The organism is Kitasatospora sp. NPDC038210 (genome assembly GCF_055600605.1).
This window is the reverse complement of record NZ_JBVJYK010000006.1, coordinates 1-57,671: the sequence shown is the minus strand read 5'-3', so window position 1 is coordinate 57,671 and position 57,671 is coordinate 1. Positions and strand designations below refer to the sequence as shown.

Annotated in this window: 45 protein-coding genes, 3 pseudogenes and 1 riboswitch (1 of these 49 running past the window's edge); of the genes and pseudogenes, 37 read left to right on the top strand and 11 right to left on the bottom strand. The window is 72.7% G+C overall.

The window, feature by feature from the left end; genetic code table 11:
* On the bottom strand, nt 1-301 hold the start of the coding sequence (gene gcvT, locus ACZ7KX_RS14390) for a glycine cleavage system aminomethyltransferase GcvT (RefSeq protein WP_402800889.1). Its footprint begins 821 nt before the window's first position; only the first 301 of its 1,122 coding nucleotides appear in the window; it begins with the start codon at nt 299-301; its stop codon lies off the left edge, out of view.
* A gap of 230 nt (nt 302-531) precedes the next feature.
* Nucleotides 532-639: riboswitch (glycine riboswitch) on the bottom strand.
* A 266-nt stretch (nt 640-905) separates the two neighbouring features.
* Here gcvT and ACZ7KX_RS14385 point away from each other — a divergent pair.
* From ACZ7KX_RS14385 to ACZ7KX_RS14350, 8 genes are all read left to right on the top strand, one after another.
* The gene (locus ACZ7KX_RS14385; RefSeq protein ID WP_470326728.1) at nt 906-1,709 is read left to right on the top strand and encodes an enhanced serine sensitivity protein SseB C-terminal domain-containing protein; all 804 of its coding nucleotides are present in this window, start codon (nt 906-908) and stop codon (nt 1,707-1,709) included.
* A 116-nt stretch (nt 1,710-1,825) separates the two neighbouring features.
* Nucleotides 1,826-2,764, top strand: coding sequence for an enhanced serine sensitivity protein SseB C-terminal domain-containing protein (locus ACZ7KX_RS14380; RefSeq protein WP_350520207.1), 939 nt, complete (start codon nt 1,826-1,828; stop codon nt 2,762-2,764).
* A 450-nt stretch (nt 2,765-3,214) separates the two neighbouring features.
* On the top strand, nt 3,215-4,204 hold the full coding sequence (locus tag ACZ7KX_RS14375; RefSeq protein WP_350520206.1) for an ABC transporter permease: 990 nt from the start codon (nt 3,215-3,217) through the stop codon (nt 4,202-4,204).
* Nucleotides 4,205-4,272: 68 nt separating this feature from the next.
* Nucleotides 4,273-6,033, top strand: coding sequence for an ABC transporter substrate-binding protein (locus ACZ7KX_RS14370; RefSeq protein WP_470326727.1), 1,761 nt, complete (start codon nt 4,273-4,275; stop codon nt 6,031-6,033).
* Nucleotides 6,034-6,131: 98 nt separating this feature from the next.
* Entirely contained in the window at nt 6,132-7,142 is a 1,011-nt protein-coding gene (locus ACZ7KX_RS14365) for an ABC transporter permease (RefSeq protein WP_470326726.1), read from the top strand.
* On the top strand, nt 7,139-8,215 hold the full coding sequence (locus ACZ7KX_RS14360) for an ABC transporter ATP-binding protein (RefSeq protein WP_470326725.1): 1,077 nt from the start codon (nt 7,139-7,141) through the stop codon (nt 8,213-8,215). Before ACZ7KX_RS14365 ends, ACZ7KX_RS14360 begins: the two co-directional genes overlap by 4 nt.
* 34 nt (nt 8,216-8,249) lie before the next feature.
* The gene (locus tag ACZ7KX_RS14355; protein ID WP_470326724.1) at nt 8,250-9,356 is read left to right on the top strand and encodes an ABC transporter ATP-binding protein; all 1,107 of its coding nucleotides are present in this window, start codon (nt 8,250-8,252) and stop codon (nt 9,354-9,356) included.
* Nucleotides 9,357-9,399: 43 nt separating this feature from the next.
* The gene (locus ACZ7KX_RS14350; protein ID WP_396552025.1) at nt 9,400-10,059 is read left to right on the top strand and encodes a trimeric intracellular cation channel family protein; all 660 of its coding nucleotides are present in this window, start codon (nt 9,400-9,402) and stop codon (nt 10,057-10,059) included.
* On the opposite strand, the gene ACZ7KX_RS14345 is transcribed toward ACZ7KX_RS14350, so the two are convergent.
* Nucleotides 9,965-10,732 (bottom strand): IclR family transcriptional regulator, encoded by a 768-nt coding sequence (locus ACZ7KX_RS14345; RefSeq protein WP_470326723.1) that lies wholly within the window; start codon nt 10,730-10,732, stop codon nt 9,965-9,967. The genes ACZ7KX_RS14350 and ACZ7KX_RS14345 overlap by 95 nt on opposite strands.
* A gap of 214 nt (nt 10,733-10,946) precedes the next feature.
* On the opposite strand from ACZ7KX_RS14345, the gene ACZ7KX_RS14340 reads away from it, so the two are divergent.
* The 3 genes from ACZ7KX_RS14340 to ACZ7KX_RS14330 all read left to right on the top strand — a co-directional run bounded on the left by ACZ7KX_RS14340 (nt 10,947) and on the right by ACZ7KX_RS14330 (nt 14,632).
* A complete protein-coding gene (locus tag ACZ7KX_RS14340; RefSeq protein WP_470326722.1) occupies nt 10,947-12,128 on the top strand; it encodes a cysteine desulfurase family protein in 1,182 nt (393 codons plus the stop codon).
* Nucleotides 12,129-12,177: 49 nt separating this feature from the next.
* Nucleotides 12,178-13,314, top strand: a complete 1,137-nt coding sequence (mnmA, locus tag ACZ7KX_RS14335) for a tRNA 2-thiouridine(34) synthase MnmA (RefSeq protein WP_470326721.1) — start codon at nt 12,178-12,180, stop codon at nt 13,312-13,314.
* 136 nt (nt 13,315-13,450) lie between these two features.
* The gene (locus ACZ7KX_RS14330) at nt 13,451-14,632 is read left to right on the top strand and encodes an alpha/beta hydrolase family protein (RefSeq protein ID WP_470326720.1); all 1,182 of its coding nucleotides are present in this window, start codon (nt 13,451-13,453) and stop codon (nt 14,630-14,632) included.
* A 56-nt stretch (nt 14,633-14,688) separates the two neighbouring features.
* On the opposite strand, the gene ACZ7KX_RS14325 is transcribed toward ACZ7KX_RS14330, so the two are convergent.
* From ACZ7KX_RS14325 to ACZ7KX_RS14315, 3 genes are all read right to left on the bottom strand, one after another.
* Nucleotides 14,689-15,864, bottom strand: coding sequence for a methyltransferase domain-containing protein (locus ACZ7KX_RS14325; protein ID WP_470326719.1), 1,176 nt, complete (start codon nt 15,862-15,864; stop codon nt 14,689-14,691).
* Nucleotides 15,861-16,007, bottom strand: a complete 147-nt coding sequence (locus ACZ7KX_RS14320) for a hypothetical protein (protein WP_470326718.1) — start codon at nt 16,005-16,007, stop codon at nt 15,861-15,863. The genes ACZ7KX_RS14325 and ACZ7KX_RS14320 overlap by 4 nt, the downstream gene beginning before the upstream one ends.
* Nucleotides 16,008-16,151: 144 nt before the next feature.
* Nucleotides 16,152-16,577 carry an ATP-binding protein gene (locus tag ACZ7KX_RS14315; RefSeq protein ID WP_470326717.1) on the bottom strand — a complete coding sequence of 142 codons (426 nt, stop codon included), beginning with the start codon at nt 16,575-16,577 and terminating at the stop codon, nt 16,152-16,154.
* A 216-nt stretch (nt 16,578-16,793) separates the two neighbouring features.
* Between ACZ7KX_RS14315 and ACZ7KX_RS14310 the strand changes: the two genes are divergently transcribed.
* Together ACZ7KX_RS14310 and ACZ7KX_RS14305 are read left to right on the top strand one after the other, a co-directional pair.
* Nucleotides 16,794-17,627, top strand: a complete 834-nt coding sequence (locus ACZ7KX_RS14310) for a helix-turn-helix domain-containing protein (RefSeq protein ID WP_470326716.1) — start codon at nt 16,794-16,796, stop codon at nt 17,625-17,627.
* On the top strand, nt 17,624-17,836 hold the full coding sequence (locus tag ACZ7KX_RS14305) for a DUF397 domain-containing protein (RefSeq protein WP_470326715.1): 213 nt from the start codon (nt 17,624-17,626) through the stop codon (nt 17,834-17,836). Before ACZ7KX_RS14310 ends, ACZ7KX_RS14305 begins: the two co-directional genes overlap by 4 nt.
* Nucleotides 17,837-18,011: 175 nt before the next feature.
* On the opposite strand, the pseudogene ACZ7KX_RS14300 reads toward ACZ7KX_RS14305, so the two are convergent.
* Both ACZ7KX_RS14300 and ACZ7KX_RS14295 read right to left on the bottom strand, forming a co-directional pair.
* Nucleotides 18,012-18,380 (bottom strand): annotated as a pseudogene (locus ACZ7KX_RS14300) (helix-turn-helix domain-containing protein).
* Nucleotides 18,381-18,454: 74 nt separating this feature from the next.
* Nucleotides 18,455-19,048 carry an MBL fold metallo-hydrolase gene (locus ACZ7KX_RS14295; protein ID WP_470326714.1) on the bottom strand — a complete coding sequence of 198 codons (594 nt, stop codon included), beginning with the start codon at nt 19,046-19,048 and terminating at the stop codon, nt 18,455-18,457.
* Between the two features lie 81 nt (nt 19,049-19,129).
* Between ACZ7KX_RS14295 and ACZ7KX_RS14290 the strand changes: the two genes are divergently transcribed.
* Nucleotides 19,130-20,158 carry a GlxA family transcriptional regulator gene (locus ACZ7KX_RS14290; RefSeq protein WP_470326713.1) on the top strand — a complete coding sequence of 343 codons (1,029 nt, stop codon included), beginning with the start codon at nt 19,130-19,132 and terminating at the stop codon, nt 20,156-20,158.
* Nucleotides 20,159-20,209: 51 nt separating this feature from the next.
* Nucleotides 20,210-20,767, top strand: coding sequence for a Uma2 family endonuclease (locus ACZ7KX_RS14285; RefSeq protein WP_470326712.1), 558 nt, complete (start codon nt 20,210-20,212; stop codon nt 20,765-20,767).
* A gap of 6 nt (nt 20,768-20,773) precedes the next feature.
* On the opposite strand, the gene ACZ7KX_RS14280 is transcribed toward ACZ7KX_RS14285, so the two are convergent.
* Nucleotides 20,774-21,286, bottom strand: coding sequence for a hypothetical protein (locus ACZ7KX_RS14280; RefSeq protein ID WP_470326711.1), 513 nt, complete (start codon nt 21,284-21,286; stop codon nt 20,774-20,776).
* On the bottom strand, nt 21,283-22,218 hold the full coding sequence (locus ACZ7KX_RS14275; protein WP_470326710.1) for a class I SAM-dependent methyltransferase: 936 nt from the start codon (nt 22,216-22,218) through the stop codon (nt 21,283-21,285). Before ACZ7KX_RS14275 ends, ACZ7KX_RS14280 begins: the two co-directional genes overlap by 4 nt.
* Before the next feature lie 98 nt (nt 22,219-22,316).
* Between ACZ7KX_RS14275 and ACZ7KX_RS14270 the strand changes: the two genes are divergently transcribed.
* The 18 genes and pseudogenes from ACZ7KX_RS14270 to ACZ7KX_RS14185 all read left to right on the top strand — a co-directional run bounded on the left by ACZ7KX_RS14270 (nt 22,317) and on the right by ACZ7KX_RS14185 (nt 49,765).
* Nucleotides 22,317-22,841, top strand: coding sequence for an LOG family protein (locus ACZ7KX_RS14270; protein ID WP_470326709.1), 525 nt, complete (start codon nt 22,317-22,319; stop codon nt 22,839-22,841).
* Nucleotides 22,842-22,854: 13 nt separating this feature from the next.
* Nucleotides 22,855-23,544: an SDR family oxidoreductase gene (locus tag ACZ7KX_RS14265; protein WP_470326708.1), complete on the top strand. Its 690-nt coding sequence runs from the start codon at nt 22,855-22,857 to the stop codon at nt 23,542-23,544.
* A 66-nt stretch (nt 23,545-23,610) separates the two neighbouring features.
* The gene (locus ACZ7KX_RS14260; protein ID WP_470326707.1) at nt 23,611-24,621 is read left to right on the top strand and encodes a methionine synthase; all 1,011 of its coding nucleotides are present in this window, start codon (nt 23,611-23,613) and stop codon (nt 24,619-24,621) included.
* Between the two features lie 19 nt (nt 24,622-24,640).
* Nucleotides 24,641-26,929: an NAD-dependent DNA ligase LigA gene (gene ligA, locus ACZ7KX_RS14255; RefSeq protein ID WP_470326706.1), complete on the top strand. Its 2,289-nt coding sequence runs from the start codon at nt 24,641-24,643 to the stop codon at nt 26,927-26,929.
* A gap of 384 nt (nt 26,930-27,313) precedes the next feature.
* Nucleotides 27,314-29,059 (top strand): annotated as a pseudogene (locus tag ACZ7KX_RS14250) (putative bifunctional diguanylate cyclase/phosphodiesterase); the annotation flags it as partial.
* A 292-nt stretch (nt 29,060-29,351) separates the two neighbouring features.
* Nucleotides 29,352-29,648 carry an Asp-tRNA(Asn)/Glu-tRNA(Gln) amidotransferase subunit GatC gene (gatC, locus tag ACZ7KX_RS14245; RefSeq protein ID WP_030057414.1) on the top strand — a complete coding sequence of 99 codons (297 nt, stop codon included), beginning with the start codon at nt 29,352-29,354 and terminating at the stop codon, nt 29,646-29,648.
* A 5-nt stretch (nt 29,649-29,653) separates the two neighbouring features.
* Nucleotides 29,654-31,147 (top strand): Asp-tRNA(Asn)/Glu-tRNA(Gln) amidotransferase subunit GatA, encoded by a 1,494-nt coding sequence (gene gatA / locus ACZ7KX_RS14240; protein WP_470326705.1) that lies wholly within the window; start codon nt 29,654-29,656, stop codon nt 31,145-31,147.
* Nucleotides 31,144-31,404, top strand: coding sequence for a hypothetical protein (locus ACZ7KX_RS14235; RefSeq protein ID WP_470326704.1), 261 nt, complete (start codon nt 31,144-31,146; stop codon nt 31,402-31,404). The genes gatA and ACZ7KX_RS14235 overlap by 4 nt, the downstream gene beginning before the upstream one ends.
* Nucleotides 31,405-31,486: 82 nt before the next feature.
* Complete coding sequence (gatB, locus tag ACZ7KX_RS14230; protein WP_470326703.1) at nt 31,487-32,995, top strand: Asp-tRNA(Asn)/Glu-tRNA(Gln) amidotransferase subunit GatB; 1,509 nt, start codon at nt 31,487-31,489, stop codon at nt 32,993-32,995.
* Nucleotides 32,996-33,255: 260 nt separating this feature from the next.
* A complete protein-coding gene (locus ACZ7KX_RS14225) occupies nt 33,256-33,414 on the top strand; it encodes a hypothetical protein (RefSeq protein ID WP_350520179.1) in 159 nt (52 codons plus the stop codon).
* A gap of 131 nt (nt 33,415-33,545) precedes the next feature.
* Nucleotides 33,546-36,593 carry a helix-turn-helix transcriptional regulator gene (locus ACZ7KX_RS14220; RefSeq protein WP_470326702.1) on the top strand — a complete coding sequence of 1,016 codons (3,048 nt, stop codon included), beginning with the start codon at nt 33,546-33,548 and terminating at the stop codon, nt 36,591-36,593.
* A 478-nt stretch (nt 36,594-37,071) separates the two neighbouring features.
* The gene (locus ACZ7KX_RS14215) at nt 37,072-40,005 is read left to right on the top strand and encodes a putative bifunctional diguanylate cyclase/phosphodiesterase (protein ID WP_470326960.1); all 2,934 of its coding nucleotides are present in this window, start codon (nt 37,072-37,074) and stop codon (nt 40,003-40,005) included.
* 328 nt (nt 40,006-40,333) lie between these two features.
* On the top strand, nt 40,334-42,187 hold the full coding sequence (locus tag ACZ7KX_RS14210; protein WP_350520177.1) for an acetolactate synthase large subunit: 1,854 nt from the start codon (nt 40,334-40,336) through the stop codon (nt 42,185-42,187).
* Between the two features lie 82 nt (nt 42,188-42,269).
* Nucleotides 42,270-42,794: an acetolactate synthase small subunit gene (gene ilvN, locus ACZ7KX_RS14205; protein ID WP_030057405.1), complete on the top strand. Its 525-nt coding sequence runs from the start codon at nt 42,270-42,272 to the stop codon at nt 42,792-42,794.
* 132 nt (nt 42,795-42,926) lie between these two features.
* Nucleotides 42,927-43,925: a ketol-acid reductoisomerase gene (gene ilvC, locus ACZ7KX_RS14200; RefSeq protein WP_350520176.1), complete on the top strand. Its 999-nt coding sequence runs from the start codon at nt 42,927-42,929 to the stop codon at nt 43,923-43,925.
* Between the two features lie 231 nt (nt 43,926-44,156).
* Nucleotides 44,157-45,743, top strand: coding sequence for a phosphoglycerate dehydrogenase (gene serA, locus ACZ7KX_RS14195; RefSeq protein ID WP_470326959.1), 1,587 nt, complete (start codon nt 44,157-44,159; stop codon nt 45,741-45,743).
* Nucleotides 45,744-46,034: 291 nt separating this feature from the next.
* Nucleotides 46,035-46,196: a hypothetical protein gene (locus ACZ7KX_RS14190; RefSeq protein ID WP_350630965.1), complete on the top strand. Its 162-nt coding sequence runs from the start codon at nt 46,035-46,037 to the stop codon at nt 46,194-46,196.
* 218 nt (nt 46,197-46,414) lie between these two features.
* The gene (locus ACZ7KX_RS14185; RefSeq protein WP_470326701.1) at nt 46,415-49,765 is read left to right on the top strand and encodes a S8 family serine peptidase; all 3,351 of its coding nucleotides are present in this window, start codon (nt 46,415-46,417) and stop codon (nt 49,763-49,765) included.
* Nucleotides 49,766-49,836: 71 nt separating this feature from the next.
* Here the strand turns inward: ACZ7KX_RS14185 and ACZ7KX_RS14180 are convergent, their stop codons facing one another.
* On the bottom strand, nt 49,837-52,347 hold the full coding sequence (locus ACZ7KX_RS14180) for a YfhO family protein (RefSeq protein WP_470326700.1): 2,511 nt from the start codon (nt 52,345-52,347) through the stop codon (nt 49,837-49,839).
* A gap of 157 nt (nt 52,348-52,504) precedes the next feature.
* On the opposite strand from ACZ7KX_RS14180, the gene ACZ7KX_RS14175 reads away from it, so the two are divergent.
* The 4 genes from ACZ7KX_RS14175 to cimA all read left to right on the top strand — a co-directional run bounded on the left by ACZ7KX_RS14175 (nt 52,505) and on the right by cimA (nt 57,502).
* A complete protein-coding gene (locus tag ACZ7KX_RS14175) occupies nt 52,505-53,071 on the top strand; it encodes a Uma2 family endonuclease (protein WP_470326699.1) in 567 nt (188 codons plus the stop codon).
* Between the two features lie 59 nt (nt 53,072-53,130).
* Nucleotides 53,131-54,171, top strand: coding sequence for a 3-isopropylmalate dehydrogenase (locus ACZ7KX_RS14170; protein ID WP_396552006.1), 1,041 nt, complete (start codon nt 53,131-53,133; stop codon nt 54,169-54,171).
* A 215-nt stretch (nt 54,172-54,386) separates the two neighbouring features.
* Entirely contained in the window at nt 54,387-55,499 is a 1,113-nt protein-coding gene (locus ACZ7KX_RS14165) for a branched-chain amino acid aminotransferase (protein ID WP_470326698.1), read from the top strand.
* A gap of 398 nt (nt 55,500-55,897) precedes the next feature.
* Nucleotides 55,898-57,502, top strand: coding sequence for a citramalate synthase (cimA, locus tag ACZ7KX_RS14160; protein WP_350526744.1), 1,605 nt, complete (start codon nt 55,898-55,900; stop codon nt 57,500-57,502).
* Between the two features lie 67 nt (nt 57,503-57,569).
* Here cimA and ACZ7KX_RS14155 read toward each other — a convergent pair.
* Nucleotides 57,570-57,671 (bottom strand): annotated as a pseudogene (locus tag ACZ7KX_RS14155) (ATP-binding protein); the annotation flags it as partial.

Here is a 57,671-nt window from a genome sequence, read left to right as displayed (position 1 = left end):
TCAGGTCGTCCAGGATGCCGCCGTCCTCGGCGCAGATCATGGTGTAGCGGGCGCGCAGCACGCCCAGCGCGGAGACGAAGCCGACCAGCGCGTGGTCCAGCATCTCGCCGGCCTGCGGGCCGGTGACGGTGATCTCGCCCATGTGGGAGAGGTCGAACAGACCGGCCTTGGTGCGGACGGCGAGGTGCTCCTCGCGCTCGCTGCCGTAGCGCAGCGGCATGTCCCAGCCGGCGAAGTCGGTCATGGTCGCGCCGAGGGCGCGGTGCAGCGCGTCGAGCGCGGTCAGGCGGAGGGACGACATGGCCAGGAACTCCTCGGTCGGGGCACTCAGGGGTGCACGCGCCGGACCGGACCCGCTCGGGGGCCGACCCTGCGCGCGGGCATGCGGCGGCGTGGGTCTCCCCATCTGTCGTCGAACCTGAGAGCTTCACCGCCCGCAGGCCCGCAGCTGTTTCCAGCTTGGGGGACAGCATGGCGGCTTGCACCGTGGGTGGGCGCGCGACAGGGCCGTGCGCCGCTTTCCAGATGTGCCTAACCCGTGCGGTAGGGGGGCCTGAGAGATTCCGGGGAGGACTTGCTCCTTCGGCGCCGGCTCTGCCGCCACGCTGGCGGCACTCCGGGCTCTCCCGCGCGGGTTCGAGCGGCCGGTATGGAGTTGTGGAGCCCGCGGCGCATGCCGTCGGACGCGCACATCATGGCACGTCCCGGACCGGGAAGGGAGAGGGGACCCGGTCACACGGGAGGAGGGGACCGGATCGGGCGGGAGGAGGGGACCGGGTCGGGCGGGAACGGCGGCCCCGCCCGCCCCGCGGGCGGGACGACGGGGGCTTGAAGACGGGCCCTAGACTGCTCCGCGTCGGCGCAGCAGAGGGCGGCCGACCGGCAGAGGGCGGAATCGGCGGCGCATGGGGTACCCGGTGGAGCAGCAGCAGGGGTGGGGCGGTCCCGAGGGGGCGCCGGCGGGTGGCACGTGGCCGGCCAACGAGCTGGAGCAGGTGCTGACCGCGGCCATGGGCGACCCGGGCGCGACGCCGCGGGTGATCGAGGTGCTGGCCCGCAGCCAGGTGTGGGTGCCGCTGCCGGCCGGGGCCGACCCGCAGGGGCAGGCGCTGGACCTGCCGATCATCGAGCTGGGCGGCGACCCGTACGTGCCGGTGTTCTCCTCGCAGGAGGTGTTCCTGCAGCAGGCGCCGGGGATGGCCTTCGCGATCGCGCCGGTCTGGGAGTTCGCCCGCGGGCTGCCGCTGGGCGTGGGCATCGCGGTGAACCCGGAGGCGGCGGTGGGCATCCCCGTGCCGCCGCAGGGCGTGGCCGAGCTGCGCCGTGGTCCGCGCGAGGACCGCTGGGAGGGCGCGGAGGATCCGGCGGCGCCGACCGGCGGCCGGGTGGCGTTGCGCGAGCCGGTTCCGGGCGAGGACCCGGAGCACTTCCTGGCCGCCTGCCGGGCCGAGCTCTCGGCCCTTCCCGGGGTGTTGACCGCGCGCCGGGCGCTGGCCAGCATCGAGGGCGAGCCGACCGTGATGTTCGTGGGCGTCCAGTTGGATCCGGCGGCCCCGGCCGAGCCGGCCGCGGTGAACGACGCGCTCGGCCGAGCGCTGGGAACCGCGCCGCTGCCGGGTGGCGTCCACCTCGTACTGCTCGACCTCGCCGACGACCCGGTGGTCGAGTGGCTGCTCACCCGGGTAATGCCTTTCTACACGCGGGTGTGAGCGGGGTTCGTTCGTAGGCACGTCGCCGTGGCGGTGGCCGGTGCCGCGCCATAGGGTGCGTGCAGACGGCCGACGGGCCGGCGGGTTCGAGGAAAGAGGCGCGGCGAGGTGGGCGCATGAGTGCGGGAACGGGAGCGGGCGGGGCGCCGGGGCCCTGGGGCCAGGCCCCGGCCGGGCACCCGGGAGCGGACCCCGGCGTGTTGGAGCACGCCCTGCGCGAGGTCGCGCCGGAGCGCTACGACGCGTACGAGCGACTGCTGCACGCGCTGGCGGACGGCCGGGTCTGGATGCTGCTCTGGCACGGCACGCCGGGCAGTCCGGACGCGCAGTACGGGAACATGGAGATCAGCGGCCACGGCTACGCGCCGGCCGTCACCTCGCCCGAGCAGCTCGCCGCGTCCGGCTGGGCGCGGGCCCACGAGGTCATCTCCGGCCGGGAGATCGCCGCGTCGCTGTACCGCACCCGCTGGGGCCTGTGGCTCAACCCGCACGCCCCCGGTGGCGGTGTCGGCGTGCCCTGGGCCGACCTGCGGCGGATCGCCGCGGGCCTGGACCGGCTGCCGGCCGGTCCGCTGAAGCTGAGCGAGCCGCAGGTCAACGCGCAGCCGTTCTTCGCGCTGCTGGAGCGGCAGGCCGGTGAGGTGCGCGCGGTGCGGGCGCTGCGCCGGGCCTGGGTGCAGCCGGCGGTGGGGGAGCCGTACCTGGCGATCGGCCTCGACCTGTACGAGAGTTCTCCGCCCGCGGTGGAGGCGGTGCGCGCCCTGATGCAGCGGGCGATCGCGGTGGCCCCGGAGGGGCTCGCGGTGTCCACGGTGGCGATGTCGGACGAGTACGACCCGGTGGCGCTGTGGATGCGCGCCAACTCGCGGCCGTTCTTCGACCGGGAGTCCGGGCGCCCGGCGACCGGTCCGTACCCGCCGGTGCCGCCGCCCGCGTACCCGGGGCCGTCGATGCCGGGGCAGCCGACGCCGGGGTGGGCGTACGGCACGCAGGCGCCTGCGCCGGGCTGGCAGCAGCAGCCCCAGCAGCCGTGGCCGGGCTACCCCGGGCGCTGATTGCCAAACCCGAAATCCTTGCCACGAAGCCGACTTGATTGTCCATCAAGTCGGCTTCGATGCTTTCCGGACGGATTTCCGGATATGAGGTCCGGTCATCTTGACATGCCTGTTACAGCCATGTGAAGAGGTATATGCCGGAGATCGGGGAGATGCATGCCTGCAGATCACAGTTGGGCATCTGTCGGTTGTCAGGGCTGGCGCAAGCCAGTTCGCATGGCAGAGAGTTCTGCGCAACGCACCGCGCGTCCTGGAACCCCACAAAGGTGAGCGCGCACGCCGACCGCTCGTCCACGCGAAGCCCATGCCGCGTGGCGACAGTGCCCGTGCACGAAGCACTGTCGCGAACACCCGCTCCTCCTACAGCTTTCGCACGTCCGCAGCCGCACCGCCGAAGCCGGCGACCGGCACCCGTGGGCCGGCCACCGTCGGCGAGGGGACCAACTGACCATGACCGCATCCGTGACCACCGCCGGGAACGAGCCGGAGGCAGCCGCCGCCCCGAGCCCGGCCAAGAAGATCGAGGGCCGCTCCCTCGGCCAGATCGCCTGGACGCGCTTCAAGCGCGACAAGGCCGCCGTCATCGGCGGCGTCGTGGTGATCCTGCTGATCCTGCTCGCCGTGCTGGCCAAGCCGATCGAGTCGATGTTCGGGCTCGACCCGGACGCCCTCCACCAGGACCTCCTGGACGCCGACCTCGGCGGTCTGCCGCTCGGCGACTGGGGCGGCATGAGCGGGGACCACCCGCTCGGCATCGACCCGCTGCAGGGCCGGGACCTGCTCACCCGTGTGATCGAGGGTTCCTGGGTCTCCCTGCTGGTCGCCTTCGGCGCGACCGTGCTGTCCAACACCATCGGCACCGTGCTCGGCATCATGGCCGGCTACTACGGTGGTTGGGTCGACACGCTGATCAGCCGGATCATGGACGTCTTCCTGGCCTTCCCGCTGCTGCTGTTCGCGATCGCCATCTCGACCTCGCTGCAGGGCGGTGCGTTCGGCCTGCACGGCCTGCCGCTGCACATCATGGTGCTGATCTTCGTGATCGGCTTCTTCAACTGGCCCTACATGGGCCGGATCGTGCGCGGACAGACGCTCTCGCTGCGCGAGCGGGAGTTCGTGCACGCGGCCCGCAGCCTCGGCGCCCGCGGCCCGTTCATCCTGTTCAAGGAACTGCTGCCCAACCTGGTCGGTCCGATCCTGGTCTACTCGACCCTGCTGATCCCGACCAACATCCTCTTCGAGGCCGGGCTGAGCTTCCTCGGCGTCGGCATCCAGCCCCCGCAGGCCTCCTGGGGCGGGATGCTCCAGGACGCGATCCGGTACTACCAGGTGGACCCCCAGTACATGGTGGTCCCCGGTCTGGCGATCTTCATCACCGTGCTCGCCTTCAACCTGCTCGGCGACGGGCTGCGCGACGCCCTCGATCCCAAGAGCAACTGACCCTGAGCAGCTGACTCCGCGTCAGGACCCTCCACCGCCTCCACATCCCCAAGGGGTTGATCTCTCCCATGCGTAGGTCCCGTACCGTCGCCCTGACCGCGGCGGCCGCCGCCGCGGTCCTGGTCGTCACCGGCTGCTCCAGCTCGCCGAAGAAGAGCGACGACAACTCGTCCTCCGCATCGGGCGGCGGAGCCAACGCGGCCACCAAGAACATCGTCAACGCCTCGGACAAGAAGGGCGGGACGGTCACCTTCGAGATGAAGGGCACCCCGGACTCGCTGGACCCGGGCAACACGTACTACGCGTACATCTACAACTTCTCGCGCCTGTACGCCCGCCCGCTGACCACCTTCAACCCGGCCGCGGGCGAGGACGGCAACAAGCTCGTCCCGGACCTCGCCGAGTCGATGGGCCAGCCCAGCGCGGACGGCCTGACCTGGACGTACAAGCTGCGCCAGGGCCTGAAGTACGACGACGGCACCCCGATCACCTCGAAGGACGTCAAGTACGCCGTCGAGCGCTCCAACTTCGCGCCGGACGTGAACTCCAACGGCCCGACCTACTTCCACGACCTGCTGGTCGACAACGACACGCCGTACGCGGGCCCGTACAAGGACAAGGCCGGCGGCCTGAACTCGATCGAGACGCCGGACGACACCACGATCGTCTTCCACCTGAAGCACCCGTTCGCGGACTTCGACTACCTGGTCAGCGCCCCGCAGACCGCGCCGGTCCCGCAGGCCAAGGACACCGGTGCCGACTACGTGAAGCACATCGTGTCCTCGGGCTCCTTCAAGTTCGAGTCCTACGAGGACGGCAAGCAGGCCGTCCTGGTGCCCAACACCAACTGGGACAAGAGCACCGACCCGATCCGGAAGCAGCTTCCGGAGAAGATCGTGCTCAAGATGAACATCGACCAGGCCACCATCGACAAGGACCTGCTGGCCGGCAACGCCCAGGTCGACCTGGTGGGCGGCGGCGTCGACCCGCAGACCCAGGCGCAGATCCTGCAGAACCCGAAGCTGAAGGCCAGCACCGACAACGCCTACGGCGGCCGTCTGGTCTACCTGGCGATCAACTCCAAGGTCGCGCCGTTCGACAACGTCGACTGCCGCAAGGCCGTCCAGTTCGCGATCGACAAGGTCTCGGTGCAGACCGCCGAGGGCGGCCCGATCCGCGGCCAGATCGCCAACACGGTGCTCCCGCCGGACATCCCGGGCCACCAGGACTTCAACGCGTTCGAGACCAAGGACAACAAGGGTGACGAGGCCAAGGCCAAGGACGCCCTGAAGGCCTGCGGCAAGGACAGCATCAACACCGTCATCTCGGCCCGCACCGAGCGCGCCACCGAGGTCGCCGCGGCCACCTCGATCCAGGCCGCGCTGAAGAAGGTCGGCATCAACGCCGAGATCCAGCAGTACCCGCAGGGCAAGTACCTGACCGACAGCGCCGGTGCCCCGCAGTTCACCCAGGACCACAACATCGGTCTGATGATGATGCAGTGGGGTGCCGACTGGCCGACCGGCTACGGCTTCCTGCAGCAGATCGTCGACGGCCGCGCGATCAAGCCCTCCGGCAACAGCAACCTGTCCCAGCTGGACGACCCGTCGGTCAACAAGCTGCTCGACGACGCCGCCGTCAACCCGGACAAGGCGGCCCGCGAGAAGATCTACGGCGACATCGACAAGAAGGTCATGGACCAGGCGGTCATCGTCCCGCTGACCTACTTCAAGGTCTTCCTGTACCGCCCGGACAACGCCACCAACCTGGCCTCCACGCCGGCGTTCTCGGGTGAGTACGACTACCTGAACATCGGCACCACCAAGTAAGAGCCTGGCTCCGCATCCCTGAAGGCAGGTGAAGGCAGCGGCGCCCGCCGCCGTCCGGAAGATCCCGGACGGCGGCGGGCCGCCGGAGCCGCCCAACTGTGTTTGCCTACATCATCCGCAGGATCTTCGCGGCGGTGCTACTGCTGCTGGTCGTCAGCGCGGTCACCTTCGCGATCTTCTTCCTGCTCCCGCGCGTCGCCGGCGAGACGGCCGACCAACTGGCCGCCCAGTACATCGGGAAGAACCCCTCACCCGAGGCGATCGCCGCGGTCAAGCAGAACCTCGGCCTCGACCAGCCGCTGTACACCCAGTACTGGAACTTCCTCAAGGGGCTGGTCAGCGGCGCCGAGTACAAGTTCGGGCCGGAACCGGCCACCTGCCACGTGCCCTGCTTCGGCTACTCCTTCAAGAACCACCTGGAGGTCTGGCCCGAGCTGTCCAAGCGGATCCCGGTCACCATCTCGCTCGCCATCGGCGCGGCCGTGCTCTGGCTGGTCTCCGGCGTCGCCACCGGCGTCGTCTCCGCCCTCAAGCCGCGGTCGATCTTCGACCGGCTCTCCATGGGCGTCGCCCTCGCAGGCGTCTCGCTGCCGGTCTTCTTCACCGGCGCGCTGCTGCTCACGCTGTTCAGCTACGAGTGGCCGATCCTGGACAACCTGCAGTACGTCGACTTCACCGACAACCCGCTGATGTGGGCCCGCAACCTGATCCTCCCCTGGATCTCGCTGGCCTTCCTCTACTCCGCGCTCTACGCCCGGCTCACCCGCGCCGGAATGCTGGAGACGATGAGCGAGGACTACATCCGCACCGCCCGGGCCAAGGGCCTGGCCGAGCGCAAGGTCGTCACCCGGCACGGGCTGCGCGCCGCGCTCACCCCGATCGTCACCATCTTCGGCATGGACCTCGGGCTGCTGCTCGGCGGCGCACTGATCACCGAGCAGGTCTTCTCGCTCCAGGGCGTCGGCCAGTTCGCCGTCCAGGCGATCTCCGACAACGACCTGCCCAAGATCCTCGGCGTCACCCTGCTCGCCGCTTTCTTCATCGTCGTCTGCAACCTCGTGGTCGACCTCCTGTACGCCCTCGTCGACCCCCGGGTGAGGCTCTCGTGACCGAGCTCCAGAAGACCACGGAAGCCGCCGCTCCCGCTCCCGCACCGTCCGGCGACCCGTTCCTGTCCGTGCGGGACCTGCGGATCCACTTCGACACCGACGACGGCCTGGTCCGCTCGGTGGACGGCGTCAGCTTCGACCTGCACAAGGGACGCACCCTCGGCATCGTCGGCGAGTCCGGCTCCGGCAAGTCCGTCACCTCGCTGGGCATCATGGGCCTGCACCGCTCCAAGCGGGCCCGCATCAGCGGCGAGATCCGGCTGAACGGCGAGGACCTGATCGCGGCCGGCCCGGACCGGGTGCGCCAACTGCGCGGCCGCGAACTGGCGATGATCTTCCAGGACCCGCTGACCGCGATGCACCCCTACTACACGGTGGGGCAGCAGATCGTCGAGGCCTACCGGGTGCACCACCCCGAGGCCAACAAGAAGAAGGCCCGGGCCCGCGCGATCGAGATGCTCGACCGCGTCGGCATCCCGCAGCCCGACCGCCGGGTGGACGACTACCCGCACCAGTTCTCCGGCGGCATGCGCCAGCGCGCGATGATCGCCATGGCGCTGGTCAACGACCCCTCCCTGCTGATCGCCGACGAGCCCACCACCGCCCTGGACGTCACCGTCCAGGCGCAGATCCTGGACCTCATCCGCGACCTCCAGGAGGAGTTCGGCTCCGCCGTCATCATCATCACCCACGACCTCGGGGTGGTCGCCGAACTGGCCGACGACATCCTGGTCATGTACGGCGGCAAGTGCATCGAGCGCGGCCCGGCCGAGACCCTCTTCGACGCGCCCGAACACCCCTACACCTGGGGCCTGCTGGGCTCGATGCCGCGCCTGGACCGGGAACTGCAGGACCGGCTCGTCCCGGTCAAGGGCACCCCGCCCAGCCTGATCAACGTGCCGACGGGCTGCGCCTTCCACCCGCGCTGCCCGTACGCCGCCCTGACCGACGGGCGCTCCACGAGCGACCTCCCGGTGCTGGCCGAGGCGGCGCCCGGGCACTTCGCGGCCTGTCACCTGCCGGCCGACGAGCGGCACCGCATCTTCGCCGAAGAGATCGCGCCCCGGCTGTGAGCCCGGCCTCGTACCACCTTTCTGGAGAGAACCGATGACGGACACCCAGGCGAGCCAGGCGGCGGCGATCCCGTCGCCGGCACCTGCCTCCGACCGCGAGCCGCTGCTGAAGGTGACCGGCCTGGCCCGGCACTTCCCGATCCGCAGCGGGCTGCTGCGGCGCCAGACCGGCGCGGTGCGGGCCGTCGACGGCATCGACTTCACCGTCAACGCCGGCGAGACGCTCGGTGTCGTCGGCGAGTCCGGCTGCGGCAAGTCGACCATGGGCCGACTGGTCACCAGGCTCGACGAACCTACCGGCGGGAAGATCGAGTTCGAGGGCACCGACATCACCCACCTGAGCGTCGGGGCGATGCGACCGCTGCGCCGCGACATCCAGATGATCTTCCAGGACCCGTACTCCTCGCTGAACCCGCGGCACACCGTCGGCACCATCGTCGGCGCGCCGTTCAAGCTGCAGGACGCGGTGCCGGCGGGCGGGCTCAAGAAGGCCGTCCAGGAACTGCTGGAGCTGTGCGGCCTCAGCCCCGAGCACTACAACCGCTACCCGCACGAGTTCTCCGGCGGCCAGCGCCAGCGCATCGGCATCGCCCGGGCGCTCGCGCTGAAGCCGAAGATGATCGTCGCGGACGAGCCGGTCTCGGCCCTGGACGTCTCCATCCAGGCGCAGGTGGTCAACCTGCTGGACGACCTCCAGCAGGAGCTCGGCCTGACCTACCTGATCATCGCGCACGACCTCTCGGTGGTCCGGCACGTCTCGGACCGGGTGGCGGTGATGTACCTCGGCAAGGTCGTGGAGATCGCCGACCGGGACTCGCTCTACCGCACCCCGATGCACCCGTACACCAACGCGCTGATGTCCGCGGTGCCGGTCCCCGACCCGCGCCGCCGCCAGCGCGCCGGGCGCGAGCGGATCCTGCTCACCGGCGACGTCCCCTCCCCGATCAACCCGCCCAGCGGGTGCCGCTTCCGCACCCGCTGCTGGAAGGCCCAGGAGATCTGCGCCACCCAGGAGCCGCCGCTGACGGCGCTGAAGACCGGGCACCAGGTGGCGTGCCACTTCCCCGAGCACAGCGAGGGGAGCGACCGGCGCAGCCCGGAGGACGCCCCGGGGGAGAAGCCGGTCGCATCCGCTCCCTGACACCAGGCGGAGGGGAGGATTCCGGACAAGTCATAGTTGTGTGGTGACCTCGCAGATCTTCCCCTCCGACGTGCAGCAGTCGCTGGACCTCGTCGGCATCTTCGTCTTCGCCCTCTCCGGGGGCCTGCTCGCCGTCCGCAAGAACATGGACATCTTCGGGATCTGTGTGCTGGCCGAGGTCACGGCCCTCGGCGGCGGGGTGATGCGCGACCTGGTGATCGGGGCGACCCCGGTCGCCGCGTTCACCAACCTCGGTTACTTCGTGACCCCGCTCGTCGCCGCGCTGGTGGTGTTCTTCCTGCACCCCGAGGTCGAGCGGATCAACCGTGCCGTGCAGACCCTGGACGCCCTCGGGCTCGGACTGTTCTGCGTCACCGGCACCGCCAAGGCGCACGACTTCGGGCTCGGCGCGGTCGCGTCGATCGCGCTCGGCATGGTCACCGCGGCCGGCGGCGGCGTGATCCGCGACGTCCTCGCGGGGGAGATCCCCTCGCTGCTCCGCTGGGACCGGGAGATCTACGCCGTTCCGGCCCTGGTGGGCGCCGCCCTGGTCGCGGTGCTGATCGGCGCGGACCGGCTCACCGGCGTGACCGGCACCGCCGCCGCGCTCACCGCCTTCGGCCTGCGGATGCTCGCCCTGAAGTACGGCTGGCGTGCCCCGCGGGCTTGGCACCGCAACGGTTCTCGCACCAGCGAGGAGTAGGCGAACCGCCGTACGCGAGCGAGATCGCCTCGGCCGTGCACAGCAGTTCCGGCACCATCCGGGCGAGTTCGGCCGCGGGCACCTCGGCGGCCGGGGCGCTCAGCGCGCAGGCCGCGACCGTCCGCCCGCCGCTGCCCGCGACCGGCGCGGCCACGCAGGTCACCGGCTCCCGGTGCTCGGCCGACTCCGCCGCCCAGCCCCGGCGGCGCACCGCCGCCAGCTCGGGCTCCTCGGGCGCGCCGTCCGCCGGCAGCCCGGCCAGCAGCACCCGGCCCACCGCCGTGCCCGTCACCGGGGCCCGCCGTCCGATCCGGGACGGCCCGGCGGCCGCCGGACCGGCCACCTCGTCCAGGTACAGCACCTCGCCGTCGTGCAGCACGGCGAGCCGGACGGTGAACCCGCAGCGGGCGTTGAGCTCGGCCAGGTACGGCGCGGCCACCTGCCGGACGTCGAAGTCCTCCAGCGCCCGGTGGGCCAGCGACAGCACCCGGCCGCCGAGCCGGTAGCGCAGGTCCGGCTGGCGCCGGGCGAAGCCGTGCTCCTCCAGGGTGCGCAGCAGCCGCAGCGCGGTGGACTTGTGCACCCCGAGGCTGGTCGCGGCCTGGTCGAGGGAGAGCGGTGCCTCGCCGAGCGCGCCGAGCAGGGTCAGCGCGCGGTCGACCGACTGCGTCATGGCGCCCCCCGTGGTTCCGGCTGAGAAGTGGCGTCAGGCTAACCGCTGGGTGGTGCAGTGGTACAAACCAGTGCCGGACACGGTCGTCCGGCAGTGGTGCAGACCACTGTCCGGGCTCGGACCGTGCGCGCCGCGCCGGATCGTACGCGCGATGGCCGGATCGATGCGCAGCACTGGATCACCGTGAGGCGGCGCCCTCTACAATCGGATGGTTATGCCATACCTGGACCATGCGGCGACCACGCCGATGCTGCCCGAGGCGATCGCCGCGATGACGGCGCACCTGGGGGTGGTCGGCAACGCCTCGGCCCTGCACGCGGCCGGCCGCCGGGCCCGCCGGGTGGTCGAGGAGTCCCGCGAGTCGCTGGCCGAGTCGCTCGGCGCCAGGCCGAGTGAGATCGTCTTCACCGGCGGCGGCACCGAGTCCGACAACCTGGCGGTCAAGGGCCTGTACTGGGCCCGCCGGGACGCCGACCCGGCCCGCACCCGGGTGCTGAGCAGCCCCGTCGAGCACCACGCGGTGCTGGACGCGGTGCACTGGCTCTCCGAGCACGAGGGCGCGTCCGTCGAGTACCTGCCGGTGGACGCGTACGGCCGGGTGCACCCGGAGGCGCTGCGCGCCGCGATCGAGCGGGATCCCGCGTCGGTGGCGCTGGTCACCGTGATGTGGGCCAACAACGAGGTCGGCACCGTCCAGCCGGTGCGCGAACTCGCCGCCGTCGCGGCCGAGTACGGCATCCCGATGCACGCCGACGCGGTGCAGGCGCTCGGTCAGCTCCCGGTCTCCTTCGCCGAGTCGGGGCTCACCGCGCTCACCGTCACCGGGCACAAGATCGGCGGCCCGTTCGGCATCGGCGCGCTGCTGCTCTCCCGCGGCGCCAAGCCCGTACCGCTGCTGCACGGCGGCGGCCAGGAACGCGACGTCCGCTCCGGCACCCTGGACGCCCCCGGCGCCGCCGGCTTCGCGGCCGCCGCGGCGTGGGCCGTCGCGCACCGGGAGGAGCAGGCGGTGCTGCTCGGCGGGCTCCGGGACTCACTGGTCTCGGCGGTGCTGGACGCAGTGCCGGACGCCATCCTCAACGGCGACCCCGCGGGGGCGGGCCGGCTGCCCGCCAACGCGCACTTCTCCTTCCCCGGCTGCGAGGGCGACGCGCTGCTGATGCTGCTCGACGCGGCCGGCATCGAGTGCTCGACGGGTTCCGCGTGCACGGCCGGCGTGCCGCAGCCCAGCCACGTCCTGCTCGCCATGGGCGTCGACCCGCTGCTGGCGCGCGCGTCGTTGCGGTTCTCGCTCGGGCACACCTCGGTACCGGAGGACGTCACGGCGCTCGCCGGGGCCATCGGGCCGGTCGTCCAGCGGGCGCGCAACGCCGGGCTGGCGTCGGTGCGGCGGTAGGAATTCCCGGGGCGGGCATGTTCGGCGGCCACGTACTCTTGTAGTCACCATGACTGACTTCCCGGGTGCCCCGACCACTCCGTCCACCGGCCGTCTGCGCGTGCTCGCGGCGATGTCCGGCGGAGTCGACTCCGCCGTCGCCGCCGCCCGCGCCGTCGAAGCGGGGCACGAGGTGACCGGCGTCCACCTGGCGCTGTCCGCCAACCCGCAGTCCTTCCGGACCGGGGCCCGCGGCTGCTGCACCATCGAGGACTCCCGGGACGCCTGGCGGGCCGCCGACGTGATCGGCATCCCCTTCTACGTGTGGGACCTCGCCGAGCGCTTCCGCGAGGACGTCATCGACGACTTCGTCGCCGAGTACGCCGCCGGGCGCACGCCCAACCCGTGCCTGCGCTGCAACGAGAAGATCAAGTTCGCCGCGCTGCTGGACAAGGCGATCGCGCTCGGCTTCGACGCCGTCTGCACCGGCCACTACGCCCGCATCGTCGACCTGCCGGACGGCTCGCGCGAGCTGCACCGGGCGGTGGACGGCGCCAAGGACCAGTCCTACGTGCTCGGCGTGCTCGACGCGGACCAGCTCGCCCACTCGCTCTTCCCGCTCGGCGACACCACCAAGGACGCCATCCGCGAGGAGGCCGAGCGCCGGGGCCTCGCGGTGGCGAAGAAGCCCGACAGCCACGACATCTGCTTCATCGCGGACGGCGACACCCAGGGCTTCCTGGCCAAGCACCTCGGCACCGCGACCGGCGACATCCTCGACGTCGACGGCACCAAGCTCGGCGAGCACGACGGCGCGTACGGCTTCACCATCGGCCAGCGCAAGGGCCTGCGGATCGGCCGCCCGGCGGCGGACGGCAAGCCGCGGTACGTGCTGGACATCTCGCCGGTGAACAACACCGTGACGGTCGGCCCGGTCGAGGGCCTGGACGTCACCGGGCTCACGGCGATCCGCCCCCGCTGGTGCGGCACCGAGCCGCTGGCGGACGGGCGTTACACCGCCCAGCTGCGCGCCCACGGCGAGGAGGTGCCGGTCTCCGCCTCGGTGGTCGACGGTGAGCTGCGGGTCCGGCTGGACACCCCGGTGCGGGGGATCGCCCCCGGCCAGGCGGTGGTGCTGTACGACGGCACCCGCGTCGTCGGCTCCGCGACCATCGCCACCACCGAGCGCCCGGCCGTCAGCGCCTGAAACGCCAGCGCCTGAAACGGACTCGGCGGCGTCATCCACGGGGATGACGCCGCTGAATCCTCCGGATGACCACGGCCGGAGAATGCATCAATCGGGCTGATCCGGGGGGCCCGGCCGCGAACCTAGTCTCGCGGTCATGAACCGATCCCGCCGCATCGCGGCCCTCGCGGCCCTCCTCCTCGCCCTGCCCCTCCCGATGGCCGGGGCCGCCATGGCATCGCCGTCGCCGTCGCCGTCCGCTGCCGCCCCCGGCGCGGTGACCCCGGCCGCCTTCCACGGTGAACTGCCGCGCCCCACCGGGCCGTACGCGGTCGGCGAGGAGGTGCTGCACCTGACCGACCAGGGCCGCACCGACCCCTGGGTGCCCTCGGCCGGCCCTCGGCAGGTGGCGGTGTCGATGTTCTACCCCGCCCGGGAGGGCACCGGCGTCCCCGCTCCCTACATGACCCTCGGCGAGGCCCAGGGCTTCGTGGCGACGCGGGTCCCGCCGGGCACCGGAGTCCAGCCACAGGACCTCGCGGACACCGTGACCCACGCCTCCACCGGGGCGAAGGCCGCCGGCGGGAAGTACCCGCTGGTCGTTCTCTCCCCGGGCTTCGAGAACCCCCGCGCCACGCTGACCGGCCTGGCCACCGGCCTGGCCTCCCACGGTTACATCGTGGCCCTTATCGGCCACACCTACGAAGACTCCGGCGAGACGCTCGCCGACGGCACCACCCCGGGCTGCACGCTCTGCGAGACCGGGGCACCGGACACGCTCCCCGACAGCCGGGCGAAGGACGTGTCGTTCGTCCTGGACCGGCTGACCGGACACCTCCCGGCCTGGCGCCTGTCCCACCTGATCGACCACGACCGCATCGGCATGGCCGGACACTCCATCGGTGGCGCCTCGACGCTGAACGCGATGGCCGAGGACAAGCGGATCCGGGCCGGGGTGAACATGGACGGAACGTTCTTCCCGCCGGTTCCGGCCGACGCGCTGCAGGGCCGCTCGTTCCTCCTGCTCGGCAAGCAGAGCAACCACGCGGCCGGCGGCGAGGACACGTCCTGGGACGAGGCCTGGGAGGGCTGGAAGGGCTACAAGCCCTGGCTCGCCGTCGCGGGCACCAACCACGCGAGCTTCACAGACGTCCCGATCCTCGCCGCCGAGATCGGCCTGCCGCTCCCCCCGGGGACGACCACCTCGCCGGAGCGCGGCATGCAGCTGACCCGGGAGTACGTCGGAGCCTTCTTCGACCGGACGTTGAAGGGTCTCCACCCGGCCCTGCTCGACGGCCCGTCGGCGGCGAACCCGGAGGTGCTGTTCCAGCATCCGTGAGCGGTGGCCGGGCGGTACGCGGGGCCCGGCCGTCCGGTGCGGACAGCCGGGCCCGTTCAGCGTTGTGGGACGGGGTGGTCGGGGGAGTCCAGCCAGACGTACTGGCCGTCAGGGGTGACGGTCAGACCGAACCGGTCATGGCCGGGGCGGCCCTGGCCGGACCACCACTGGTACGCGGCGGCGGCCTCGTCCCACAGCCTGCGGGGGCCGGACTGGTACACCTCGTACTCCGTGCGGTCCCGCTCGTAGTCGACGGAGGCCCACGACAGGGTGTCGCGGCTGTAGAGCCAGAGCGTGTACGCGCCGTCGTCGTAGCGCTCCGCCCGCCAGAACGCGGCGGGTACCGCGGCGCCGATGACGAACTGCTCCAGCCAGCCTCCGGTGTCGGGCGGGGCCAGCGAGGTGGTGCTCCTCACCCCGTCTGCAGGCCACTCCCTTCCGTGGAGGTAGGCCTCGAAGAGCGGCCGGTCCGTGCGCTGTTGTCGCAGCCTCATGAACGCGGAGCCCCGGGTGAGCCGCCCGCTCGCGCTGGTGCCGTCGTCATCGACCGTGAGGCGGACGATGTGCTCGCCGCCATACTCGGTGCCGAAGGGGGCGACGATGATCCCGCCGGGAGAGATCTGCTCCAGCCATGCGGGAGGGATTTCGAGGAGGGAACACGTGGCGATGATCCGGTCGTACGGAGATTCCGGCGCCCATCCGGATCTGCCGTCGCCCTCGACCACAGTCGGCTTCAGGCTTGCCCGGCGCAGGTTCTCCCGGGCACCCAGAGCAACGTCCGGGTCGTACTCGACGGTCACCACATTGCGGTTGCCCAGGCGGTGGGCCAGCAGGCCGGCGTTCCAGCCTGTGCCGGTACCGATCTCCAGGACCCGATCTCCCGGGCGGACGTCCAGGTCCTGGAGCATCGAGAACACCATCGTCGGCATGGAGTTGGACGAACTCGGCGTTGTGCCTAGTCCGTCTCCTTCGTGGTCTCCGTCGTCCCACTGGGTGGTCAGCGGGATGTCCGAATAGACCACCCTGCGCCACGCCTCGGGTTCGCGGGAGCGGTGCACCACGGGGTTCTGCCGGGTGCCGTCCGCGATGCCCGGCCAGATGCGATCCGGGACGAACAGCTCTCGGGGCACCGCGATCGAGGCGGGGAGCCAGTCCGAGGAGAGCGCGCCGCCGGCCACCAGCGCGGAGGCGAGCCCCAGGGGCCCCGCCTCCTCGTGCGTCTCGCCGGTCACTCGCCGCCACCCGCCGGGGACGAACCGTCCGAGGTGTTTCCGCCCTCGTCCGAACCGCCGCCGCCGTGTCCGGCGCCCTTGCTGCTGTCGTCCTGCTGCCCGCCGCCCTTGCCGTCGCCCGAGCCGCCGCCGTGCTTGCCCATGTGTGTACCTCCGTGCTGGTGTTCGGCCCAACGAGCGGGTGCTTGCCGGGTGTTGGCCATCTCGCGCATGTGTGAGACGGCAGCTCCCCGAGGGTGCGTGACCGCCCTTGGGGATGCCCCTGCTGGGGCATGGGGAGCGCTCGATCAGCGCGCGGGCGTCGAGAGGTCGGCGTGCACGACCTTGCCGAGCGGGCGGGGGCTGACGCCCCAACGACCGTTGGTGAGCCGGTGGATCATCGCCAGGCCGCGGCCGGACGTGGCGTCGGGCCCGGCCTGGATCATCACCGGCATCGCGCGGGAGCCGTCACCGACGAGGATGCGGACGATGCGGTCACTCGGCCGACGCACGGCGACGATCATGCGCGCCTGGCAGCCGGTCTTGACGGCGTTGGTGGTCAACTCGCTGATGATCAGGGAGGCGTCGCCCACCAGGTCGTCCAGCCCCCACTCCCGCAGCTTCGCCGCGACGAAGCGGCGAGCGGCACCCACCGACTCGGCCTGGTACGGCAGACGGACGGTCGCCGGCTCGGAGGGCGATCGGAGCTCCGTGTCCTCGTCGGGTCGGACCACGACGCCGTCTCCTCCGGTGGCCGGGACGAGGGCCATCGATACGGCTTCGCGTCTGAGCTGTAGCTCCAGACGCTTCTGCTTTGCAGGCACGGCAACTCCACATGTTGCTCGGCGCATTCAGCGCCTCACTCGGTGTAGCCATGGTGGCGCTCCTTCCCCTACGATCGCTACGTCTCAACCTTCACTGTTCTGCTGGGTCACAGAGGGGCAGCGGTCGTGGAGTTGAAGGAATATGACGCATCGTCATCACCGGCAATCCGCTTCGGACAGGAGATCCGCAGGTTGCGGCGGGCGAGGGGCTGGTCGCAGGCCTATCTCGGCAAGCTGATGGGCTACTCGCACGGCTTGGTCTCGTACATCGAACGAGCGAAGAAGCCCGTCACCCTTAAGTTCGCGGTGAAAGCCGATGAGGTGTTCGAAACCGGCGGTACCTTCCAGGAGTTGTGGCGGATGTACTCCCGCGCCTCCCTGCTGGAGGGGTTCCCCGAGTATGCGCTCCACGAGACCCGGGCGATCGAGGTCCGCCACTTCGAACTCGGCATCTTGCCGGGCCTGCTCCAGACGCCGGACTACGCCGAGGCGTTCGCCTCGGCGGCCGTCCGGCGCGGCAGCATCACCGAGAAGCAGGTGCTGGAACGCCTGGACTTCCTCATCACCCGCCAGCGCCTGCTGGACCGACAGCCGGCCCCTCGTCTCCACTTTGTCCTGGACGAAGGGGCGTTGCGACGGGCCGTCGGAGGATCAGGCGTCATGGCGCGGCAGTTGGAGCATCTCGAAGCGCTCGCCGCCCGCCCGAACATCACGATCCAGGTGGCCCCCTTCTCGCTCGCTGAGGAGTTGCCGTTCACCATGATGGTCACGTTGCTGACAATGACGGATCGAACACTGCTGGCATACTCGGAGTGCCAGCTGCGCGGCTTCCTCGCACGGGACAACGCGACTGCCAGGGCCTGGGAGCGGGACTACCACCAGCTCCAGGTGGAAGCGCTGTCGAAGGCCGCGTCACTGGAGATGATCCGCAGTTCGCAAGGCGTGAGAGGAACATCATGATCCCCCCTGTAGACCTGTCCGGCGCCGCGTGGTTCAAGTCCAGTCACAGCAACAACGGTGGGTCTTGTGTCGAGGTGGCCCCGAACTACCCCGGCCTGGCCCCCGTCCGTGACTCCAAGGACCCGCAGGGCCCTGCCCTCGTCTTCCCGGCCGACGCCTGGACGTCGTTCGTCACCGCTGTCCAGCTCGGCGAGTTCGGCGAGATCTGAGCCTGGAGAGAGCCGGGAGAGAGCCCGGAGAGGCCCCTGCCCGACTCGGGCAGGGGCCCCTTCTCGGCAGTCTGATGTCCGGTAGGGCTCGGCAGCTTGCCGAGGTGGCAGAGGTCATGGCGTGCAGGGGGCGCAGCGCTCAGCGTGACGACGTGGCCGGACCGGCCGGCCCGAGTCAGGCTGCCGAGGAGCGTCCGTCCGCAGGTGCCTGGTCGGGCTCGGGGGCGCGGTGCGGGGTGAACACGAACGCCGAGGTGGCGCCGTCCAAGTCGATGGTCAGCGATGCAGCCAGGGACTTGGCCAGGCGGGTGAGCAGTGGCAGGGTCGGTGCGGCGTCGCCGCCCTCGATGTTGGAGATCTGTGGCTGGGTCATGCCTGCGCGCCGTGCCAACTCGGCCTAAGAAAAGCCGAGTTCAGCGCGGCGGTCGTATACGGCTTGACCCAGCGCGAACGCGTATCCGGCTTCCAGGTAGGCCGGGGACTCCTCGACCGGCTCTCCGAGGAGTCTCTTGGTCCGGCGGGTCTTCCACTGCGAGTGGTTCACGGGCTTCCTCCTTGATCCGGTCATAGCTGTGCTCGGCAGGACCGTACGGAAGCTGAGATTAGCGGTCGGCGCGGCTACAGCGGCGGGTTGTCGTCGGCGGTGAACGGGGCGCCGTGGCCGGGGACGATCACGTCCGCCGCCGCGAGCACCCGGCGGCGGGAGGCCCGCAGGACCTCGCGGTCGGGGGCGACCGGGTCGTCGGCCGGGCCGTTCCGGTGCCACCACAGGTCGCCGGCGAAGGCGACGACGCCCGCGTCCGTCCCCGCCAGCAGGGTGATGTCCTCGTGGCTGTGGCCGGGGGTGCGGATGAGGCGCAGGGAGGGGGTGAGTTCGTAGCCCTCGGCGTCGCGGTTGGTCCAGTGGTGCCCCTGGTACTCGACCTTGTGGTCGTGGACCCGGGCCTTCCCGAACAGGCCGACGTTCATGGTGTTGTCCGGGTGGTGGTGGCTGAGCACGACATCGGTGATGTCGTCGGGGCCGAGCCCCAACTCGGCGAGCGGGGCGAGGATGTCGTCGTGGGCGGCGACCATGCCCGGATCGAAGATCACGTGCCGTTCCGCGTCCGCGACGTAGGAGACGGTGGCGGCGACCCCGGGGCCGGTGGAGCCGACGTAGCCGGTGGTCAGGACCTGGTACTTGGCGCTGCGGCCGAGCGGTGCGTCGTTCATGCCCCGATCCTTTCGGACGGGCCGGCCCCCGACGAGTGGCACGGATGCCACTGATCGCAGGAAATGTGCCATCATCCGCGGATGGCTTCCACGGCTCCCTTCACGACCGTCGCTGCGTACGTCCCGCCCGGCGTCGGCATGCTGGCCGTCGGCATCGTCGCCGAGGTGTTCGGCCCGCACGGGGAAGCGGCGCCGGGCTTCGACTTCGCCCTCTGCGCGGACCGGACAGGAAGCGTCCCGACCGACCTGGGCGTGCCGATCGCCGTCGAGCACGGCCTGGACCGGCTGGCCGCCGCCGATCTCGTGCTCGCCCTGCCCGGCGCCGGATTCCGTACGCCGCCCCCGCCCGCCGTGCTCGACGCGCTGTCGGCCGCGCACGAGCGCGGTGCGCTGGTCGCCGCCCACTGCGTCGGCACGTTCGCGCTCGCCGCCGCCGGCCTGCTCGCCGGCCGCCGGGCCACCACGCACTGGCGGTTCGCCGGGTTGCTGGCCCGCACCTACCCGGACGTCACCGTCGAACCCGACGCGCTCTACCTCGACGAGGGGCGGATCACCACGGGAGCGGGAGCCGCCGCCGGCTTCGACCTGTGCCTGCACCTGATCAGGCGGGAGCACGGAACCGCCCTGGCCAACCACATCGCCCGGGACATGGTGCTGCCTTCCCACCGCGACGGCGGGCAGGCCCAGTACCTGGCCGTGCCCGTCCCCGAGGACGGCCAGGACGAGCGCCTCGCCGAGGTGCTGGCCTGGGCCCGCGAGCACCTCCACGAGCCGCTGCCGGTCGCGGAGTTGGCGCAGCGGGCGATGATGAGCAAGCGCTCCTTCCTCCGCCGCTTCGCCGCGGCCACCGGCACCACACCGCACGCCTGGCTGCGGGACCTGCGGCTGAGCGGCGCCGAGGAACTCCTGGAGACGACCGACCTGCCGGTCGAGGAGATCGCGCGCCGGGTCGGCTACGGCAGTGCGGCCGTCCTGCGCGAACAGTTCGTCCGCCGCCGGGGAGTCCCGCCCCGCTCCTACCGCCGGGCGTTCACGCGCGTGCCGAATCCGGCGGGCACGATGGAGTCGGGGAGGGATGAGGTGCGTTCAGTCCCTGGCCGCCTACGCTGAGGAGGCGCAGCGGCCGGCGCGGCCCGAGGCACACCCTCCGGAGAGGACGGCATGACCTTCTACGAGCAGCACCGCGACTTCATCGAGGAGCTGGAGCGCATTGCCCCGGAAGGCGTCCGGATCGAATGGTCCGGAGACACGCTGATCATGCAGGCGTCGCCGTCCAACATCCATCAGCTCAATGTGGCTCAGGTGCGTCGGCAGTTCGAGCAGCACGCCCCCGACGGCTACCTCCCCAGCGAACGGAGTGAGATCGTCAGCCCGGACGTCTCCAAGGGGCGGGAGCCGGACCTGACGTACCTGCCCCTGGACGTCCTCTCCGAGCCGGGCAACAAGGCCCCTGCCGCAGAAGCCCTGATCGCCGTCGAGATCGTCTCGCCGTCCAACCCGGGCAACGACTGGATGGACAAGCTGCACGACTACGCCGCCATGCGCATCCCGCTCTACCTGATCGTCGACCCGCGCCGGCAGACGGTGACACTGTTCTCCGAGCCGAACCACGACCGGTACCACACCCGCAGCGACCGGGAGTTCGGCGACGCGATCGCCATTCCGGAGCCGTTCGGCTTCACGCTGAGCCTGTCGAAGCTCGTTCCGTACAAGGACTGACGGGCGCTACTGCACCTCGCGGTACCAGCGCCGGTGCACCAGCGGCTCGACGCACAGGACCGCCGCACCCGCGACCGCGCCGACCAGCAGCGCGGGCGCCCCACCACCGTTGACCACGGCGGCGAGGCAGGCCGCTGCCACGGCGACCGGCCGCAGCAGCGTCAGCGGGCCGAGGCCGATGACCATCGCCAGGGTGCCGGCGCGGAACGGCAGGGTGAAGTAGGCCGCCAGCGACAGCAGGACCGCCACCGCGTAGACGGCCAGCGGGAGTAGGTAGCCGAGAGCGCCGGCGGTCAGGTCGGCGTACGTCCGCTCCCGGTCGGCGGCCGTCACCAGCAGGAGGCCGGCCACCACCGCCGGGGCGGTCAGCAGGACGGTCCCGACCGCGAACCCCCGCCGGGCGGCCCGGAGGTTGCCCCAGTGCTTGCGGATGCGGGCGTCGCGTCCGGCGTAGGCGCGGAAGCCGCTGAAGGCCGAGTCGACCAGGCCCAGCAGCAGGAGGGCGGCGGCGAGCGTCATCGGGCGGCCCCGACCAGGTGCTCGGTCCCGACCAGCCGTCGGGCGCGCCGTCCGAGGGCCTGCCGCAGCGGCTCCTCCAGCTGCGGGCGCACCCCGATCACCGGCCGCAGCGTGGTGCAGAACGGGTTGGACAGCCCGCGCGGCTCGTACACCAGCGCCCGCATGCCGGGTGCCGCCGCCGCCCGCAGCAGCACCTCGTCGGGGTGCGCCCGCATCGCGGAGACGACGCCGTCGTGGCGGCCGAGGGGGTGGCGCATCCGGGCGCGGTGGAAGACCCAGGCGCCGATGGGCGCCAGGCCGGTCGCGGCGATGTCGAAGTGGCAGAAGGCGAGCGCGGGCGACGCCGCCTGGGCCCGGAAGAACTCCCCGAGGGCGTCCGCGCCGAAGTGGTGGAGCACCCCGGTGGAGACGTAGACCGTTGCGGCTTCCGGCAGTTCGAAGGCGTTGCCGTGGACGAAGCGGCAGTCGAGCCCCTCCGCGCGGGCGAGCCGGTCGGCCTCGCCGACGAGCGCGGCGTTGAGGTCGACGCCGACGAGCTCGACGTCGGGGCCGAGGGCGCCGGTCGCGGCGAGCCAGCGGACCAGGTAGCCGAGGCCGCAGCCGATGTCGACCAGGCGGTACGGCCCGGGGCCGCCGCCACCGGCCCGGATCGCGGTGAACAGCGGGCCGAGCAGGTGGACGAGGCGGTCGCCGATGCGCAGTTCCTCGCTGAGCCGCTGGAGTTCGGTGTGCACGCCGACGAGCAGCCGGTCCACGGCGTCGGGGTCGAGCACGCCGTCGCGGTCGGCGGGCAGCCCGGCGACGATCCGGGCGGCGCGTTCGTCCCCGCCCTCCCGCAGCTGCCGGACGACCTCGTCGCGGGAGACCGGGAGCCGACGGCCGTCGCGCAGGTCCACGGACGTGATCAGGTCGGATATCTCAAGCTGGCGCACGCGCAGCACCCTAGGGGTTGCCGGCTCGTGCCGGCGCCGGCGGCCGGGCGTAATGCCGGTGAGCTCCGGCGGCGGGGCGTGATAGACCAGTGCGCACTATGAATATCTGCGTCTTCTGCTCCGCGTACTCGCTCGACGACCGCTACGCCGCCCCCGCCGCCGAGTTCGCGCGGCTCCTGGGGGAGGGCGGGCACACCCTGGTGTGGGGCGGCTCGAACGCCGGGCTGATGGGCCTGCTCGCCGACGGGGTGAAGGCGGCCGGCGGCACGCTGGTCGGCATCATGGTCGAGATGCTGCAGCACAAGGGCTACGTCGGCGCCGACGAGCTGGTCATGACCGCGGACCTGGCCGAGCGGAAGGCGGAGCTGGCGGCCCGCGCGGACGCGATCGTGGTGCTCGTCGGCGGCCTCGGCACGTTGGACGAGGTCACCGAGGTGCTGGAGCTCAAGAAGCACGGGATGTTCGACAAGCCGGTCGTCGTCCTGGACACCGAGGGCTTCTACACGGGCCTGCGGACCCAGCTGGAGCGGATGGACACCGAGGGCTTCCTGCCCCGGCCGCTCACCGAGCTGATCACCTTCGCCGACACGCCCGCCGAGGTGTTTGCGCAGCTCAAGGCCTGAGAGGATCGGACCCATGGCTGCACATCTGATCACCGGCGCCGGCTCCGGCATCGGCGCCGTCCTCGCCGGGAAGCTCGCCGAGCGCGGCGACGACCTCTGGCTGCTGGCCCGCGACGCCCGCCGGGCCGCGGAGCTGCGGGAGCGCTTCCCCGGCGCCCGCACCCTCGTCGGGGACCTCGGCGATCCGGCCAAGCTGTCCTGGGCCTTCGGGCACCAGCAGCTGCCCGTCACCCTCGACTCCCTGCTGCACGTGGCGGGCGTGGTCGAGCTGGGCACGGTCGGTGAACTGCCGGTCAAGGCGTGGCAGGAGACGCTGAACGTCAACCTGGTCGCCCCCGCCGAGCTGACCCGCCTCCTGCTGCCCTCGCTCCGGCTCGCCAAGGGCCACGTGGTCTTCGTCAACTCCGGCGCCGGCCTCAACGCCCACGCCGAGTGGTCGGCGTACGCGGCGAGCAAGCACGGCCTGAAGGCGCTCGCCGACTCGCTGCGCCAGGAGGAGCACGCGGGCGGCGTCCGGGTCACCTCGGTCTACCCCGGCCGTACGGCGACCGCGATGCAGGTCAAGGTGCACCAGCAGGAGGGCAAGGAGTACGACGCCGCCCGCTGGATCGAGCCCGAGTCCGTCGCCAAGGCGGTGCTGGCCGCGCTGGACGCCTCCCGGGACGCGGAGATCACCGACATCAGCGTCCGCCCGGGGCACTGAGGAACGCCCGGGGGCGCCGGGGCCCACCGGAACGAGGTCCCGGCGCCGCGCACTAGGCTCGGTGGGGTGAGCACCGATCACCCCTTCCCCGACCTGCGCGGCGCCGCCACCGGCGTCGGCTCGCTGCCCGGCACCGACGCCCGGGAGGCCGCCAAGACCTCCACCGGGGCGCTGGAGCACCTGCCGTTCCTGCCCGAGCTGCCCGCGCGCGGCCCGGGCGCCGACATGATCGGCCGCGGCGCCGGCTTCCTGGTCGAGCTGTTCGCGCAGACCGAGCCCAGCGGCTGGCGGTTCACCGACCGTCCGGGCCGGGACACCCGGCGCGCCCACTCCTGGCTCGGCGAGGACCTGGACGCCCTGGAGGAGTTCACCCAGGGGTACGAGGGCGCGCTCAAGGTGCAGGCCGTCGGCCCGTGGACGCTGGCGGCGAGCATCGAGCTGAAGCACGGCGAGAAGGCGCTCGCCGACCACGGCGCCTGCCGGGACATCGCCGGTTCGCTCACCGAGGGCCTGCGCCGCCACCTCGCCGACGTCCGCAGGCGGATCCCGGGCGCGGAGGTCGTGCTCCAGCTCGACGAGCCCTCGCTGCCCGCCGTGCTGGCCGGGGCGGTGCGGACCGCCAGCGGTTTCCAGCGGCTGCGCGCCGTCGACCGGCAGGTCGCCGAGGAGGTGCTGCGCGAGACGATCCGCGGTCTGGACGCGCCGGTCGTCGTGCACAGCTGCGCGCCGGACGTCCCGGTCCCGTTGCTGCGCCGCGCCGGAGCCGCCGGGATCTCCCTCGACTTCTCCCTCCTCACCGAGCGCTCGGACGACGACCTGGGCGAGGCGGTGGAGGCGGGCACGACGATCCTCGCTGGTGTCGTCCCCTCCACTGACCAGGCGGTGTCGGACCCGGCCGGTAGTGTCCAGGGTGTCAGGACCTTGTGGCGCAGGCTCGGGTTCGCCCCGGAGCTGCTGGGCCGCCGCGTGCTGGTGACGCCGACCTGCGGGCTGGCCGGGGCCTCCCCGGCGTACGCGCGCAGGGCGCTGTCCCAGAGCGTACGGGCGGCGCAGAGCCTGGTGGACAACCCGGAATGAGAACGTAGGAGGGCTTGCGGTGACGGCTGTCGAGGGCTGGGAGGACGTCCCGGCGGAGGTGCGCCGGCGGCACGCCGAGCTGGCGCAGGAGATCACCGACCACCGCGCCCGCTACTACGAGCAGGACGCCCCGGTCGTCAGCGACTCCGAGTTCGACGCCCTGATGCGCGAGTTGGAGGCGCTGGAGGCCGAGCACCCGGCCCTGGTCACCCCCGACTCCCCGACGCAGAAGGTCGGCGGCGCCCCGACGGAGCTGTTCGCCGAGGTCGAGCACCGCGAGCGCCTCCTCAGCCTCGACAACGCGATGGACGACGACGAGCTCGCCGCCTGGGCCGAGCGCGTCGCCGGCGAGCTGGCCGGCATCGACTACCACTACCTGTGCGAGCTCAAGGTGGACGGCCTGGCCGTCAACCTCACCTACGAGAACGGCCAGTTGGTGCAGGCGGCGACGCGCGGCGACGGCCGGGTGGGCGAGGACATCACCGCCAACGTCCGCACCATCAAGGAGATCCCGCACCGACTCAAGGGCGAGAACGTCCCCGAGCTGGTGGAGATCCGCGGCGAGGTCTACTTCCCCACCGAGGCCTTCGAGGCGCTCAACGCCTCCTTCGTGGCGGAGAACGAGCGCCGCCGCGCGGAGAACGAGGAGCGCGCCAAGGAGGGCAAGCGGCCCCGGGCGATGATCCGGCTGTTCATGAACCCGCGCAACGCCGCGGCCGGTTCGCTGCGCCAGAAGGACCCGCTGGTCACCGCCTCTCGCCCGCTGCACATGGTGGTGCACGGCATCGGCGCCCGGGTCGGCTTCGACATCGACAACCAGTCGCACGCCTACCGGCTGCTGCACGACTGGGGCCTGCCCACCGCCCGGCACAACGAGGTGGTGGGGACGCTCGACGAGGTGCGGGCGTTCATCAAGCACTTCGGCGAGCAGCGGCACTCGGTCGAGCACGAGATCGACGGCGTGGTCGTCAAGGTGGACGAGATCGCCCTGCAGGGCCGGCTCGGCGCCACCTCCAAGTCCCCGCGCTGGGCGATCGCCTGGAAGTACCCGCCGGAGGAGGTCACCGGCAAGCTCGCCGAGATCAGGGTCGGCATCGGCCGCACCGGCCGGGCCACCCCGTACGCGGTGCTGGCCGAGCCGGTGAAGGTGGCCGGCTCGATGGTGCAGTACGCGACGCTGCACAACCAGGAGGTCGTCAAGGCCAAGGGCGTGCTGCTGGGCGACACCATCGTGCTGCGCAAGGCCGGCGACGTCATCCCGGAGATCCTCGGCCCGGTGGAGAGCCTGCGGGACGGCACCGAGCGGGAGTTCGTGATGCCCTCGCACTGCCACGAGTGCGGGGCCGAGCTGCGCCCGATGACCGAGGGCGACATCGATCTGCGGTGCCCCAACGCCCAGTTCTGCCCGGCCCAGATCCGCGAGCGGATCGCCTTCCTCGGCGGGAGGTCGAGCCTGGACGTCGAGGGCCTCGGCTACGTCGCGGCCACCGCGCTGACCCAGCCGCTGGAGCCGGCCGAGGCGCCGGTGAAGGACGAGGGGGACGTCTTCGGGCTGACGATGGAGCAGCTGCTGCCACTGCAGGTGCTGGTGCGCGACCAGAAGACCGGCATGCCCAAGCTGGACGACCGCACCGGCAAGGAGAAGAAGGCCACCTTCTTCGCCAACCAGAAGGGCGAGCCCAAGAAGACCGCCGGAGTCCTGCTGGAGAACCTGGAGAAGGTGAAGGACCGCCCGCTCTGGCGGTTCCTCAACGGTCTTTCGATCCGGCACGTGGGGCCGGTCGCGGCGCAGGAGCTGGCGCGGGAGTTCCGCGACCTGGACCGGATCTTCTCGGCCACCGAGGAGGAGCTGGCCGCGGTCGAGGGCGTCGGGCCGATCATCGCCCGGTCCGTGGTGGAGTGGTTCCAGGAGGAGTGGCACCGGGAGATCCTGGAGAAGTGGCGCGCCGCCGGGGTGCGCTTCACCGAGGAGTTCGCGGACGAGGAGGAGGCGGAGCGCCCGCTGGAGGGTCTGACCGTCGTGGTGACCGGCACGCTGGCCGGCCACACCCGGGACGGTGCCAAGGAGGCGCTGACCTCGCGCGGAGCGAAGGTGACCGGTTCGGTTTCGAAGAAGACCGATTTTGTGGTCGCCGGTGACAACCCGGGATCCAAGTACGACAAGGCCGTTCAGCTCGGACTGCCCGTCCTGGACGACGCGGGCTTCGCCGTCCTGCTGGCCGACGGACCGGCCGCCGCCCGTGCCCACCTGGGACTTCCGGAGCCGGAGGAGGCCGCCGAGCCGGAGCAGGTGCCCGCCGAGGGCTGACCCGGAGCCGACCCGAGCGGCGCGCGGCCGGATCCGTGTTGTTATCGTCCTGATGCAACGTCACCGGGTACGTGCAGTGAAAGCGGGCATTGTGTCACTGTGTGACACTCGTGCGCGGTGGCGCGTTTCCGGTTGTCCGAAAGTCTGCCCACCGGGTGGGCCCAGGCATACCCTGGTGCGCAACAGAGTGTCAGCAGGGGTGGGGGCACCGGCTGAGCCGGTGCTCCGCGGGGTCGCTCCATGCCCGGCAGCTGTCGGTACCGGCACGGTGCCTCACCGTAAGGCGGCCTGACGGGGCGGGCCCGACGGAGGACAGGGCTTATGGATCGTACGACCGGCGGTGCGCCCACACGCCCGCCGCAGGGGGTGGCGGGTGCGGTCCTGCTGCTCGGCGTGCTGCTGGCCGGTGCTGCGCCGCTCATCCCGCTGGCCGTCCTGGTCTACCGGTACGAGCCCGAACTGCTGCCGCTGTTCGCGGTGCCCCTGGCCGTGCTGGTGGCGGCCTGGCGGATCGCCCGGGACCGCGCCCGTGACCAACTGACCGACCCCCTGACGGACCTGCCCAACCGTCAGGCCTTACTGCTGGCCGCCCAGGAGGCGATCGCGGAGTGCGACCAGGGGTACAGCGTCGGTCTCATCCTGCTTGACCTCGACCGCTTCCGATCACTCAACGACACACTCGGTCATACGGCCGGTGACCGGTTGCTGGTTCACATCTCCCGCCGACTGCACCGCGCACTGCGCTCCGGCGGCCCGGCCGGCAGCGCCACCCGGGAGTCCATCGACGACGTCTTCGCCGGGCTGCCCCGGCACTACCGGCGCGGCCGCCCGATGGTGGCGCGGATGGGCGGCGACGAGTTCGCCGTCCTGCTGCCCGGCATCAACTGCCCGGACAGCCTGGAGCGGGTCGCCAAGGCGCTGATCGCCGAACTGGCCGCCCCGATCCGGCTGGACGGGCTGCTGCTCGTCCTGGAGGCCAGCGCCGGCGTCTGCGTCTACCCGCAGCACGCCCAGGACGCCGAGTCCCTGCTGCGCCGCGCCGACGTCGCGATGGGCCACGCCCAGCGCGGCTGCAGCGGCGTCGCCCAGTACGACGAGACCCAGGACGCCGACACCCCGTACCGGATCGGGCTGCTGGGGGACCTGCGGCGGGCCCTGGAGACCGGCGAGGTGCAGCTGCACTACCAGCCCAAGGTGGCCTTCGACGGCCGGGTGGTCGGCCTGGAGGCGCTGCTGCGCTGGGAGCGCCCCGGCCAGGGCCGGGTCTCGCCGGACGAGTTCGTCGGGCTCGCGGAGTCCAGCGGCCTGATGCCGCGGCTCACCGACTACGTGCTGGAGGCGGCGGTCGGCCAGCTCGCCTACTGGCGCGACCAGGGGCTGCAGGTGCAGGTCGCGGTGAACGTCTCGCCGCGGGACGTGCTCAACCCCGGCTTCGCCCAGCGCGTCGCCGGCCACCTCGTGCGCCACCAGGTGCCGGCCCACGCGCTCCAGCTGGAGATCACCGAGCGGCTGCTGCTGGACGACTCCCGGCGGGCCGCCGACACCCTCGCCGAGCTGCGCGGCTACGGCGTCGGGATGTCCCTCGACGACTTCGGCACCGGACACTCCTCGCTGGTGCGGCTGCGCAGCCTGCCGGTCGGCGAGCTGAAGATCGACCGCTCGTTCGTCTCCCGGATGGTCGCCGACGACCACGACGCGGCGGTGGTCCGCTGCTCGGTGGAGCTCGCTCACTCGCTGGGCCTGACCGTGGTGGCCGAGGGCGTCGAGGACGACGAGACCTGGGAGCGGCTGCACTGCATGGGCGTGGACGCCGTCCAGGGCTGGCTGGTGTCGGCCGCGCTGCCGGCCGAGCAGGCCACCGCCTGGCTGCGGGTGCACCGCACCGGCGCGCCGCCGGTGGAACGGCTCGGCGCGCCGCCGCAGCTGCGGGCCGGCCTGCAGCCGCTCCAGGGCGGCAAGCCGGTCCAGGGCAAGCCGATCGTCCAGCCGGCCATCCCGCCGGTGCTGCCGCCGACGCTCCCGCCCGTCCTGCCCCCGGTGCTGCCGCCGGTGGTCCAGGCCGTCCAGGCCGCGCAGATGGAGATCAACGCGCCGGGCACGCAGAGTTGGGCCCGCTTCCGGCCGCAGTGACGGACGCGGTGATCGAAGCGGTGATCGCACGGTGATCGAAGCGGTGATCGCACGGTGATCGAAGCGGTGATCGACGCCGTGCCGGACGCCGCCGCGGGGGTGGTGGCGGGGACGCGACCCGGCGGCGACGGGCGGCTCGGCTCACTCGTTGGCCGGTGGCCGGGCCGGGCCCCATAGGATGGGGTCCAAAGACCACGAGGACGGAGCGCCGAACCCGGCTGCTCCTGCCCGGGCCCGGCACCGCCCGCAAGGCACGCCGGGCCTCACCAGAACTCACCCTGAGGATCGCTGCATGCCTGGCATCACGCGCGAGGAGGTCGCCCACCTCGCCCGGCTGTCGCGTCTTGAGCTGAAGCCCGAAGAGCTGGACCACTTCGCCGAGCAGCTCGACGTGATCATCGGCGCGGTAGCCCGCGTTTCCGAGGTCGCCGGACAGGACGTCCCGCCGACCTCCCACCCGCTGCCGCTGACCAACGTCATGCGCGCGGACGAGGTGCGGCCCTCGCTCACCCCGGAGCAGGCGCTGTCCGGCGCCCCCGCCGCCGAGGAGCAGCGTTTCCGTGTGCCGCAGATCCTCGGGGAGGACTGACCGAGATGACCGAGCTGATCCGTTACACCGCCGCCCAGACCGCGAGCGCCATCGCCAAGGGCGAGGTGTCCGCCGTCGAGGTCGCGCAGGCGCACCTGGACCGCATCGACGCCGTCGACAAGAAGGTCAACGCCTTCCTGCACGTCGACACCGAGGGCGCGCTGGCCGCCGCCAAGGCCGTCGACGAGAAGCGCGCCAAGGGCGAGGAGCTGGGCCCGCTCGCCGGCGTCCCGCTCGCCCTGAAGGACGTCTTCACCACCAAGGGCGTCCCGACCACCTGCGGCTCCAAGATGCTCGAAGGCTGGATCCCGCCGTACGACGCCACGCTGACCGGCCGTCTCAAGGACGCCGGCGTCGTCATCCTCGGCAAGACCAACATGGACGAGTTCGCGATGGGCTCCTCCACCGAGAACTCGGCCTACGGCCCGACCGGCAACCCGTGGGACCTCACCCGCATCCCCGGCGGCTCCGGCGGCGGTTCGGCCGCCGCGCTGGCCGCCTTCGAGGCCCCGCTGGCGATCGGCACCGACACCGGCGGCTCGATCCGCCAGCCCGGCGCCGTCACCGGCACCGTCGGCGTCAAGCCGACCTACGGCTCGGTGTCCCGCTACGGCCTGGTCGCGTTCTCCAGCAGCCTGGACCAGGGCGGCCCGTGCGCCCGCACCGTGCTGGACGCGGCGCTGCTGCACGAGGCCATCGCCGGGCACGACCCGCTGGACTCCACCTCGATCGACGCGCCGGTCCCGGCCGTGGTCGAGGCCGCGAAGATGCGCGACGTCCGCGGCATGCGGATCGGCGTGGTCAAGGAGTTCGCCGGCGAGGGCTACCAGTCCGGCGTGATGCAGCGCTTCAACGAGTCGGTGGAGCTGCTGCGCGAGCTGGGCGCCGAGGTCGTCGAGGTCTCCTGCCCGTCGTTCACCCTGGCGCTGCCGGCGTACTACCTGATCGCGCCGTCGGAGTGCTCCTCCAACCTGGCCCGCTTCGACGCGATGCGCTACGGCCTGCGGGTCGGCGACGACGGCACGCGTTCGGCCGAGGAGGTCACCGCGCTGACCCGCGAGGCCGGCTTCGGCGACGAGGTCAAGCGGCGCATCATCCTGGGCACCTACGCCCTGTCCTCGGGCTACTACGACGCCTACTACGGCTCGGCCCAGAAGGTCCGCACGCTCATCTCGCGCGACTTCGACGCGGCCTTCGCCGGCGTGGACGTGCTGGTCTCGCCGACCACGCCGACCACCGCCTTCCCGATCGGCGAGCGCGCCGACGACCCGATGGCGATGTACCTGGCCGACCTGTGCACGATTCCGTCGAACCTGGCGGGCAACGCGGCCATGTCGCTGCCGGTCGGGCTGGCCCCGGAGGACAATCTCCCGGTCGGCCTGCAGATCATCGCACCCGCGATGGCGGACGACCGCCTGTACCGCGTGGGCGGCGCCGTCGAGGCCGCGCTCAACGACAAGTGGGGGCACACCCTGCTGGAGGAGGCACCGGCACTGTGAGCAAGATCGAGAAGGCCAGGACGCAGTCCACTTCCCTGAAGGGCTTCAAGCACAGCAAGCCCGGACTGTGGCTGTCCATCGGCACCAGCGCCTTCGGCGCGATCTCCATCGCCAAGGACGTCCGCAAGGCCCGCGAGGAGAGCGACACCCTCAAGCTGGTCAACGCCCTGGTCGGCGCCGCGGCGCTGGTCACCGGCACCGCCCTGCTGGTGCGCGAGCTGCGCCGGCTGGGCTCCGACGACGTGCTGCTGGGCTGAGCCGAGCCGAGCTCCCAGGCCCGGCCCCGCGCGAGCGGCGGCCGGGCCCGTACCTCCCAAGCTTCAAGTGAGAAGGGACGCTGTGAGCGTCATGACCCTGGTCTCCTACGAGGACGCTCTGGCGTCGTACGACCCGGTGATGGGCCTTGAGGTCCACGTCGAGCTCGGTACCAAGACCAAGATGTTCTGCGGGTGCTCGACCGAGCTGGGTGCCGAGCCGAACAGCCAGACCTGCCCGACCTGCCTGGGCCTGCCGGGTTCGCTGCCGGTGGTCAACGCGATCGGAGTGGAGTCGGCCGTCAAGATCGGCCTGGCGCTGAACTGCGAGATCGCCGAGTGGTGCCGGTTCGCGCGGAAGAACTACTTCTACCCGGACATGCCCAAGAACTTCCAGACCTCGCAGTACGACGAGCCGATCGCCTTCAACGGCTACCTCGACGTGCAGCTGGAGGACGGCTCGACCTTCCGCGTGGAGATCGAGCGCGCCCACATGGAGGAGGACACCGGCAAGTCCAGCCACGTCGGTGGCGCGACCGGCCGCATCCACGGCGCCACGCACTCGCTGCTCGACTACAACCGGGCCGGCATCCCGCTGATCGAGATCGTCACCAAGCCGATCGAGGGCGCCGGCGAGCGCGCCCCCGAGGTCGCCAAGGCGTACGTCGCCGAGCTGCGCGAGGTCATCCGCTCCCTCGGCGTCTCCGAGGCCCGGATGGACAAGGGCCAGATGCGCTGCGACGTCAACCTGTCGCTGCGCCCGAACGGCACCGAGACCTTCGGCACCCGCTCGGAGACCAAGAACGTCAACTCGCTGCGCAGCGTCGAGCGGGCCGCCCGGTACGAGATCCAGCGGCACGCCACGGTGCTGACCGACGGCGGCACCATCGTCCAGGAGACCCGCCACTTCCACGAGGACAACGGCACCACCACCTCGGGCCGGATCAAGGACAACGCCGAGGACTACCGCTACTTCCCCGAGCCGGACCTGGTGCCGGTGGCCCCCGCCCGCGAGTGGGTCGAGGAGCTGCGCGCCGCCCTGCCCGAGCTGCCGCGGGTGCGCCGCGCCCGGCTGCAGGCCGAGTGGGGCCTGTCCGACAAGGACATGCAGTCCGTCCTCAACGCCGGTGCGGTGGGGCCGATCCAGGAGACCATCGCGGCAGGGGCCCCGGCCGACCAGGCCCGCAAGTGGTGGATGGGCGAGCTGGCCCGCCGCGCCAACGAGACCGGCACCGAGCTGAGCGAGCAGCCGATCACCCCGGCGCAGGTCGCCCGGGTCGCCGCGCTGGTCGCCGAGGGCAAGCTGAACGACAAGCTGGCCCGCCAGGTCATCGAGGGCGTGCTGGCCGGCGAGGGCGAGCCGGACGGGATCGTCGAGAAGCGCGGCCTGGCCGTGGTCTCGGACGACTCCGCGCTGGGCGCCGCCGTGGACCAGGCCATCGCCGAGAACGAGGGCATCGCCGCCAAGATCCGCGACGGCAAGGTCCAGGCCGTGGGCGCGCTGGTCGGCGCGGTCATGAAGGCCACCCGCGGCCAGGCGGACGCCGCCCGCGTGAAGGACCTGATCCTGGAGAAGCTGGGCGTGTCCGCCTGAGCGGGTCCTTCCCAGGGCACCTAGGCTGTCAACCCTGCCTTCCTAAGGTATCTAAGGCATCTAAGGCCCTCTAAGTAAGGCCTAAGGCCCGGTCTCACCTCCGTAATGGGGTGAGGCCGGGCCTTAAACCTTTTCCGGAGCCCGATCTAAGGCATCCGGGCCCCGGAAGATCGGGCACGCTCCCGATGCCCCACCCCCCACTGGGAGAGGAAGCTCTTACTCGTCAGCGAAACGCAGTGAGACCCACAAGGGGAACCGAAGTGATCGAGTACCAGACCTTCCAGCAACAGGCCCACGAGCTCGTGGCCCGCGCCGAGCACGAGCGACTGGTCCGCGAGGCCAAGCAGGCGAGCCGCCTGCGGCAGCGCCCGGTGGCCTCCCGCTTCCAGCGGCGCCCCGTGCGTCGGCCCGAATGCTGACGGTGCGGCACCACGGCGGTGCCGACGGAGTTCCGGAGGGGGAGACGCGAGTGAGCGTCTCCCCCTCCGGGCGTTCGCCAGGGGAGATAACCCCTCGGCCGGTCCCCACCGGCTATGGCATGCTCGCCTCCATGCAGCAGATATCGGTCAGCCCCGTCTTCGTCGGCCGTGGCAGCGAGATCACCGAACTGACCGACGCGCTGCGCCGGGCGGGCACCGGCAGTCCGCAGGCCGTGCTGATCGGCGGCGAGGCCGGCGTCGGGAAGACCCGACTGCTGGAGGAGTTCCTGGAGCGCGCCGCCGACCGCGGAGCGGTCACCTCCCTCGGCAGCTGTCCGGAGGTCGGCGCCGAGGGCCTGCCGTACGCGCCGCTGGCCGCCGCGCTGCGCCGGCTGCACCGCTCGCTGGGCACCGACTTCGAGGCCGCAGCGGCCGGCAGCGAGGGCCACCTCGCCCGCCTGCTCTCCGAGTTCGGCGAGGCGGACGGCGAACCCAACGACGAGTACGGCCGGGCCCGGCTGTTCGAGCACACCGCGAGGCTGTTCGAACGGCTCGGCGCGGAACGTACCCTCGTCCTCGCCGTCGAGGACCTGCACTGGTCGGACCGCTCCACCCGCGAACTGCTCGCCTTCCTGGTGCGTACCCTGCACCGCTCCCGGGTGCTGCTGGTCGCCACCTACCGCAGCGACGACCTGCACCGCCGGCACCCGCTGCGCCCCTTCCTCGCCGAGCTCGAACGGCTGCGCACCGTCCAGCGGTTGGAGCTGGAGCGGTTCGACCGCCGCGAGGTGGCCGCGCAGCTGGCCGGCATCCTCGGCACCGCCGCCCCCGACCGCCAGCTGGTGGACCGGATCCACCGCCGCTCGGAGGGCAACCCCTTCTTCGTCGAGGAACTGGCCACGGCCTTCCAGGACGGCTTCGGCGCCGGGCTGACGGACTCGCTGCGGGACATCCTGCTGGTACGGGTCGAGGGCCTGGACGAGGAGGCCCAGCGGGTGGTGCGGATCGCCGCCGAGGGTGGATCGCACGTCGAACACGCCCTGCTGGCCGCCGTCCTGGACGACGACGAGGAGGCGCTGATCGAGGCGCTGCGCTCGGCGGTCGGCGCCAACATCCTGCGCCCGGACAGCGAGGGCGAGGGCTACCGGTTCCGGCACGCACTCGTCCGCGAGGCGGTCTCGGACGACCTGCTGCCCGGCGAACGCCACCGGATCAACCGCACGTTCGCGCTCGCCGTCGAGGCCCACCCGCAGCTGCTCTCCTCCGACGCGCTGCCCGCCCGGCTGGCCAACTACTGGTACCACGCGCACGATCCGGCCCGCGCCCTGCCGACGGCCCTGGACGCCGCCCGGGCGGCCCGCCGCCGCAACGCCTTCGCCGAGCAACTGGGCATGCTGGAGCGGGCCCTGGAACTGTGGGACATGGTTTCCGAGGAGGTGCTGGCGCACACCCTGCGCCCTTACGACTGGGCCGAGACCTACCCGCCCGGCTCCTGCGACCACAGCGCCGCCGACGAGGAGTGCGACCGGATCCAGCTGGAGGACGTGCTGGCCGAGGCGGTGGTCGCGGCCCGGCGCACCGGCGACCGCGAGCGCGGCCTGAGCCTGGCCAAGCGCGGGCTGCGGCTGGTCGACGAGACGGTGCACCCGGTGCGCGCGGCCTGGTTCCGGATCAACCGGGCCCGGATGCTGGGCAGCCTGCGCCGCTCCGGCGACGAGGAGGAGATCGGCCACGCGCTGCGGCTGGTGGCGCAGCTGCCGCCGTCCGCCGTCCAGGCCGAGGTGCTCGCGCTCGGCGCCGGCTCGGCGATGCTCAAGAAGCCCGGTCCCGAGCACCTCGAACTCGCCGAGCGGGCGATCCGGATCGCCCAGGAGGTCGGCGCGCACTCGGTCGAGGTGCACGCCCGGATGACCCTCGGCGGCCTGCGCTACGACGTGCACGGCGACGCCGAGGGCGGGCTGGCCGAGCTCGCCGGGGCGGTCGAGCGGGCCCGCCGGCTGGGCGTGCCCGACCTGCTGCTGCGCGGCATCAACAACCTGGCCAGCATGCAGCGCGGTCTGGGCCGGCCCGAGGAAACCGTCCGGCTGGCCCGCGAGGGGCTGGAGTTCGCGGACGGCAACGGCCTGCTGCGCAACATCGGCACCATCCTGACCGGCAACCTGGTCGAGGCGCTGACCGACCTCGGACGGGTCCAGGAGGCCGCCGAAGTGCTCGCCGCCTGCGAGCTGACCAGCCTCAGCGGTACCCACGCCGAGTTCCTGGACCGGATGCGCGGCGAACTCGCCCTGCTCCGGGGCGACCTGCCCACCGCGGCGACCATGCTGGCGCAGGCCCGGGCGGCCAACCGGGTCGGCCAGGTCCAGCACAGCGTGCCGATCAGCCGGCTGGCGGTGCGGCTCGCCGCGCTCGGCGGCCGGCCGCTGGACGCCCGGGCCGAACTGCTCGCCGCACTGTCGGAGGAGGGTCGCCTCGGCCACGAGTCCGACGTCTACCCGCTGCTGGCCGAGGCCGCCGGGGTGGAGGCGGACACCCGGGGCCTGCCGGAGGCCGACGCGGGCCGGGCCGGGGCGCTGGCCGCGATCGGCGCGGCCGCCGGGCGGCTGCGGCCCCGGGCGCCGCTGCACCACGGCTGGGCCCGGCTGCTGGAGGCCGAACTGGCCCGCGCCGAGGGCGCCGACACCCCGGAGCAGTGGGGTGCCGCGGTCGAGGCGCTGCGGCCGACCGGTCTGCCGTACCCGCTGGCGCTCGCCCTGCTGCGGGCCGGTGAGGCCGAGGTGCTGGCCGGGCGGCGCGACGACGGGGCCGAACTGCTGCGCGAGGCGGCCGAACTGGCGGCCGTCCGGGAGGACCGGACGCTGGGGGCGCAGATCGCGGGCCTCGCCGAGCGGGCCGGGCTGAGCCTCGCCCCCGCCGAGCGGGCGGCGGCGGAGCCGGCTCCGGCCGCGGCCGTCGGGGACTCCTTCAACCTCACCCCCCGTGAGCGGGACGTGCTCCGGTTGCTCGCGCGCGGCTGGACCAACCGGCAGATCGCCGAGGAACTGTACATCTCTCCGAAGACCGCGAGCGTGCACGTCTCCAACATCCTGGGCAAGCTCGCGGTCGGCGGCCGGGGCGAGGCGGCCGCGCTGGCGCACCGGCTACGGCTGTTCCCGGACGACCAGGCCCTGTCGGGCCGCTGAGACCCGGCTTCGCCGCCGGGCCCGGAGCACCGCCCCGCCACCGCTCCTGGTGGCGGGGCGCCGCCGTGTGCTCCCGTGCGCGCCGCGTGAGCCCCCGGCCGCGCGCCGCCGCCAACCGGGCCGATCCGCCGGAATCGGGGGCATTTCCCCACCTCTGCGCCATTACTCTAAGTTGAGTGTGCGTGTCATTGAGTGACGGAATTGGTGTAGGGTCCATTTTGGGAGCATCGGTGCGGTGCGGCGGCCGGCAGGCCGCCCACCCCCTGGGCCACCGTCCTGACGGGGCGCCAGGCCACCGCGTACGGCTGAGAGGTGCGCGTCCGGTGGCCCGTGGCCGGGGCGCGAGGCCCCGGGCCGGAGGGGGAGAGGCCGAGTGAGCTCCACCGATACGGTGCTGCCCGAAACCGGACGCCCGGGTGCACCACCCGTCGACGCGTCCGCCGCCGGGGCGGCTCCCGCGCCCGCCCGCCGCGGCCCGCTGCGCCGGCTCCGGGAGAGTCGCGCGCTGCCCGGACTCGTTCTGGGCGGGCTCTGCCTGGCCTACGCCCTGGGCGCCACCGCCGGCTGGGGATCCCGCCAACTGTCCATCTTCATGGGCGACTTCGGCCTGGCCGCGGCCGCCCTGGCGGCCGCCCTGTCCTGCCTGGTGTACGGCTGCACCGTCGGCGGGCACGCCCGCCCGGCCTGGCTGCTGTTCGGCCTCTCCTCGCTCATGGTCGCCTGCGGCAACGGCACCTGGGGCTGGTACGAGCTGGTCGTGCGCACCCCCCTGCCGCGGGACTCGCTCGCCGAGTACGCCTTCCTGCTGTTCGCCCCGCTCGCCATCACCGGCGTCCTGGTGCTCGCCCAGCGCCCGCGCTCCGCGGCCGGCTGGCTGTGCCTGCTGCTCGACGGCTGGCTGATCGCCGGCTCGCTGTTCACCCTCAGCTGGAGCCTGGCGCTCGGCCGGATCGCGGCCGGCGAGGACTGCTCCCCGCTGCGGCTGGCCCTCAACCTGGCCTACCCGGTGCTGGACATCCTGCTGGTCAGCCTGGTGGTCGGGCTGCGCTTCGGCGGCCGGGACGGCAACCGGGCGGCGGTGCACACCGCGATGCTGGCGCTCGCCGTCACCGTGCTGTGCGACGCCCTTTTCACCTCCCCGGAGCTGCGCAGCAGCTACCACTCCGGCGAACTGCTGGACGCCGGCTGGTTCTCCGGCAGCCTGCTGCTGGCCTGGGCGCCGTGGTCGGTGCGCTGGCGCCGCCCGCTGCGCGAGCACCCCTCGGCCGGCGGCCTGCCGCGCCGCCGGGTGGCCACCACCTTCAGCGCGCTCACGCCGTACGCCGCCGCCGCGGTCTGCACCGCCGGAATCCTCTACAACGCCCTCGGCGGGCGCGAGTTGGACCGCGTGGTGGCCGCGGCCGCGTGCACCGTCGGATTGGCACTGATCCTCAGGCAAGGCGTGATGCTGCTCGACAACCTGTCGCTGGCCCAGGAACTCGCCCACAAGGAGTCGCACTTCCGCTCCCTGGTGCAGGGGTCCAGCGACGTCATCATGATCGCCGGCGCCAACGGCGTGCTCTCCTACGTCTCCCCGGCCGCGCTCGGCGTGTACGGGCGGGACCCCGAGGAGCTGGTCGGCGGAAACCTGCTGGACCTCGTCCACCCGGAGGACGTGGACCGGGTGCTCTCCGAGGTCCGCCGCTACCTCGCGCGGATCCGGCTCACCGCCCACCGCGTCCCGGCCACCGCCGAGCCCTCCGCCCGGGTGGAGTGCCGGATCAGCTCCGGCGACGGCGAGTGGCTGCACGTCGAGTCCACGGTCAGCCGGCACCGCGACGGGCTGCTGCTCAACAGCCGGGACGTCACCGAACGCGTCATGCTGCAGGCCCAGTTGCAGCACAACGCCTTCCACGACCCGCTCACCGACCTGCCCAACCGGGCGCTGTTCACCCAGCGGCTGCGGGCCGCCCTCGGCGCCCGCGGCCAGCAGGGCGGCACCGGCGCCGGGATCGCCGTGCTCTTCCTCGACCTGGACGGATTCAAGGCGGTCAACGACTCCGCCGGCCACCAGGTCGGCGACGAGCTGCTGGTGCAGGCCGCCCGTCGGCTGCAGGGCGCCGTCCGCTGCGGGGACACCGTCGCCCGGTTCGGCGGCGACGAGTTCGCCGCCCTGGTCTGCGGCCCGCTCGGCCGCCTCCAGGTCCAGGAGCTGGCCGAACGGCTGCGCGTGGCGCTCTCCGAGCCGTACTGGATCGGCGGCGCCGAACTCGGTGTCGCCGCCAGCATCGGCATCGCCTTCGGCACCCCCGAACGCGGCCCCGCCGCCGACCCCAGAGCCGCCGCCGACGAGCTGATGCGCAACGCCGACCTCGCGATGTACCGGGCCAAGTCCGAGGGCAAGGGCCGGGTGGTGCTCTACACCCCCGCGATGCGGGCCGACCTGGAGCGCCGCACCGAGCTGGAGGAGCGGCTGAGACTGGCCGTCCGGGAGGGCGGCTTCACCCTGCTCCACCAGCCCGTGGTGGACCTCGCCGACGGCGCGGTGACCGGCGTCGAGGCGCAGGCCCGCTGGCGCTCGGCGGGCGGCCTGCTGCTCACCCCGGCCGAGTTCCTGCGCTCCGCCGAGCACGGCGACGCGGCGACCCGCTTCTCCCGCTGGCTGCTCCGCGAGGCGGTCGCCGCGGCCGCCGCCCGGCGCGGCCTGCACAGCCGGGGCCGGGGCGCGCCGGAGCCCGTCCCGGTCGCCGTCCGGCTCTCCGCCGAACGGCTCTGCTCGCCCGGCGTGTACGAGACGGTGGCCGCCGCGCTGCGCGACAGCGGGCTGTCGGCCGGCGAGCTGGTGATCGAGGTGGCCCGGATGGGGCCGGACTCGCTCGCCGACGAACTCGGCCGGCGGCTGGCCGCGCTGCGCCGGCTCGGCGTCTCCACCTGGCTGGCCGGCTACGGCGCGGGCGGCGGCTCGCTCGGCGCCCTCGCCCGGCTGCCCCTGGACGGCCTCAAGCTGGACCGCACGCTGGTGCAGGGCCTCGGCGAGTCCGGGCTCGCCCGTACGCTCGCCGGGCACGCCCTGCGGCTCGGCCGCGACCTCGGGATGGCCACCGCCGCCGAGGGCGTGGACCTGCCCCGCCAGGTCGCCGTGCTGCAGGAGCTGGGCTGCGGGCAGGCCCAGGGCTCGGCCTTCGCGCCGCCGCTGGACGAACCCAGGCTGCGCCGCGCGCTGGCCCGCCGCGGCTACCCGCTGCCGAAGCAGCCGGGCCCGCTCTCCGCCCGCCGCGGCCACCCGGCCGCCGACACCCGGACGAGTGGCCGACCGGACGCCGCGCCGGGACGTGGCGTACGTCACCACGGTGGCTCTGACCTGCCCGAACACCGGGCCGTTGCCGGTCCGGCCGGTGGTCCGCATGGCGAGACGGTCATCCCACCTGCTTGACACGCCACCCCGGACGGGAGGATGGTCGTTGCCATGCGCACCCGAATTCTCGTACTTGGCGGGCGCGTCGGCTGACAGGGCTCGCAAGCCCTGCTCGTGACAGACCGACGCGCCACCCCTCGCATGCCCTTGGGCACGAGGGGTTTTTTGTTGCACTGACGCTGTTCCACCCCGCAAGACCCCTGGCCTCGACCGCCCGAGATCCTCCGAGTTGTCGGATTGAGCGGGACGATTGAGGCAGAGCCGGCGATCGACCCGGACCGGGACCCCACCCTCGCAGCACCGGGGCCCGCAGCCGGGTCGGCAAAACCCGAGAAGAGACAGGCAGATGACTGAGCACGCCGCATCCCCCCGCCGCGGGGACAACCCGGCCGCCAACGCTCCCGCTCCCCAGCACGTCGTCGAGACCATGACCGGCGCCCAGTCGCTCATCCGCTCCCTGGAGGCCGTGGGCGCGGACACCGTCTTCGGCATTCCGGGCGGGGCCATCCTTCCCGCGTACGACCCGCTGATGGACTCCGCCAAGGTGCGCCACATCCTGGTCCGGCACGAGCAGGGCGCCGGCCACGCCGCCACCGGGTACGCCCAGGCCACCGGCAAGGTCGGGGTCTGCATGGCCACCTCCGGCCCGGGCGCGACCAACCTGGTCACCCCGATCGCCGACGCCTACATGGACTCCGTGCCGATCGTCGCGATCACCGGGCAGGTCTCCTCCAAGGCGATCGGCACCGACGCCTTCCAGGAGGCGGACATCTGCGGCATCACGATGCCGATCACCAAGCACAACTACCTGGTCACCGACCCGGCCGAGATCCCCCGGGTGATCGCCGAGGCCTTCCACATCGCCGCGACCGGCCGCCCCGGCCCGGTCCTGGTCGACATCGCCAAGGACGCCCTGCAGGCGACCACCACCTTCCGCTGGCCGGTCGAGGCGGCCCTGCCCGGCTACCGCCCGGTCACCAAGCCGCACGCCAAGCAGATCCGCGAGGCCGCGAAGATGCTGGTCAGCGCGAAGCGCCCGGTGCTGTACGTCGGCGGCGGCGTGATCAAGGCGCAGGCCACCGCCGAGCTGCGGATCCTGGCCGAGCTGACCGGCGCCCCGGTGGTCACCACCCTGATGGCCCTCGGCGCCTTCCCGGACAGCCACCCGCTGCACCTGGGCATGCCGGGCATGCACGGATCCGTCCCGGCCGTCACCGCCCTGCAGAAGTCCGACCTGCTCTTCACCCTCGGCGCCCGCTTCGACGACCGCGTCACCGGCAAGCTGGACAGCTTCGCCCCGTACGCCAAGGTCGTCCACGCCGACATCGACCCGGCCGAGATCGGCAAGAACCGCCCGGCGGACGTGCCGATCGTCGGCGACGCCCGCGAGGTGCTCGCCGACCTGATCGTCGCCGTCCAGGCCGAGTTCGACGCCGGCCACAAGGGCGACTACGCCGAGTGGTGGGAGAAGCTCGACGAGTGGAAGAAGACCTACCCGATCGGCTACGAGCCGGCCCCCAACGGCCAGCTCTCGCCGCAGCAGGTCATCGAGCGGATCGGGCAGCTGGTCGGCCCGGAGGCGATCTACGCCGCGGGCGTGGGCCAGCACCAGATGTGGAGCTCGCAGTTCATCCGGTTCGAGAAGCCCGGCACCTGGCTCAACTCCGGCGGCGCCGGGACCATGGGCTACGCCGTCCCGGCGGCGATGGGCGCCAAGGCCGGCAGCCCGCAGACCCCGGTCTGGGCCATCGACGGTGACGGCTGCTTCCAGATGACCAACCAGGAACTGGTCACCTGCGCCCTGAACGGCATCCCGATCAAGGTCGCGGTCATCAACAACGGCTCGCTGGGCATGGTCCGGCAGTGGCAGACGCTGTTCTACAACCAGCGCTACTCCAACACCGTGCTGCACGCCGGCCCGGGCCACGACGGCATCGAGCCGCCGGCCCAGGGCACCCGGATCCCCGACTTCGTCCTGCTGTCCGAGGCGATGGGCTGCGTGGGCCTGCGCTGCGAGCGCCCCGAGGACCTCGACGCCGTCATCAAGCAGGCGATGGAGATCAACGACCGCCCGGTCGTCATCGACTTCATCGTCCACCAGGACGCCATGGTCTGGCCGATGGTCGCGGCCGGGACCAGCAACGACGAGATCCAGTTCGCCAAGGGCGTCCGTCCCGACTTCGGCGACGACTCCGACTGACCGGGCCCGCCCGCCCGTCGCCCGCCGCCACCCTTCTCGGGACCGGCCACGCCGGACCCCTCCTGTGCGACTGAGGAACCACATGTCCAAGCACACCCTCTCCGTCCTGGTCGAGAACAAGCCCGGCGTGCTCGCCCGCATCGCCTCGCTGTTCTCCCGTCGGGGCTTCAACATCGACTCCCTCGCCGTCGGCCCGACCGAGCACCCGGACGTGTCCCGGATGACGATCGTGGTCAACGTCGAGGACCTCCCGCTGGAACAGGTCACCAAGCAGCTCAACAAGCTCGTGAACGTGATAAAGATCGTCGAACTCGACCAGGCCGCTGCGATCCAGCGGGAACTGGTCCTGGTGAAGGTCCGCGCCGACAACGAGACCCGGTCGCAGATCGTCGAGATCGTCCAGCTCTTCCGTGCCAAGACCGTCGACGTGTCGCCCGAAGCGGTGACCATCGAGGCCACCGGCAGCTCGGACAAGCTGGAGGCCATGCTCCGGATGCTGGAGCCTTACGGCATCAAGGAGTTGGTCCAGTCAGGCCTGGTCGCCATCGGCCGCGGCGCCCGTTCGATCACCGACCGGTCGCTGCGCGCCCTGGACCGCAGCGCGTAAACAGCGCCAGGCGGCGACCCCGCCCGACTCGCCAAACCGTCTCAAACCCTGAAGCAAAGACCCCACACCCGCCGGGACCGCATACGGTGAACACCGCGAACCCGGCACCATGATGCAAGGAGATGTGCCCCCGTGGCCGAGCTGTTCTACGAAGACGACGCCGACCTGTCCATCATCCAGGGCCGCAAGGTCGCGGTCATCGGCTACGGCAGCCAGGGCCACGCCCACGCGCTGTCCCTGCGCGACTCGGGCGCGGACGTCCGGGTCGGCCTGAAGCCCGAGTCCACGTCCCGCGCCAAGGCGGAGGAGGCCGGCCTGCGCGTCGTCACCCCGGCCGAGGCCGCGGCCGAGGCCGACGTCATCATGATCCTGGTCCCGGACCCGATCCAGGCCGACGTCTACGCGGCCGACATCGCCCCGCACCTGAAGGCCGGCGACGCCCTGTTCTTCGGCCACGGCCTGAACATCCGCTACGGCTTCATCAAGCCCCCGGCGGACGTCGACGTCTGCATGGTCGCCCCGAAGGGCCCGGGCCACCTGGTCCGCCGCCAGTACGAGGAGGGCCGCGGCGTCCCGGCGATCGTCGCCGTCGAGCAGGACGCCTCGGGCAACGCCTTCGCCCTGGCGCTGTCGTACGCCAAGGGTCTGGGCGCCACCAAGGCCGGCGTCATCAAGACCACCTTCACCGAGGAGACCGAGACCGACCTGTTCGGTGAGCAGGCCGTCCTCTGCGGTGGCACCGCCGCCCTGGTGAAGGCCGGGTTCGAGACCCTGGTCGAGGCCGGCTACCAGCCGGAGATCGCCTACTTCGAGTGCCTGCACGAGCTGAAGCTCATCGTCGACCTGATGTACGAGGGCGGCCTGGAGAAGATGCGCTGGTCGGTCTCCGAGACCGCCGAGTGGGGCGACTACGTCACCGGCCCGCGGATCATCACCGACGCCACCAAGGCCGAGATGAAGAAGGTCCTCGCCGAGATCCAGGACGGCACCTTCGCCAACAACTGGATCGCCGAGTACAAGGCGGGCCTGCCCAAGTACAACGAGTACAAGAAGGCCGACGAGGACCACCTGCTGGAGACCACCGGCAAGAAGCTGCGCTCGCTGATGAGCTGGGTCAACGAGAAGGCCTGAGCCTTCCCCGCTCCGCGTTCGTAACGCCCTTGTACAAGTAGGCTGCTCCCGTCCGGGTGATTTCGCCGGACGGGAGCAGCCTGGTACCCAGCCCGTCGATACACTTCCGAGTGCGCGTCAGGCCCACAGCGTCGTGCGTCTACCTACGCGGCATGCCACCTTCCCCCGCCCTTCCACGCCACCTTCGTGCCGGGGGAACCGCAGAGTTAAGGACACACTGTCGTGAGCACTGTGACATCCAAGACCGCCGTCGTTCTGATCGCCGAAGAGCTGTCGCCCGCCACCGTCGACGCCCTCGGCCCCGACTTCGAGATCCGCCACTGCAACGGTGCCGACCGCACCGAGCTGCTCACCGCGATCGCCGACGTGGACGCGATCCTGATCCGCTCCGCCACCAAGGTCGACGCCGAGGCGCTGGCCGCCGCCCGCAAGCTCAAGGTGGTCGCCCGCGCCGGCGTCGGCCTGGACAACGTGGACGTCGCCGCCGCCACCAAGGCCGGCGTGATGGTCGTCAACGCGCCGACCTCCAACATCGTCACCGCCGCCGAGCTCGCCTGCGGCCTGCTGATCTCCGTCGCCCGCAACATCGCGCCGGCCAACGCCGCGCTCAAGCAGGGCGAGTGGAAGCGCAACAAGTACACCGGCGTCGAGCTGAGCGAGAAGACCCTCGGTGTCGTCGGCCTCGGCCGGATCGGTGTCCTGGTCGCCCAGCGGATGTCCGCGTTCGGGATGAAGATCGTCGCGTACGACCCCTACATCCAGGCCGCCCGCGCCGCGCAGATGGGCGTCAAGCTGGTCACCCTGGAGGAGCTGCTGGAGGTCTCGGACTTCATCACCGTCCACCTCCCCAAGACCCCCGAGACCATCGGCCTGATCGGCGACGAGGCGCTGCACAAGGTCAAGCCGACCGTGCGCATCGTCAACGCCGCCCGCGGCGGCATCGTGGACGAGGAGGCGCTCGCCGCCGCCCTGCGCGAGGGCCGGGTGGCCGGCGCGGGCCTGGACGTGTACGCCAAGGAGCCGTGCACCGACTCCCCGCTGTTCGCCTTCGACAACGTGGTCGCCACCCCGCACCTGGGCGCCTCCACCGACGAGGCGCAGGAGAAGGCCGGCATCGCGGTCGCCAGGTCGGTGCGCCTCGCGCTGGCCGGCGAGCTCGTACCGGACGCCGTGAACGTCCAGGGCGGCGTGATCGCCGAGGACGTCCGTCCGGGCCTGCCGCTGGCCGAGAAGCTCGGCCGGATCTTCACCGCGCTGGCCGGCGAGGTGGCCGTCCGGCTCGACGTCGAGGTCCGCGGCGAGATCACCCAGCACGACGTCAAGGTGCTCGAACTGTCCGCGCTGAAGGGTGTGTTCGAGGACGTGGTGGCCGAGACGGTGTCCTACGTCAACGCCCCGCTGTTCGCCCAGGAGCGCGGCGTCGAGGTCCGCCTGACCACCTCCAGCGAGAGCCCCGAGCACCGCAACGTGATCACCGTGCGCGGCACGCTCGCGAACGGCGAGGAGATCGCCATCTCCGGCACGCTGGCCGGCCCCAAGCAGACCCAGAAGATCGTCGGCGTGGACGCCTTCGACGTGGACGTGGCGCTCACCGACCACATGGCCTTCTTCAAGTACGAGGACCGCCCCGGCGTGGTCGGCGTGCTCGGCCGCCACCTCGGCGACGCGGGCATCAACATCGCCGGCATGCAGGTCGCCCGCGACGGCGGCGGCGCGCTGGCCTCCATCACCGTGGACAGCGAGATCCCGCAGGACGTGCTGACCGTGATCGCCGCCGAGATCGGCGCCCGCTTCGCGCGCTCGGTCGACCTGGGCTGACGGGTCCCCCGCCCGCGCAGGGCCCGGACCGCCGTAGGACGGCGGTCCGGGCCCTGCTGCGTTCCGCCGGGTGACTGCCGTCTCAGATAGTAGGAAATCCAAGTATTCGTGCAGACACGGCCGGGGCGGGGTCGTACCGTGGAAGAGCCATACGGTGTGCCGCCCCTGTAGCCAGGGCGCGCGGCCCGTGTGCGCGTGCGCCCTCACGGGCAGGCGATCCCTGCCCCCGCGCTCCTTCCCTCCCACCCTCCCGCCGCGCTCTTCGAGCGCGCCGCTTCCAAGGAGCCCGGTATGCCCACCACCGTCGACCGCCACGCCCCCGCCGCCCCCGCCGCCGCCCCCGTCCGCGCCCCGCGCCGCCGTCGGGCCGCCGAGCGGAACAGCTACGCCGCCGCCGCGCTGCAGCGCTCGCTGGACCGCCGGGACAACGGCGGTGTCACCGGCCACCACTGAGCCGAGCCGCGGGTGGCGTTCATCGGCCGACTGGGCCGGACGGGTTGACGGTCCGTCACCCCGTAGAGTGCAACATCGGTCCGTCCGGGGGAAGTTGCTCGCCCGGCCCGGCGCGATCATCCTAATTTGGGGCCCCCGGAAGGGTGATCGACGGCCGCGCGGGCGGGCGTCAGCGGCACGGAGTGCGGATCAGTCCCCCTGCCGGGGGAGAGGGCCCAGTGCGTCTGCCACCCGTCCGCCGACCCGTCGCCCGGATCGGCCTCACCCTGGCCCTGCTGGCCGGGAGCGCCGTCCTCGCCGCCACCCCGGCGGCAGGCGGCCCACCCACCGCAGGACCGCCGACCGCCGGATCCCCGGCGGCCGGTCGAACGGCCTCCGTGCTGCTCGAACTCACCACCGAAGCGGCCGGCCCCGCCTGGCGGCGCGCCGCCGACGGGGCCCGACGGGAGCAGCGCTCCCCCGAGGCCGTCCGGCGGGAGGCCGCGCAGGCCGGTGCCGCCCAGCGGGCCCGGGCCGGGGACGCGCTGGAGCAGCTCGCCGGGGCCGTCCACCGGACGGCTCCGGCCGCCCGCGAGCTCTACCGCACCCACACCCTGCTCACCGGGCTCGCGGTCAGCGCCCCCGCCGACCGGTTGCCCGCGCTGCGGGCGCTGCCCGGTGTCCGGGCCGTCCACCCGATCGTCAACAAGCGGCGCGACAACGCCTACTCCGTCCCGCTGACCGGCGCTCCGCAGGTGTGGTCCGGTGGCGCGGCACCGGCCGGCACCACCGGCGCGGGCGTGCGGATCGGGATCGTCGACAGCGGCATCGACTACACCCACGCCGACTTCGGCGGGCCCGGCACCGAGGAGGCCTTCCGTTCGGTCGAGCGAGGCAAGCCCGCGCCGGCCGCGCTGTTCCCCAACGCCAAGGTGGTCGGCGGCAAGGACCTGGTCGGCGACGACTACGACCCCGACCCGGCCTCCCCGCACTACCAGCCCGTGCCGCACCCCGGGGACAACCCGATCGACTGCGTGCGCAACGGACACGGCACCCACGTCGCCGGCACCGCGGCCGGGTACGGCGTCACCGCCGACGGCCGGCCGTACACCGGTCCGTACGGCCCCGGGCTGGACCCGGCCTCGTTCCGGATCGGCCCCGGCGCCGCCCCCGGCGCCCAGCTGTACGCCATCCGGGTGTTCGGCTGCGACGGCTCCACCGACCGTCTCGCCCAGGCCCTCGACGTGGCCGCCGACCCGAACGGGGACGGCGACCTCGGCGACCGGCTGGACGTCGTCAACCTCTCGCTCGGCAGCAGCTTCGGCAGCGCCGACGACACCGACGCACTGGCCGTCGACCGGCTCGCCGCGCTGGGCACCGTCGTGGTCGCGGCCGCCGGCAACGAGGGCGACGTGTACGGCATCGGTGGCAGCCCCGGCACCGCCGCCCGGGCGATCACCGTCGCCGCCTCCGTCCACGGGCACGCCGACGTGGACGGCGTCACCGTGCTCGCCCCCGCCGCGCTGGCCGGGGTCGTCCCGGCACACTGGAGCGAACGCTACGAGGGGTGGGCCACCGCCGACGTCGGCGGCGAACTCGCCCTGCCCGCCGACCAGTCGGACGGCTGCGCCGCCTTCGACGAGGCCGACCGGCAGCGGCTGGCCGGGAAGGTCGCCCTGCTGGCCTGGACGACCAGGGACGCCGACCGGGCCTGCAACTCCGGCCCGCGCGCCGACCACGTCGCCGACGCGGGCGCGATCGGCGCGCTGTACGCCGCCGACTCCGACCACCTCGCCGAGATCGCGGGCGACGACCGCGTCCCCGTCGCCCTGCTGGCCCGCGCCGACGGGGAGCGCCTGCGCCGGGCCGTGGCCGCCGGGCCGGTGCGGGTCCGGCTCGCCGCCCCCGGCAACCCGCTGCACGGCTCCGTGGCGCAGAACCAGCCGGCCCGGGTCGACACCCTCACCGACTTCACCTCCCGCGGCATCGGCGTGCCCGGGGTGGTGAAGCCCGACCTCGCCGCCCCCGGCGAGACCATCTGGTCCGCCCTGGTCGGCAGCGGCACCGGCGGCCAGCGAGAGAACGGCACCTCGATGGCCACCCCGCACGTCGCCGGGCTCGCCGCGCTGGTGCGCGCCGCCCACCCGGACTGGCCGGTCGAGCAGCTCAAGGCCGCGCTGATGAACACCACCGTGGACACCTACGTCGGCGACGACCACAGCGGCCCGGTCTACGGGCCCGAGCGCACCGGCGCCGGGCGGGTCCGGGTCGACCAGGCGGTCCGCACCCCCGTCGTCGCCTACGCGGCGGGGCAGGGCGCCGAGGAGGGAGGTGTCGGCGTCTCGTTCGGGCCGGTCGAGGTCGGCGGGCCGACGGCGCTCGTGCGGGAGATCGAGGTCCGCAACCACGGCGACTCGCCGCTGAGTTACCGCACCGGCTACGCGGCGGCCACCGAACTGCCCGGCGCCTCCTTCACGGTGGCCCCGGAGCGGGTCGACGTGCCGGCGGGCGGCACGGCGCGGGTACGGGTCACGCTGTCCGTCCCCGGGGAGTTGGGCCGCGCGCCCGACCCGACCATCGACACCGTGCAGGGCGGCAGGGCGCGCAGCTACCGGGGCGAGCTCTCGGGGCGGGTGCTGCTGACGCCGGTCGCGGGCGGCGTGCTGCCGCAGCTGCGGGTCCCGGTGTTCGCCGCGCCGCGGCCGGCCTCCGACCTCACGGTGACGGCCGCCGTCCGCACCGTGCGCGACCGCACCCTCGTCACGCTCGGCGGCAGCGCCGCGCCCGGGGCGACGCCCGGACTGGCCACCGCCCTCGCCCTCGGCGGCGAAGCAGCCCGCTGGGCCGACTGCCCGCCCGGCAGCGGCACCGCCGTCGGGCCGGGCGCGGGCATCCGGCCCGACGGTGCGGGGGAGGGGACCGACCCCGGGCAGGACGTCTGCGTCGAGCACCCCGGCGAACGGTCCGTGAACCTGCGGGCGGCCGGAGCCGCCGTCGACTCCGAACTGCTGTACGTCGGCGCGCAGGTGTGGGCCCCGGCAGCCACCCCGGTCGGGCTGTACGGGGTGCGGGTCGCGTTGGACACCGACGGGGACGGCAGCACCGACGTCATCCTCAAGGCCGACCGGCAGCGCGGCAGCGACGTCCTGGTCTCCCGCGCCCTCGACGCCCGTACCGGCGCCGAGCTCGACGTCCAGCCGCTGAACGCCCGCTGGGGCGACACCGACACCGCGCTGCTGGACAGCGACGTCGTGGTCCTGCCCGTCCGGCTGAGCGCCCTGCCCGGTGTCGGCCCCGGCCACAGCACCGTCCACTACGGCGTCTGGACCGGCGTCGCCGGGCCCGGCACACCGGATCCGGCCGAGGCCTACGCCGCCATCGGCCTGCGCGGCACCCGGCCGGCCGTCCCGGTGGACGTCCTGCAGCCGGCCCTCGACGCCCGGGTCGGCCTCACCGGGCCTCCGGCGGTCCTGGCCCCGGTCGGCCCCGGCGCCGTCCTCGCGGTGCACCGCACGGCGGGCTCCAAGCTCCTGCTGCTGCAGCACCTCAACCCGGGCGAGCGGCGGGCCCAGGTGCTGACCCTGCCCTGAGCCGCGGCAGCCGATTGACGGGGCGGCCCGCCGACACCGGTCGGCGGGCCGCCCCGCGTGTTGCGGGCGTCCTATGCGTTCCCGGTGTCCGTGGTGCCCGTGGCGTCCGTGGTGTCCCGGGCGGCGCGCCGCTCGCGGCGCGGGGTGCGGGTGGGGCGGCGGGAGAGGCGGGCGAAGACGGCCACCAGGCCGAGGACGGCGACGGTCGCGGAGCCGACGGTGAGGCCCTCCGTGAGCCCCGGCGGGCGGAACGAACAGGCGATCCGGGAGGCGCCGGGGCCGAGGGGCACGCCGATCATGCCCAGCACCGGGGTGGCCGCCGAGGAGCGGCCGCCGTCGACGGCGCAGGTCCAGCCCTCGGTGGCGGGGACGGCGAGCAGCGCGGTGCCGGTCGAGCCGGCCGGGAGGGTGGCCGCGAGGGCGTGCCCACCGGCCTCGACGCGGGTGGCGCCGCCGGCGGTGAGGCGGGCGACGGCGGCCTCCAGGGCGCCGGTCCGCAGACAGCCGATCGGGCGGGCCGGGACCTGGCTGACGGTGTCGGAGCGCAGGGTCACCCGGACCGCCCCGTCCGCCGGGACGGTCCCCAGCCGGTGGATCGGTACGGCCGTGGTCGGCTGCTCGCCGTCGCTGCGGTAGGCGGCGCCCAGGGCGCTGACCGTGCCCCGGTACCAGACGCCGTGGAAGAACGCCGTCGACCCGGGCGTGCAGGCGGCGGTGAGGACGGTGCCCTCCTCGCCGGGCGGCACCGACCAGCCGCTGGTGCCGTGCAGGGTGGGCGCCGGGCCGCCGGCCGGGACGGGCAGCGGGGCGTCGTACACCTGGCTGCCGAGCAGCGACTCCTGCCGGGACCAGACCGAGGAGGTGTCCGGGCGGGCGCCCGGGGGCAGCACGGTGACCAGCGGCGGCGCGGCGGCCCGGACGGGCGTGAAGCCGTACGGCGGCGGACCGTCGTCCAGGTGGGCGCGGACGGCGAACAGTGCCTGCCCGACCGGGTCGGTGACGCTCTCGGTCTGCCGCCCGCCGGCGGTCCAGCCCGCGCCGAGGTCGTGCAGCAGCAGGGCCGCGACGGTCGGCAGGTACCCGCTGAAGTAGCCGCCGCCCTGGCCGCCCAGCAGCAGCGGGTCGTTGGTGGTGAAGGCGTGCGGGCCGGGGTCGCTGCGGCCGCGCGGCCAGTCCTCGGCCGCGCGGACCGCCGCGTGTCCGGCCCGCACGGCCGCCGGCCGGACACTGCCGGAGGGGGCCGCGCCGAGCGCCGCGTACCCGGACCAGACGGCGTTGGCGAACACCGCGCAGCCGATCACCCAGGTGGCGACGGTGTTCGCCCGGCGGTCCGGGTGACGGCGGTCCAGGACCCACAGCGCGGCGAGCAGGACGGCGCCGCCGACGGCCAGCAGCACCCAGGTGGCGGAGCGGACCGAGTGCAGGCCCGCCGCGACCGAGGCGATCACCGCGACCACGGCCGCGCCGCCCAGCAGGGTCAGCCGGTCCGGCCGCTGGGCCAGCGACACCCAACCGGCCAGCACCAGCAGCCCGCTGAGCACGAAGGCGACCCGGTACGGCCCACCGGCCGGGATCGCCAGGCCGTGCCACACCAGGACGGTCGGCGTCCAGACGAAGCCGAGCACCACCAGCACCAGCGCCGCGCACCAGGCCGCCCGCTCCCGCGGTCGCACCCTCCGGTTGAAGGGCAGCCCGCACACCAGCAGCAGGCCGAACAGTCCGATCGCCACGTCCGGCAGCCCCCGCCCGCCGTGGGTGGCGGGCAGCAGCTGGGCGAGGTGGCCGCCCAGACCGGACGGGCCGAGCGGCTCCACCGGGGACTCGGGCTGGGCGCGCTGCGCCGCCTGCACCGCGACGAACAGCACCGGGGAGGCGAGCAGCACCCCGGTGGTGGCCATGGTGACCGCCCGGCCGGTGGCCCGGACCCGTTGGCGGAACGGCCGTGACGTGGCGAACAGCCGGACGGCGAACAGGAGTCCGGCCGCCAGGGTGGCCAGCGCGGCGGTGTACAGGTTGCCCGCCCAGGCCAGCGCGACGCAGAGCGTGCCGGCCACCCAGCGCCGCTCGCGCAGGCACCAGTCGGCGGCGAGGCCGAGCAGCGGCAGCGAGACCAGGCCCCACAGCCACATCGGCGCGGCCCCGCCGACGTCCAGCACCCAGGCGCACAGCCCGTACCCGACGGCGGCGAACGCCCGCAGCCAGTGCGGGCCCGGACGGAGGCGGCCGAGCAGACGGGCCATCAGGGCGGTGCCGAGGCCGATGGTGGCGAGGGTGACCAGCAGGACGGCGAGCTCGCCCCGGTCGCGGGGGAGGAACGCGGTGAACCAGGAGAACGGGTTCATCAGGTAGGCGAAGAAGTCCGCCAGGAACGGGACGCCGTACCCGCTGTTCCAGTTGAACAGCAGGTCCCCGGTGGCCTCCCCGTGCAGCAGGTCCCACAGGTGGGCGTGGTACGGCACCGCGACCTCCTCCGCCCCGGCCGGCCACCGCCCGCGCAGCCCCAGTGCCAGCGCGTACCCGCCCATCGCCAGGGCGGCCGCACCCCCGCTGACCAGCACCTCCCGCCGCCGCTCGCCCTGCACCCACGCGCCCCGTTCTGCCAGTGACCCCGGACCTCGCCACCCTAAGCGCGTCCCCGGCGCGGAATGCGGCGTACGCGCTCCGTCGAAGGAGTGGCGTCCCGGACAGACTTGCCGAGTAGCCTGGGAAGGCCGCCAGGATGCCCGCATGGGAGGAACCATGAGCGTCTCGCCGTACCCCGACTGGATCCGGCCTCCTGCCGGTGGCTACACCGCAGCGGATCTCGACCGGCTGCCTGATCTCCCGCCGCACACCGAACTGCTCGACGGGAGCCTGATCTTCGTGAGTCCGCAGACCGCGTTCCACATGCGTACGCTCCGCAGGCTGGAGCGGGCACTGGAGACTGCCACGCCGGAGGGATGGCAGGTCTGGCGGGAGATGACGGTCAGGCTGGACCGGCGCAACCGGCCCGAGCCGGATCTGCTCGTCGTCGATGACCGGGGGGTCACCGGCCCGAAACAGACCTTCTGCGAGGCGGCGGACGTGTTGCTGGCCGTCGAGGTCGTGTCCGAGGAATCCGAGGAGCGTGACCGGGACACCAAGCCGCGCAAGTACGCGGCGGCCGGCATCAAGCACTTCTGGCGGGTCGAGAGCGACGACGACGGGAAGCCGATCGTCTATGTCTACGAGTTGGAGCCGGTGACCCCTGCCTACGTCGTCACCGGCATCCACCACAAGCAGTTGAAGGTCGATCAGCCGTTCCCGGTCGAGATCGACCTGACCTGATCCGTCCGGATGGTGGACGCCAGGTGTCAGCCCCTGGGACGGCGGAGTAGGGTCCGAGCATGTCTCGCACCATTCGTCTCGCAGTTGTCCCGGGTGACGGCATCGGTCAGGAAGTGGTGGCCGAAGGCCTCAAGGTCCTGGGTGCCGTGCTTCCCGCCGATGTGAAGCTGGAGACCACCGAGTACGACCTCGGGGCCCGGCGCTACCACCGGACGGGGGAGACGCTGCCGGACGACGTGCTGGCGGAGCTGAAGTCGCACGACGCGATCCTGCTGGGTGCCATCGGCGACCCGAGTGTGCCGTCGGGCGTGCTGGAGCGCGGGCTGCTGCTCAAGCTGCGGTTCGCCTTCGACCACCACATCAACCTGCGTCCGGGTCGCCTCTTCCCCGGGGTGCGGTCCCCGCTGGCCGGCGAGCCCGACATCGACTTCGTGGTCGTCCGCGAGGGCACCGAGGGCCCGTACGTCGGCAACGGCGGCACGCTGCGCACCGGGACGCCGCAGGAGGTGGCCACCGAGGTCAGCCTGAACACGGCGTACGGCATCGAGCGCGTGGTGCGCGACGCCTACCGCCGGGCGCAGGCGCGGCCGCGCAAGAAGCTCACCCTGGTGCACAAGAACAACGTGCTGGTGCACGCCGGGCACCTGTGGACGCGGATCTTCGCCGAGGTAGGCAAGGAGTTCCCCGAGGTCACCACCGACTACCTGCACGTCGACGCGGCGACGATCTTCTTCGTCACCCAGCCCGAGCGCTTCGACGTGATCGTCACCGACAACCTGTTCGGCGACATCCTGACCGACCTCGCGGCCGCCGTCACCGGCGGGATCGGCCTGGCGGCGAGCGGCAACATCAACCCGAGCGGTGAGTTCCCGTCCATGTTCGAGCCGGTGCACGGCTCGGCGCCGGACATCGCCGGCCAGGGCAAGGCCGACCCGACCGCCACCGTGCTGTCGGTCGCCATGCTGCTGGAGCACCTCGGCTTCGCCGCCGAGGCCGCTGCGGTCGAGGCCGCCGTCGCGGCGGACCTGGCCGAGCGCTCCGGCACCCGCAGCACCTCCCAGGTCGGCGACGCGCTCGCCGGTCGAGTATCGGGCGGCTGACGAGCCGGACCGACAAAAGGTTTCCGGCCAGGTGGGCCGGACCGCATAACCGCAGCTCGCGGCTCTGACAGGAGCCGGTGGCTGTTCGGCACGGCCCTCTGGATGCGAGTATCGACAGTGGGCCGTGCCGTTGTGCGCTCGTTCCGGCGTTCGATCGCCGAAACGTCCCTGCAGCGGTGGCGGCCCGGACCAACCCCACGGTGAAGGAAACAGCCATGAGCACGCCCACCCAGGCGCCCATCACGTTCGACCTCAAGCCCTCCGCCCATCCGCTGCCCGCAGCGGAGCGCGAGGCCCGGCTGACCAACCCCGGCTTCGGCCGCGTCTTCACCGACCACATGGTCACCATCCGCTGGACCGAGGGCGTGGGCTGGCACGACGCCCAGCTGGCGCCGTACGCGCCGCTGGAGATCGACCCGGCGAACATGACCCTGCACTACGGCCAGGCGATCTTCGAGGGCCTGAAGGCCTACCGCCAGGCCGACGGCTCCATCGCGACCTTCCGCCCGGAGGCCAACGCCGCCCGCTTCCAGGCCTCGGCCCGCCGCCTGGCCATGCCGGAGCTGCCGGTCGAGACCTTCGTCGAGGCCGTGGAGCTGCTGGTCCAGCAGGAGCAGGAGTGGGTCCCGAACGAGCCGGAGCAGAGCCTCTACCTGCGTCCGTTCATGTTCGCCACCGAGGTCGGCCTGGGTGTCCGCCCGGCCAACTCCTACCTCTTCATGATCATCGCCTCGCCGGCCGGCGCCTACTTCCAGGGCGGCATCAAGCCGGTCTCGGTCTGGCTGTCCAAGGAGTACGTCCGGGCCGCGCCCGGGGGCACCGGCGCCGCCAAGTGCGCGGGCAACTACGCCGCCTCGCTGGTCGCCCAGGCCCAGGCCGCCGAGAAGGGCTGCGACCAGGTCGTCTGGCTCGACGCCGCCGAGCACCGGTGGGTCGAGGAGATGGGCGGCATGAACCTGTACTTCGTCTTCGGCGAGGGCGAGGACGCGAAGATCGTCACCCCGGAGCTGTCCGGCGCGCTGCTGCCCGGCATCACCCGCGACTCGCTGCTCCAGCTCGCCTCCGACCTCGGCTACACCGTCGAGGAGCGGAAGATCTCCACCGACGAGTGGCAGCAGGCCAACGCCGACGGCACCCTCACCGAGGTCTTCGCCTGCGGCACCGCCGCCGTCATCACCCCGGTCGGATCGGTGAAGTCCGCCGCCGCCGACTGGACCGTGGGCACCGGCGAGCCCGGCCCGATCACCATGGAGCTGCGCAAGGCGCTGCTGTCGATCCAGGGCGGCCAGACCCCCGACACCCACAACTGGCTGCACAAGATCGTCTGATCCGCGGGCACCCGCACCCGCACCCGCACCGGCTCCGGCCCGCCACGTTCCGCATCGCGAGACGGGCGGGCCGGATCCCGGGGGCTGTGCCAGACTGCCGACGTGTCCTCGCTTTCGCCGATTATTGGCAGCAGGCGCGCCGGTCCGCAGTGACCGCTCCCGCAGGACCCGATGCGGAGCGACCACGAGCGTCCAGACCCGCGCGCAGACCTCTCGCACCCGCGAGGGGTCTTTTGCTTTTGGGGCGAGGCCCCGACGAGCAGCCACCCGGACCGGCCGAGAGCCCCCACGAAGGGCTCGGGGACACCGGGGCCGCGCGCGAGATCCTGGACAGTGGAGCCGGGACCAGAAGACCGGCCGGAGCAGTACGAACCTCCCCGAACGGAGAACCAGGGGTCATGACCGAGGTCAGCCGTACCGACGACAGTTTCCACGTGTTCGACACCACGCTGCGCGACGGCGCCCAGCGTGAGGGCATCAACCTGACGGTGGCGGACAAGCTGGCCATCGCCCGGCACCTGGACGAGTTCGGGGTCGGCTTCATCGAGGGCGGCTGGCCCGGGGCCAACCCGCGCGACACCGAGTTCTTCGCCCGCGCGGCCGCCGAGCTGGAGCTGCGGAACGCACAGCTGGTCGCCTTCGGCGCCACCCGCAGGGCCGGCGGCCGGGCCGCGGACGACCCGCAGCTGGCCGCGCTGGTCAACTCCGGCGCCCCGGTGATCACCCTGGTCGCCAAGTCGCACGACCGGCACGTGGAGCTGGCGCTGCGCACCACCCTGGACGAGAACCTGGAGATGATCCGGGACAGCGTCGAGTTCCTGCGCGCCCGGGGCCGCCGGGTGTTCATCGACTGCGAGCACTTCTTCGACGGCTACCGGGCGAACCGGGAGTACGCCCTCGCCGTGGTCCGCACCGCGCACGAGGCCGGGGCGGACGTGGTGGTGCTGTGCGACACCAACGGCGGGATGCTGCCCGCCGGCGTCCGGGACACCGTCGCCGACGTCCTGGCCCGGACGGGCGCCCGGCTCGGCATCCACGCCCAGGACGACACCGGCTGCGCGGTGGCCAACACCCTGGCCGCGGTGGACGCCGGGGCGACCCACGTCCAGTGCACCGCCAACGGCTACGGCGAGCGGGTCGGCAACGCCAACCTGTTCCCGGTGGTCGGCGCGCTGGAGATCAAGTACGACCGCCGGGTGCTGCCCGAGGGCCGGCTGGCCGAGATGACCCGGATCTCGCACGCGATCGCCGAACTGGTGAACCTGACCCCCTCCACCCACCAGCCGTACGTCGGCTACTCGGCCTTCGCCCACAAGGCGGGTCTGCACGCCTCCGCGATCAAGGTCGACCCGGACCTGTACCAGCACATCGACCCCGAGCGGGTCGGCAACACCATGCGGATGCTGGTCTCCGACATGGCCGGCCGGGCCTCCGTCGAACTCAAGGGCAAGGAACTCGGCTACGACCTGTCCACCGACCGGGACCTGGCCGGCCGGGTGGTCGCCAAGGTGAAGGAGCAGGAGAACCTGGGCTACACCTACGAGTCGGCCGACGCCTCCTTCGAGCTGCTGCTGCGCGACGAGGTGCGCGGCAGCCGGGACCGCTTCTACACCCTGGAGTCCTGGCGGACCATCAGCGAGCAGGGCCCGAACGGGATCTCCGGCAACGAGGCGACCGTCAAGCTCTGGGCGAAGGGCGAGCGCAGGATCGCCGTCGGCGAGGGCAACGGCCCGGTCAACGCGCTGGACCAGGCGCTGCGCACCGCGCTGGAGGGCATCTACCCGCCGCTGGCCACCTTCGAGCTGGTGGACTACAAGGTCCGCATCCTGGAGGGGCAGCACGGCACCGGGTCCAAGACCCGGGTGCTGATCGAGTCCACCGACGGCACGTCCACCTGGTCCACCGTCGGCGTCGCAGACAACGTGGTCGCCGCCTCCTGGCTGGCGCTGGAGGACGCGTACACCTACGGTCTGGTCCGCGCCGGCCTGGAGCCCACCGAGTAGCCGGCCCGCGTCGTGCCAGTGGCCCGCCGGACTCCGCGTGGAGTCCGGCGGGCCACCCGTGCCTGGGTCACCGCAGTCGGGCGAGCAGGGCGTGTTCGACGAGGGTGATGAGGGCGCTCTTGGCGCTGTCGCGGCGGCGGGCGTCGAGGGTGATGACGGGGGTGTCGGC

Excerpts from the sequence above, each read along its gene's own strand:
- ACZ7KX_RS14385 (WP_470326728.1), top strand. The coding sequence starts at position 906 with ATGGGGTACCCGGTGGAGCAGCAGCAGGGGTGGGGCGGTCCCGAGGGG.
- ACZ7KX_RS14380 (WP_350520207.1), top strand. The coding sequence starts at position 1,826 with ATGAGTGCGGGAACGGGAGCGGGCGGGGCGCCGGGGCCCTGGGGCCAG.
- ACZ7KX_RS14375 (WP_350520206.1), top strand. The coding sequence starts at position 3,215 with ATGACCGCATCCGTGACCACCGCCGGGAACGAGCCGGAGGCAGCCGCC.
- ACZ7KX_RS14370 (WP_470326727.1), top strand. The coding sequence starts at position 4,273 with ATGCGTAGGTCCCGTACCGTCGCCCTGACCGCGGCGGCCGCCGCCGCG.
- ACZ7KX_RS14355 (WP_470326724.1), top strand. The coding sequence starts at position 8,250 with ATGACGGACACCCAGGCGAGCCAGGCGGCGGCGATCCCGTCGCCGGCA.
- ACZ7KX_RS14345 (WP_470326723.1), bottom strand. The coding sequence starts at position 10,732 with ATGACGCAGTCGGTCGACCGCGCGCTGACCCTGCTCGGCGCGCTCGGC.
- ACZ7KX_RS14340 (WP_470326722.1), top strand. The coding sequence starts at position 10,947 with ATGCCATACCTGGACCATGCGGCGACCACGCCGATGCTGCCCGAGGCG.
- mnmA (WP_470326721.1), top strand. The coding sequence starts at position 12,178 with ATGACTGACTTCCCGGGTGCCCCGACCACTCCGTCCACCGGCCGTCTG.
- ACZ7KX_RS14330 (WP_470326720.1), top strand. The coding sequence starts at position 13,451 with ATGAACCGATCCCGCCGCATCGCGGCCCTCGCGGCCCTCCTCCTCGCC.
- ACZ7KX_RS14320 (WP_470326718.1), bottom strand. The coding sequence starts at position 16,007 with ATGGGCAAGCACGGCGGCGGCTCGGGCGACGGCAAGGGCGGCGGGCAG.
- ACZ7KX_RS14305 (WP_470326715.1), top strand. The coding sequence starts at position 17,624 with ATGATCCCCCCTGTAGACCTGTCCGGCGCCGCGTGGTTCAAGTCCAGT.
- ACZ7KX_RS14295 (WP_470326714.1), bottom strand. The coding sequence starts at position 19,048 with ATGAACGACGCACCGCTCGGCCGCAGCGCCAAGTACCAGGTCCTGACC.
- ACZ7KX_RS14290 (WP_470326713.1), top strand. The coding sequence starts at position 19,130 with ATGGCTTCCACGGCTCCCTTCACGACCGTCGCTGCGTACGTCCCGCCC.
- ACZ7KX_RS14285 (WP_470326712.1), top strand. The coding sequence starts at position 20,210 with ATGACCTTCTACGAGCAGCACCGCGACTTCATCGAGGAGCTGGAGCGC.
- ACZ7KX_RS14280 (WP_470326711.1), bottom strand. The coding sequence starts at position 21,286 with ATGACGCTCGCCGCCGCCCTCCTGCTGCTGGGCCTGGTCGACTCGGCC.
- ACZ7KX_RS14270 (WP_470326709.1), top strand. The coding sequence starts at position 22,317 with ATGAATATCTGCGTCTTCTGCTCCGCGTACTCGCTCGACGACCGCTAC.
- ACZ7KX_RS14265 (WP_470326708.1), top strand. The coding sequence starts at position 22,855 with ATGGCTGCACATCTGATCACCGGCGCCGGCTCCGGCATCGGCGCCGTC.
- gatC (WP_030057414.1), top strand. The coding sequence starts at position 29,352 with ATGCCTGGCATCACGCGCGAGGAGGTCGCCCACCTCGCCCGGCTGTCG.
- gatA (WP_470326705.1), top strand. The coding sequence starts at position 29,654 with ATGACCGAGCTGATCCGTTACACCGCCGCCCAGACCGCGAGCGCCATC.
- ACZ7KX_RS14220 (WP_470326702.1), top strand. The coding sequence starts at position 33,546 with ATGCAGCAGATATCGGTCAGCCCCGTCTTCGTCGGCCGTGGCAGCGAG.
- ACZ7KX_RS14210 (WP_350520177.1), top strand. The coding sequence starts at position 40,334 with ATGACTGAGCACGCCGCATCCCCCCGCCGCGGGGACAACCCGGCCGCC.
- ilvN (WP_030057405.1), top strand. The coding sequence starts at position 42,270 with ATGTCCAAGCACACCCTCTCCGTCCTGGTCGAGAACAAGCCCGGCGTG.
- ACZ7KX_RS14190 (WP_350630965.1), top strand. The coding sequence starts at position 46,035 with ATGCCCACCACCGTCGACCGCCACGCCCCCGCCGCCCCCGCCGCCGCC.
- ACZ7KX_RS14175 (WP_470326699.1), top strand. The coding sequence starts at position 52,505 with ATGAGCGTCTCGCCGTACCCCGACTGGATCCGGCCTCCTGCCGGTGGC.
- ACZ7KX_RS14170 (WP_396552006.1), top strand. The coding sequence starts at position 53,131 with ATGTCTCGCACCATTCGTCTCGCAGTTGTCCCGGGTGACGGCATCGGT.
- ACZ7KX_RS14165 (WP_470326698.1), top strand. The coding sequence starts at position 54,387 with ATGAGCACGCCCACCCAGGCGCCCATCACGTTCGACCTCAAGCCCTCC.
- cimA (WP_350526744.1), top strand. The coding sequence starts at position 55,898 with ATGACCGAGGTCAGCCGTACCGACGACAGTTTCCACGTGTTCGACACC.